This window comes from Candidatus Planktophila sp., from assembly GCA_030681675.1.
In the GTDB taxonomy this organism is placed as follows: domain Bacteria; phylum Actinomycetota; class Actinomycetes; order Nanopelagicales; family Nanopelagicaceae; genus Planktophila.
Genome location: JAUXRP010000034.1, coordinates 1 through 54,432, shown reverse-complemented (window position 1 = coordinate 54,432; position 54,432 = coordinate 1). Strand labels below are relative to the sequence as shown.

The 54,432-nt window shown below is 45.2% G+C and carries 57 protein-coding genes and 1 tRNA gene; 31 read left to right on the top strand and 27 right to left on the bottom strand.

The window, feature by feature from the left end; all coding sequences use genetic code 11:
- A partial coding sequence (locus Q8K48_06755) for a hypothetical protein (protein MDP1852096.1) occupies nucleotides 1–1,019 on the bottom strand: 1,019 nt, incomplete at its 3' end.
- A 294-nt stretch (nucleotides 1,020–1,313) separates the two neighbouring features.
- On the opposite strand from Q8K48_06755, the gene Q8K48_06750 reads away from it, so the two are divergent.
- The 12 genes from Q8K48_06750 to Q8K48_06695 all read left to right on the top strand — a co-directional run bounded on the left by Q8K48_06750 (nucleotide 1,314) and on the right by Q8K48_06695 (nucleotide 14,756).
- A complete protein-coding gene (locus tag Q8K48_06750; GenBank protein ID MDP1852095.1) occupies nucleotides 1,314–2,519 on the top strand; it encodes a M20 family metallopeptidase in 1,206 nt (401 codons plus the stop codon).
- A gap of 6 nt (nucleotides 2,520–2,525) precedes the next feature.
- Nucleotides 2,526–3,191, top strand: coding sequence for a D-alanyl-D-alanine carboxypeptidase family protein (locus Q8K48_06745; GenBank protein MDP1852094.1), 666 nt, complete (start codon nucleotides 2,526–2,528; stop codon nucleotides 3,189–3,191).
- Between the two features lie 80 nt (nucleotides 3,192–3,271).
- Nucleotides 3,272–6,607 carry a bifunctional proline dehydrogenase/L-glutamate gamma-semialdehyde dehydrogenase gene (locus Q8K48_06740; protein ID MDP1852093.1) on the top strand — a complete coding sequence of 1,112 codons (3,336 nt, stop codon included), beginning with the start codon at nucleotides 3,272–3,274 and terminating at the stop codon, nucleotides 6,605–6,607.
- A gap of 252 nt (nucleotides 6,608–6,859) precedes the next feature.
- Entirely contained in the window at nucleotides 6,860–7,192 is a 333-nt protein-coding gene (locus Q8K48_06735) for a single-stranded DNA-binding protein (protein ID MDP1852092.1), read from the top strand.
- Nucleotides 7,193–7,206: 14 nt separating this feature from the next.
- Nucleotides 7,207–7,563, top strand: coding sequence for a hypothetical protein (locus Q8K48_06730; protein ID MDP1852091.1), 357 nt, complete (start codon nucleotides 7,207–7,209; stop codon nucleotides 7,561–7,563).
- Nucleotides 7,564–7,722 carry a hypothetical protein gene (locus Q8K48_06725; GenBank protein ID MDP1852090.1) on the top strand — a complete coding sequence of 53 codons (159 nt, stop codon included), beginning with the start codon at nucleotides 7,564–7,566 and terminating at the stop codon, nucleotides 7,720–7,722. It begins immediately after the preceding gene.
- A 15-nt stretch (nucleotides 7,723–7,737) separates the two neighbouring features.
- Nucleotides 7,738–8,526 carry a TlyA family RNA methyltransferase gene (locus Q8K48_06720; protein ID MDP1852089.1) on the top strand — a complete coding sequence of 263 codons (789 nt, stop codon included), beginning with the start codon at nucleotides 7,738–7,740 and terminating at the stop codon, nucleotides 8,524–8,526.
- Complete coding sequence (locus tag Q8K48_06715; protein ID MDP1852088.1) at nucleotides 8,526–9,377, top strand: NAD kinase; 852 nt, start codon at nucleotides 8,526–8,528, stop codon at nucleotides 9,375–9,377. Before Q8K48_06720 ends, Q8K48_06715 begins: the two co-directional genes overlap by 1 nt.
- Nucleotides 9,370–11,091 (top strand): DNA repair protein RecN, encoded by a 1,722-nt coding sequence (gene recN, locus Q8K48_06710; GenBank protein MDP1852087.1) that lies wholly within the window; start codon nucleotides 9,370–9,372, stop codon nucleotides 11,089–11,091. Before Q8K48_06715 ends, recN begins: the two co-directional genes overlap by 8 nt.
- A gap of 32 nt (nucleotides 11,092–11,123) precedes the next feature.
- Nucleotides 11,124–12,755 carry a CTP synthase gene (locus Q8K48_06705; protein ID MDP1852086.1) on the top strand — a complete coding sequence of 544 codons (1,632 nt, stop codon included), beginning with the start codon at nucleotides 11,124–11,126 and terminating at the stop codon, nucleotides 12,753–12,755.
- A gap of 5 nt (nucleotides 12,756–12,760) precedes the next feature.
- Entirely contained in the window at nucleotides 12,761–13,858 is a 1,098-nt protein-coding gene (gene ald, locus Q8K48_06700; protein MDP1852085.1) for an alanine dehydrogenase, read from the top strand.
- Complete coding sequence (locus Q8K48_06695) at nucleotides 13,839–14,756, top strand: site-specific tyrosine recombinase XerD (GenBank protein ID MDP1852084.1); 918 nt, start codon at nucleotides 13,839–13,841, stop codon at nucleotides 14,754–14,756. Before ald ends, Q8K48_06695 begins: the two co-directional genes overlap by 20 nt.
- A 9-nt stretch (nucleotides 14,757–14,765) precedes the next feature.
- Here the strand turns inward: Q8K48_06695 and Q8K48_06690 are convergent, their stop codons facing one another.
- Complete coding sequence (locus Q8K48_06690) at nucleotides 14,766–15,176, bottom strand: cobyrinic acid a,c-diamide synthase (GenBank protein MDP1852083.1); 411 nt, start codon at nucleotides 15,174–15,176, stop codon at nucleotides 14,766–14,768.
- Nucleotides 15,173–16,057, bottom strand: a complete 885-nt coding sequence (locus Q8K48_06685) for a ParA family protein (protein ID MDP1852082.1) — start codon at nucleotides 16,055–16,057, stop codon at nucleotides 15,173–15,175. Before Q8K48_06685 ends, Q8K48_06690 begins: the two co-directional genes overlap by 4 nt.
- A gap of 79 nt (nucleotides 16,058–16,136) precedes the next feature.
- On the opposite strand from Q8K48_06685, the gene Q8K48_06680 reads away from it, so the two are divergent.
- The 13 genes from Q8K48_06680 (at nucleotide 16,137) to gcvP (ending at nucleotide 28,149) form a co-directional block, all read left to right on the top strand.
- Entirely contained in the window at nucleotides 16,137–17,012 is an 876-nt protein-coding gene (locus tag Q8K48_06680) for a segregation/condensation protein A (protein MDP1852081.1), read from the top strand.
- Nucleotides 17,005–17,556: an SMC-Scp complex subunit ScpB gene (scpB, locus tag Q8K48_06675; protein ID MDP1852080.1), complete on the top strand. Its 552-nt coding sequence runs from the start codon at nucleotides 17,005–17,007 to the stop codon at nucleotides 17,554–17,556. Before Q8K48_06680 ends, scpB begins: the two co-directional genes overlap by 8 nt.
- A 40-nt stretch (nucleotides 17,557–17,596) precedes the next feature.
- Nucleotides 17,597–18,310 (top strand): pseudouridine synthase, encoded by a 714-nt coding sequence (locus Q8K48_06670; protein ID MDP1852079.1) that lies wholly within the window; start codon nucleotides 17,597–17,599, stop codon nucleotides 18,308–18,310.
- 270 nt (nucleotides 18,311–18,580) lie between these two features.
- Nucleotides 18,581–18,943, top strand: coding sequence for a chorismate mutase (gene aroH, locus Q8K48_06665; GenBank protein ID MDP1852078.1), 363 nt, complete (start codon nucleotides 18,581–18,583; stop codon nucleotides 18,941–18,943).
- Nucleotides 18,943–19,995, top strand: coding sequence for a prephenate dehydrogenase (locus Q8K48_06660; GenBank protein MDP1852077.1), 1,053 nt, complete (start codon nucleotides 18,943–18,945; stop codon nucleotides 19,993–19,995). Before aroH ends, Q8K48_06660 begins: the two co-directional genes overlap by 1 nt.
- A gap of 15 nt (nucleotides 19,996–20,010) precedes the next feature.
- Nucleotides 20,011–21,966 (top strand): ribosome biogenesis GTPase Der, encoded by a 1,956-nt coding sequence (der, locus tag Q8K48_06655; protein MDP1852076.1) that lies wholly within the window; start codon nucleotides 20,011–20,013, stop codon nucleotides 21,964–21,966.
- Nucleotides 21,967–21,970: 4 nt separating this feature from the next.
- A complete protein-coding gene (locus Q8K48_06650; protein ID MDP1852075.1) occupies nucleotides 21,971–22,543 on the top strand; it encodes a CDP-alcohol phosphatidyltransferase family protein in 573 nt (190 codons plus the stop codon).
- The gene (gene gcvH, locus Q8K48_06645) at nucleotides 22,527–22,901 is read left to right on the top strand and encodes a glycine cleavage system protein GcvH (GenBank protein MDP1852074.1); all 375 of its coding nucleotides are present in this window, start codon (nucleotides 22,527–22,529) and stop codon (nucleotides 22,899–22,901) included. Before Q8K48_06650 ends, gcvH begins: the two co-directional genes overlap by 17 nt.
- Nucleotides 22,902–22,967: 66 nt before the next feature.
- A complete protein-coding gene (locus tag Q8K48_06640; GenBank protein ID MDP1852073.1) occupies nucleotides 22,968–23,426 on the top strand; it encodes an FHA domain-containing protein in 459 nt (152 codons plus the stop codon).
- Nucleotides 23,427–23,459: 33 nt separating this feature from the next.
- Nucleotides 23,460–24,179, top strand: coding sequence for a MerR family transcriptional regulator (locus tag Q8K48_06635; protein MDP1852072.1), 720 nt, complete (start codon nucleotides 23,460–23,462; stop codon nucleotides 24,177–24,179).
- 16 nt (nucleotides 24,180–24,195) lie between these two features.
- The gene (locus tag Q8K48_06630) at nucleotides 24,196–24,672 is read left to right on the top strand and encodes a bifunctional nuclease family protein (GenBank protein MDP1852071.1); all 477 of its coding nucleotides are present in this window, start codon (nucleotides 24,196–24,198) and stop codon (nucleotides 24,670–24,672) included.
- A 107-nt stretch (nucleotides 24,673–24,779) separates the two neighbouring features.
- Nucleotides 24,780–25,280, top strand: coding sequence for a MerR family transcriptional regulator (locus Q8K48_06625; GenBank protein MDP1852070.1), 501 nt, complete (start codon nucleotides 24,780–24,782; stop codon nucleotides 25,278–25,280).
- A 19-nt stretch (nucleotides 25,281–25,299) separates the two neighbouring features.
- On the top strand, nucleotides 25,300–28,149 hold the full coding sequence (gene gcvP, locus Q8K48_06620; GenBank protein ID MDP1852069.1) for an aminomethyl-transferring glycine dehydrogenase: 2,850 nt from the start codon (nucleotides 25,300–25,302) through the stop codon (nucleotides 28,147–28,149).
- Nucleotides 28,150–28,191: 42 nt separating this feature from the next.
- Here gcvP and Q8K48_06615 read toward each other — a convergent pair whose 3' ends face one another.
- On the bottom strand, nucleotides 28,192–28,845 hold the full coding sequence (locus Q8K48_06615) for a protein rep (GenBank protein ID MDP1852068.1): 654 nt from the start codon (nucleotides 28,843–28,845) through the stop codon (nucleotides 28,192–28,194).
- Here Q8K48_06615 and Q8K48_06610 point away from each other — a divergent pair.
- The gene (locus tag Q8K48_06610) at nucleotides 28,844–28,996 is read left to right on the top strand and encodes a hypothetical protein (protein ID MDP1852067.1); all 153 of its coding nucleotides are present in this window, start codon (nucleotides 28,844–28,846) and stop codon (nucleotides 28,994–28,996) included. The genes Q8K48_06615 and Q8K48_06610 overlap by 2 nt on opposite strands.
- On the opposite strand, the gene Q8K48_06605 is transcribed toward Q8K48_06610, so the two are convergent.
- From Q8K48_06605 to Q8K48_06580, 6 genes are all read right to left on the bottom strand, one after another.
- The gene (locus Q8K48_06605; GenBank protein ID MDP1852066.1) at nucleotides 28,982–29,494 is read right to left on the bottom strand and encodes a hypothetical protein; all 513 of its coding nucleotides are present in this window, start codon (nucleotides 29,492–29,494) and stop codon (nucleotides 28,982–28,984) included. The genes Q8K48_06610 and Q8K48_06605 overlap by 15 nt on opposite strands.
- Nucleotides 29,491–30,030, bottom strand: coding sequence for a zonular occludens toxin domain-containing protein (locus Q8K48_06600; protein ID MDP1852065.1), 540 nt, complete (start codon nucleotides 30,028–30,030; stop codon nucleotides 29,491–29,493). Before Q8K48_06600 ends, Q8K48_06605 begins: the two co-directional genes overlap by 4 nt.
- Nucleotides 30,031–30,653: 623 nt before the next feature.
- Nucleotides 30,654–31,352 carry a hypothetical protein gene (locus tag Q8K48_06595; protein ID MDP1852064.1) on the bottom strand — a complete coding sequence of 233 codons (699 nt, stop codon included), beginning with the start codon at nucleotides 31,350–31,352 and terminating at the stop codon, nucleotides 30,654–30,656.
- Between the two features lie 4 nt (nucleotides 31,353–31,356).
- Nucleotides 31,357–33,807 (bottom strand): hypothetical protein, encoded by a 2,451-nt coding sequence (locus tag Q8K48_06590; protein ID MDP1852063.1) that lies wholly within the window; start codon nucleotides 33,805–33,807, stop codon nucleotides 31,357–31,359.
- 85 nt (nucleotides 33,808–33,892) lie between these two features.
- Nucleotides 33,893–34,057, bottom strand: coding sequence for a hypothetical protein (locus Q8K48_06585; protein ID MDP1852062.1), 165 nt, complete (start codon nucleotides 34,055–34,057; stop codon nucleotides 33,893–33,895).
- Between the two features lie 574 nt (nucleotides 34,058–34,631).
- Nucleotides 34,632–34,901 (bottom strand): hypothetical protein, encoded by a 270-nt coding sequence (locus Q8K48_06580; GenBank protein ID MDP1852061.1) that lies wholly within the window; start codon nucleotides 34,899–34,901, stop codon nucleotides 34,632–34,634.
- 167 nt (nucleotides 34,902–35,068) lie between these two features.
- On the opposite strand from Q8K48_06580, the gene Q8K48_06575 reads away from it, so the two are divergent.
- Complete coding sequence (locus Q8K48_06575) at nucleotides 35,069–35,350, top strand: hypothetical protein (protein MDP1852060.1); 282 nt, start codon at nucleotides 35,069–35,071, stop codon at nucleotides 35,348–35,350.
- Nucleotides 35,351–35,668: 318 nt separating this feature from the next.
- Here Q8K48_06575 and lnt read toward each other — a convergent pair whose 3' ends face one another.
- The 9 genes from lnt to Q8K48_06530 form a co-directional block, all read right to left on the bottom strand.
- A complete protein-coding gene (gene lnt / locus Q8K48_06570; GenBank protein MDP1852059.1) occupies nucleotides 35,669–37,051 on the bottom strand; it encodes an apolipoprotein N-acyltransferase in 1,383 nt (460 codons plus the stop codon).
- The gene (locus Q8K48_06565; protein ID MDP1852058.1) at nucleotides 37,045–37,947 is read right to left on the bottom strand and encodes a 5'-3' exonuclease; all 903 of its coding nucleotides are present in this window, start codon (nucleotides 37,945–37,947) and stop codon (nucleotides 37,045–37,047) included. The genes lnt and Q8K48_06565 overlap by 7 nt, the downstream gene beginning before the upstream one ends.
- Nucleotides 37,944–40,328, bottom strand: a complete 2,385-nt coding sequence (locus Q8K48_06560) for a DEAD/DEAH box helicase (GenBank protein MDP1852057.1) — start codon at nucleotides 40,326–40,328, stop codon at nucleotides 37,944–37,946. The genes Q8K48_06565 and Q8K48_06560 overlap by 4 nt, the downstream gene beginning before the upstream one ends.
- Nucleotides 40,316–41,185 carry a YegS/Rv2252/BmrU family lipid kinase gene (locus Q8K48_06555; GenBank protein ID MDP1852056.1) on the bottom strand — a complete coding sequence of 290 codons (870 nt, stop codon included), beginning with the start codon at nucleotides 41,183–41,185 and terminating at the stop codon, nucleotides 40,316–40,318. Before Q8K48_06555 ends, Q8K48_06560 begins: the two co-directional genes overlap by 13 nt.
- 17 nt (nucleotides 41,186–41,202) lie before the next feature.
- Nucleotides 41,203–42,018, bottom strand: a complete 816-nt coding sequence (tatC, locus tag Q8K48_06550) for a twin-arginine translocase subunit TatC (GenBank protein ID MDP1852055.1) — start codon at nucleotides 42,016–42,018, stop codon at nucleotides 41,203–41,205.
- Nucleotides 42,019–42,022: 4 nt separating this feature from the next.
- Nucleotides 42,023–42,205, bottom strand: a complete 183-nt coding sequence (tatA, locus tag Q8K48_06545; protein MDP1852054.1) for a Sec-independent protein translocase subunit TatA — start codon at nucleotides 42,203–42,205, stop codon at nucleotides 42,023–42,025.
- 83 nt (nucleotides 42,206–42,288) lie between these two features.
- On the bottom strand, nucleotides 42,289–43,209 hold the full coding sequence (locus Q8K48_06540; GenBank protein ID MDP1852053.1) for a WYL domain-containing protein: 921 nt from the start codon (nucleotides 43,207–43,209) through the stop codon (nucleotides 42,289–42,291).
- Nucleotides 43,202–44,143 carry a WYL domain-containing protein gene (locus Q8K48_06535; protein ID MDP1852052.1) on the bottom strand — a complete coding sequence of 314 codons (942 nt, stop codon included), beginning with the start codon at nucleotides 44,141–44,143 and terminating at the stop codon, nucleotides 43,202–43,204. Before Q8K48_06535 ends, Q8K48_06540 begins: the two co-directional genes overlap by 8 nt.
- Nucleotides 44,127–44,978 (bottom strand): tRNA (adenine-N1)-methyltransferase, encoded by an 852-nt coding sequence (locus Q8K48_06530; protein ID MDP1852051.1) that lies wholly within the window; start codon nucleotides 44,976–44,978, stop codon nucleotides 44,127–44,129. Before Q8K48_06530 ends, Q8K48_06535 begins: the two co-directional genes overlap by 17 nt.
- Before the next feature lie 51 nt (nucleotides 44,979–45,029).
- On the opposite strand from Q8K48_06530, the gene Q8K48_06525 reads away from it, so the two are divergent.
- Nucleotides 45,030–45,794, top strand: a complete 765-nt coding sequence (locus Q8K48_06525; GenBank protein MDP1852050.1) for a PD-(D/E)XK nuclease family protein — start codon at nucleotides 45,030–45,032, stop codon at nucleotides 45,792–45,794.
- Here the strand turns inward: Q8K48_06525 and Q8K48_06520 are convergent.
- A complete protein-coding gene (locus tag Q8K48_06520; protein MDP1852049.1) occupies nucleotides 45,791–46,477 on the bottom strand; it encodes an HAD family phosphatase in 687 nt (228 codons plus the stop codon). The two genes, Q8K48_06525 and Q8K48_06520, sit on opposite strands and share 4 nt — an antisense overlap.
- Nucleotides 46,478–46,546: 69 nt before the next feature.
- Between Q8K48_06520 and Q8K48_06515 the strand changes: the two genes are divergently transcribed.
- Nucleotides 46,547–47,371, top strand: a complete 825-nt coding sequence (locus Q8K48_06515) for a PAC2 family protein (protein ID MDP1852048.1) — start codon at nucleotides 46,547–46,549, stop codon at nucleotides 47,369–47,371.
- Here Q8K48_06515 and mshC read toward each other — a convergent pair.
- From mshC to Q8K48_06495, 4 genes are read right to left on the bottom strand one after another with little or no spacing between them, the layout of a single operon-like run.
- Nucleotides 47,368–48,609: a cysteine--1-D-myo-inosityl 2-amino-2-deoxy-alpha-D-glucopyranoside ligase gene (gene mshC, locus Q8K48_06510; GenBank protein MDP1852047.1), complete on the bottom strand. Its 1,242-nt coding sequence runs from the start codon at nucleotides 48,607–48,609 to the stop codon at nucleotides 47,368–47,370. The two genes, Q8K48_06515 and mshC, sit on opposite strands and share 4 nt — an antisense overlap.
- A gap of 24 nt (nucleotides 48,610–48,633) precedes the next feature.
- A complete protein-coding gene (locus Q8K48_06505) occupies nucleotides 48,634–49,338 on the bottom strand; it encodes an SCO1664 family protein (GenBank protein ID MDP1852046.1) in 705 nt (234 codons plus the stop codon).
- The gene (locus Q8K48_06500) at nucleotides 49,322–49,828 is read right to left on the bottom strand and encodes a DUF3090 family protein (GenBank protein ID MDP1852045.1); all 507 of its coding nucleotides are present in this window, start codon (nucleotides 49,826–49,828) and stop codon (nucleotides 49,322–49,324) included. The genes Q8K48_06505 and Q8K48_06500 overlap by 17 nt, the downstream gene beginning before the upstream one ends.
- Nucleotides 49,825–50,502 (bottom strand): MSMEG_4193 family putative phosphomutase, encoded by a 678-nt coding sequence (locus Q8K48_06495; protein ID MDP1852044.1) that lies wholly within the window; start codon nucleotides 50,500–50,502, stop codon nucleotides 49,825–49,827. The genes Q8K48_06500 and Q8K48_06495 overlap by 4 nt, the downstream gene beginning before the upstream one ends.
- A 51-nt stretch (nucleotides 50,503–50,553) precedes the next feature.
- Here Q8K48_06495 and Q8K48_06490 point away from each other — a divergent pair, with 51 nt between their 5' ends.
- Entirely contained in the window at nucleotides 50,554–51,498 is a 945-nt protein-coding gene (locus Q8K48_06490; protein ID MDP1852043.1) for an aldo/keto reductase, read from the top strand.
- Here the strand turns inward: Q8K48_06490 and Q8K48_06485 are convergent.
- Nucleotides 51,495–52,808 (bottom strand): M20/M25/M40 family metallo-hydrolase, encoded by a 1,314-nt coding sequence (locus Q8K48_06485; protein ID MDP1852042.1) that lies wholly within the window; start codon nucleotides 52,806–52,808, stop codon nucleotides 51,495–51,497. The genes Q8K48_06490 and Q8K48_06485 overlap by 4 nt on opposite strands.
- A gap of 44 nt (nucleotides 52,809–52,852) precedes the next feature.
- On the opposite strand from Q8K48_06485, the gene Q8K48_06480 reads away from it, so the two are divergent.
- A tRNA-Leu gene (locus Q8K48_06480) sits at nucleotides 52,853–52,936 on the top strand.
- A gap of 35 nt (nucleotides 52,937–52,971) precedes the next feature.
- On the opposite strand, the gene Q8K48_06475 is transcribed toward Q8K48_06480, so the two are convergent.
- Nucleotides 52,972–53,478, bottom strand: coding sequence for a hypothetical protein (locus Q8K48_06475; GenBank protein ID MDP1852041.1), 507 nt, complete (start codon nucleotides 53,476–53,478; stop codon nucleotides 52,972–52,974).
- A gap of 135 nt (nucleotides 53,479–53,613) precedes the next feature.
- Entirely contained in the window at nucleotides 53,614–54,408 is a 795-nt protein-coding gene (locus Q8K48_06470) for a hypothetical protein (GenBank protein ID MDP1852040.1), read from the bottom strand.
- Nucleotides 54,409–54,432: the final 24 nt, after the last annotated feature.

Below are 54,432 nucleotides of genomic sequence, written 5' to 3'. Positions count from 1 at the left end.
TAGTTCCGACGGCGTTTCAAGACTGTCAACCCGCCCAGAATTGCGATCAATGCGCCAGCAAGCATCAGAGTTTGAATGAGCCTTTCCAGACCAACTGGTTTGAGCGTGTTGTAGTTGGCAAGGTTTTCATCAAATACTTTTACAAGTCCGTTGAAGCGCTCCATCGATGCAGGCATTGTTTGCAGGGCTTGAGCAGTTGCAGGAAAGTTGCTGCCGAGAAAACTCTGCAACTGATCCGGTGTCATTTTTAACTGTGTGGCTAACGCAGGCAACATTGCTGTTTGCATCTCGTTGCCCATTGCGCCGATAGTTGTGAGTGCGCCAGCTGCGTTAGTTACCAACTCTTGGGTGTAGACGGGCTTGAGATTTGCATTCAACTGGTCAGCATCGGCTGCCTTTGCGGGCAACGACAGTGCGATTGGTGCAACCAAAAGGAGAACTCCCACCACGATCGCTGCTTTAGCGCCCGCATTGGGTGAGCGCAGCATTAGAGCTCCAATGAGGAAAATTAGTAGACCTGTGCCAAACATTGCCCAAGGAACGGTGGTGGCTGGAAGATTTGTTGTGGGGATAGCGTCGGCCGATGTGAACAAGGGCCGCTGCGTATCCAAGGTATCTATCAATCCGTTGAAAGTTGGAACAACGGTTGGCAATGCGCTCATTCCCGCTGCAACAGCTGGAAAATTTTGAGAAACAAAGCCATTGAACTGCTCTGCTGTCATCTTTAACTGCTGGCTTAGAGCGGGTGCAAGTTTGGTAGTGAATTCGTTTTCTACTGCAGACAGGCCGGCTATATCTGCACGTGCGGTGTCGATTGAACTCTGTGTCAGCGCCGGACGGAAGTCGGTGATCAAATTCTCGAAGGCAGGCCCGACGGCAAATAGATTGCCGATTAGTGTGATCGTAACTAGGCCAACGCCTATTAGCATCACCAAGAATGCAGTCGCTTTATGTAAAGGACCTGAACTTACTAAAGGAGCGGGCGCTGAACTCTCTGATGTGGAAAATCTGTTTTTCATATTTAATTCTCGTTTCGCTAGTCGAACATGATTAATGAGAGACCGGTTCATGTCCTGTGCGATCGACTAATTCATGGACCGCAAGCGTGGGACTAGAGTCCCGATTTATCTAAGGCTACAACTCAGTTCTGGGGGATAGAAGAAGGTGTCAGTGTTGGATTCATCACTTACGCTCTTTTTTTATTTTGATGATATGGTGACGATTCTTGACGCAACCTAGTTGCAGATTGAATCTTTGCTTACGAAACACTTACATTATTGTGGGCATTCATATTTATCTACCTTGGGGGATACATGACATACCAAAGTTCAATTCATGAAGGTGCGCAAGGGCTGCAACCAGAGCTAGTGGAACTACGTCATAGATTGCACCAACGACCTGAAATCGGACTGCATCTACCAGAGACGCAGGCCATGGTGCTTTCGGCACTGGACGGACTCGGATTAGAGATCTCTTTAGGTAAAACATCCTCATCAGTGACTGCTGTACTGCGGGGTGCAAAGCGCGGTAAGGCTGTACTTCTTAGAGGTGATATGGACGCACTTCCAATTCATGAGGAGTCCGGTGTGGATTTCTCCAGCACTATCGATGGCGCGATGCATGCATGCGGACATGACTTGCATACGGCGATGCTTGTTGGGGCAGCTAAATTGCTTTCAGCACATCGCGATCATTTACAAGGCGATGTAGTTTTTATGTTTCAACCTGGCGAAGAGGGCCACGATGGCGCCGCCCACATGATTGCCGAGGGAGTTTTGGATGCCGCGGGGGTTCGAGTTTCATCGGCATATGGAATCCATGTCACTTCTGGATCAGTGCCGCGTAATGTCTTTACAACGAAATCGGGCACAATGATGGCTTCGGCCGATGAACTTCACGTTACAGTGCGCGGTGCAGGTGGTCATGGTTCAATGCCACACTTTGCTAAGGATCCAATTGTTGTGGCTGCGCAGATGGTCGGGGATTTACAGACACTTGTGACGAGAAATTTTGATATTTTTGATCCAATTGTTGTCACTGTTGGATACTTTCATGCAGGTACTAAAGCAAATATTATTCCGAGTGAGGCAAAATTCGAGGTAACAATTAGGGCGTTTTCACTCATTGCCCGTGAAAAGATACTTCGCGAAGCAAAGTTACTGTGCGAAAAAATTGGCGAGGCTTATGGCCTTGAAGTAGATGCAGTTGCCATGGGTCAGTATCCGGTGACGATAAATAATTCCGAGCACGCCCAGTTTGTAGCCGATACCGCCATTGACCTTTTTGGTAAAGATTCCTACGCACCAATGGAGTTTCCTATTGCTGGGGCCGAAGACTTTTCTAGAGTTTTACTTGAAGTTCCTGGAAGTTACATGTTCTTAGGAGCTTGTACTAGCGATGATTATGCAACGGCACCTAGTAACCACAGCGCCTTGGCTACTTTTGACGATAGCGTTTTGTGCAAAGGTGTGGAAATACATGCCGAACTTGCAATGAGGGCGCTTACCCGAGAAAAGTAGTTCATGATGAAAATTAAGATTCTATCTCTAGTAGTAGTAGCAATCCTGGTCGGCGGAATTGTCGGTTTCTTCGTTGGCAGAGAATTCAACCCCAGTTTTAATACTGAACAGGCTCCGCGTGCAACACCAACTCCAAGTTTGAGCACAGTGCCAACTCCAATTCAACTTCTCTGTTTTGATGCGGTTAATGGTTCGCTGCGAAGTACGAATGTTGCCTCTGGATGCTTGGAAAACGAAGAGAGCTTGGGCGAGAGTGAGTATTTAACAGCCACCGAGAATCCAACGGATCTCAATCAGTTTTTAAAAGTTCGTTTTTTGGCTGCTCAAGCTGGTGCCAAGAAGGAAGGCATTACACTCGCAATCACATCTGGATTTAGATCTTACGAACGCCAAGCTTTTCTCTTTAAATCGGCGGTGAAAAAATATGGAAGCGAAGCACTTGCATCGAGATGGGTACTCCCACCGGATATTTCCCACCATCCATTGGGCTTAGCGATAGATGTTAACTACCCCGATGATCACCTTTCAACTTTGTGGCTTGAGGAAAATGGATACGTGTATGGACTTTGTCGTCCATATGAGAACGAGTGGTGGCATTTTGAAGGTCTGACAGCGCCAGGCCAACCTTGCCCAGCAATGATTTCAGATGCATCGTCGACCTATTCTGAATAAATTCACTTAGAAAGTGCGCATTTGTCGAACCACTCCATCGATGGTAACTAATTTAACTAAAACTATCTAAGATAGTGAGCGTGCTAAGCGAACCGTTGGCGACAAAGAGGGATATCGATTATTTAACGACTGAGGCCGTTGTATTAGTGGAAAAACTGTTAGTTATCTCATCGGCTAGACGTAACCGGCGAGATGAGGCGAATCGAAAGCGCTTTGCACGGTTGCTCAAAGATCCTGCGGCAGTTCAATTAACGATGGCTCTGACCGATGAAGTGATCCGTATTAGTTCACTAAAGCAGGCGGCGCGAACACTTCGTCGAATTTCCAAGCTCGCAACTTCGAGGGGGTTAGGTTTTCTCGATTTTCTTGGAATTAAAATCGGTGGGCTTTTTTCTTTTCTCGCCCCAAACCAAGTTATGCAAATCGTGCACTGGCGAGTTCGGAGCGCGGCCGATGGAATAATTCTCCCTGCAGAATCGATCGCTCTGAGAAACCATATCAAGAAACGATCTGAGCAAGGTGTTCGGCTAAATATTAACCTCTTAGGTGAGGCCGTCTTAGGTGATAGTGAAGCCAGCGCAAGATTGAGTTCGATAATTGAATTAGTTCAGCGACCCGAGATTAACTATATTTCGGTGAAGATTTCATCGATTGTAAGTCAGCTAATTGCCATTGATCATGTGGGCTCAGTTGATCGCGCCTGTGTGCAACTACGTTTGCTTTACCGCCAAGCGCAGATGTCCGGCGTTTTCGTAAATTTAGATATGGAGGAGTTTCGGGATTTAAGAATTACGGTTGATGCATTCAAAAGGGTTTTGAGTGAGCCCGAGTTTGAATCCCTAGAGGCTGGAATTGTTTTACAGGCCTATTTGCCCGAGTCACATTCGGTTTTTGCAGAATTAGTTGCATGGGCAAAGGCGCGAAATATCAGGAGCGGCGCAAAGATAAAGATTAGGCTTGTAAAAGGTGCCAATCTCGCAATGGAAAAGGCAGAGGCCGAACTTCATGGTTGGGTATCTGCGCCATATGCAACTAAGGCCGATGTGGATGCCAGTTATGCGCGCTTAATTGATACCGCTCTGAACCCAGATGTTGCACAAGGTGTACGAATTGGAGTTGCAAGCCATAACTTATTTCATTTAGCGTGGGCGATAGAGGTTGCATCACTGCGCGGAGTCAAAACCCAATTAGATCTTGAGATGTTGGAGGGTATGGCCAACGCTGAGGCGCTAGCAATTGCCGAAAAAACCGGGGGAGTGCTTCTCTACACGCCGGTAACAAAACATGGGGATTTTCCAGCGGCCGTGGCCTATCTCGTTCGACGCTTAGATGAAAATACGTCGATTGAGAACTACCTTCGAGCCTCTTTTGATATTGAAAATGATCGGGCGCGATTTGTTGAACAAAGGAGTCGATTTCTAACATCAATTACCCAGCGGCACTCGATTTCAACCCACTCCAGGCGACATACATCAGAACCACCTAGGCCCACTGCGGCCTTTGTTCAAGGGGTTTTTCGTAATCAGAGCGATAGCGATGCCACGAAGAGCAGTTTTCGGCTGGGGTTAATTGATGCCATAAAAAAAGAGTATGAAAGTTTTGGGTTAGAGATACCTTTGGTAATAAATGGTGTTGAGATTAAATCTTCACAGATAGAAAGCGGAATTGATCCGGGTGCCGAAGGGGCACCTTGGTATCACTACAGCGTTGCAAACCCCGCCGATATCGACCTCGCAGTAAATAGTGCGCGTGCAGCTTTAACTGAATGGAGTTCATTGAGTGCAACTGCCCGAGGCGAAATTTTAGCTAAGGCGGCGACGTTGATGCAGGGCGAACGATCAACAAGCATTGCAGTTATGTCCAGAGATGCTGGAAAGGTATTTTCCGAAGCCGACCCTGAGATTAGTGAAGCGATTGATTTTGCTCGTTATTATGCATTATCTGCCCGTGAAAAAGAGTTGGGCTCGCAAGCCATTGGAGTGGTATTAGTTGTGCCTCCGTGGAATTTTCCCTATGCAATTCCTGCAGGTGGTATATGTGCAGCTCTTGCGGCGGGCAATACCGTTATTTTCAAACCGGCACCCGAGGCCGTTGCAACTGGATGGTTGCTTGTTCAGCAACTGTGGAGAGCAGGTGTGCCAAAAAGAGTTTTGCAATTTCTCCCAACTAGAGATGATGAGGTAGGCAGGGGATTAATTACCCATTCAGGGATCGATGCAACTATTCTGACTGGCGGTTTTGAAACGGCGGAGAAGTTCTATTCGTGGCGAAGCGATCTCAATCTCATGGCCGAAACTAGTGGAAAAAACTCTATTTTGATATCTGCTAGTGCAGATATCGACAGCGCAGTTAAAGATCTCGTGCACTCAGCCTTTGGACATGCGGGCCAAAAATGTAGCGCTGCCAGTGTGGCAATTGTTGAGTCAACCATTTTCAACAATCCGAATTTTATAAATCAGTTAAAGGATGCGGTAGAAAGTTTACGCGTTGGCATAGCACGAGAGTTCGCAACTTCCGTAGGTCCCATTATCCATCCACCTACGGGTGCACTCCTGCGGGCGCTAACAACTTTGGATGAGGGAGAAGAGTGGTTGATAACTCCACAGCAGTTAGATTCACAGGGTTATTTGTGGTCACCTGGAATAAAAGTTGGGGTTGTGCCAGATTCATGGAGCCATAAAAACGAGTGGTTTGGTCCAGTTTTGGCGATTATGAATGCACCAAACTTTGAGACTGCGCTGAAATGGCAAAATCAGGTTGAGTATGGTTTAACTGCTGGAATTCACTCACTCGATGTTGATGAGTGTGAGCGATGGATAGGAAAAATGGAGGCTGGAAATTTATATGTAAATCGTGGTATTACTGGGGCTGTAGTAAATCGCCAGCCCTTTGGCGGATGGAAACGTAGCAGTGTAGGCGCTACGTCAAAGGCCGGAGGCCCAAACTATTTAGATAGTCTGCGCAATTGGTCATCGATGCAATCACTAGAGAGAACTAAAGAGAGTTCAAAAAAATGGTGGGATGTGCGCGGCTCCAAAGATATCGATGAGGCAGCTTTGCAAGTGGAGAGAAATTATCAGCGATATTTACCATACTCTCAAGGGATTACAGTCTTTATCGATTCGGATACTCCAACTGATTTCATTGAGTATGTTAAATGGATCAGTGAACTTGTTGGCACACCTATCTTTTGGGCTGGCGAGGATAAGGCAATTGGTGAGTGCGGGAAAGTGCGCTGGCTCTCAAGTAAACCTGCGCCTACCGTTGAACTTTTAAAACGCGGAATATCACTTGATCGCCGGCCGATTGCCTCTCGGGGAGAGATTGAAGCGCCGCGCTGGTTGTTGGAGCAGAGCGTGTCGATCACTAATCATCGATATGGAAATGTCGGGGCTGGTCCGATACCTAGACTGTAGAAAAGAATTTTCCTTTTTAGCCTAACGAAGTGTGAAAAAAGGAGTACAGTTTTCATCAGTGAGGGGGATGGTAACCTTTTTGGCACGACGAATTATCAACTGCCAAATCCACATACTGACCTCCCTCTCACCTTAAAACTCATTCTTTCCAAATCGGGTTGATTTCTTTATCCACATCACTACCTCCTTTTTCGTACTAGTTGTCGGCGCGCTAAGTGATTCTTTCGCCTTAACTACTTAAGGAGGATAAAAATGGCTAAGTCGAAAGTAATGAGTGCAGAGCCCGATTACTCACTCAATGACGTGCTGCTTCGTGGACGAGTATCTGCCGCAGCGATTGAGAGGGAGTTGCCAAGTGGAGATAAGGTCGTGGAGTTTAGGTTGATTGTTACCCGAAACAAGGTCGAAGGTGTCGATACGCTAGATATTGGGGCGTGGAGCGCTAAGGCGCGGCGAAGTGCGTTGAGTCTGAAACCGGCTGAGTGGATAGAAGTCACGGGTAGCGTTCATCGCCGATTTTGGAAGGGTGCAACTGGTCTTGCAAGCCGTTGGCAGGTAGAGGCCATTGAGATTGAGCGAATATAGGTAGGCTTAGCGCTATGGTAAATGACATTTTTTCAACTCTTCGCACCTATCTCTCCAAGATAACTGATGGCGATAAAAAGGCAACTGAGGTTGCATCGGCGGTCAATCAATGGCTTCGCGAGGGCGGAGAAGCGCTCAAAGTAAAGATTGAGGATGAGGTCGAGCGTTCAGTCTCCAAGATGGGTTTCGTTAAACGCGGAGAGTTTGAGGCGCTTAAAGAAGAGATCGCACGTTTAAAGGTTGAGCTAAAAAATGAAGTTCCAAAAAAGGCGGCGCCTAAGAATGCGACGAAAAAGGCTTCGACTACTAAAACAGCTGCTTCCAAAAAAACTCCAGTAAAGAAAAGCGCCTCTAAGAGAGCGAGAGCGTAGATGCAACAGGAGTTACATGTAGATGGCAGCTCACTGGTAGAAGAGGTTCGCAATGAACTCGTGGAAATCGATGCAATGGCAATCAATGATCATGCAGAGCGTTATGAAGCCTTGCACTCAACTCTTGTAAAAGCGCTATCTTCGATCGATGGGCTCTAACAGGTTCATTAATCGATGAAGATACGTCTTGATGCAGAACTTGTTCGTCGTGAACTTGCACGTTCGCGGGAAAATGCATCGGATTTAATTGAATCACGTTCTGTTTTAGTCAATGGTATTCCCGCTACAAAACCGGCGACGATGGTAGATGCCGAGACATCAATAAAATTGGCGGGTAAGCGGGATGATTTCGTCTCACGTGGCGGACACAAGTTAGCGGGGGCCTTAGATGCCTTCACTGGAGTTGTTGTCGAAGGTAAGCGCGCTCTGGATGCTGGAGCATCAACTGGTGGTTTTACCGATGTTCTTCTTCGCCGAAATGTGGCGCATGTGGTGGCAGTCGATGTTGGTTATGGACAGTTGGCTTGGGAGTTACGGCAAGATCCACGTGTGACTATTTTGGATCGAACAAACATTCGTCATTTAACCGGAGATGTTGTTGGCGAGCCGATAGATTTAGTTGTTGCAGATTTGAGTTTTATCTCCTTGACATTAGTTCTTCCCGCCCTTGTCGCCGTATCTAAACCCGAAGCCGATTTCGTGGTCATGGTTAAGCCACAGTTTGAAGTTGGCCGTGAAAGATTAGGTGCTGGGGGAGTCGTGCGCGATCCAGCGTTACGCAAAGCTGCAGTCATTGATGTTGCCGATTCGGCCTATGACGTAGGTCTTGGCACGATGGCGATAGTTGCATCACCACTGCCTGGTCCTGCAGGAAATGTTGAGTACTTCCTCTGGCTGCGCCGCGGTGCACTGGCAATCGATCACGATGCGCTGGATTTAGCAATCGCCGAAGGTCCGGCTTAATGCGCAATCTCTTACTTGTATGTAACCCGACTAGGGCAAAGGCCGTTGAAGCTGCGATTAAACTTGCTGCAGATTTTAATAGTGCAGGTTTTTCTATCTTTTCAATCTCCGATATTCACATCGCCGGAACCACTCAGTGCAGTGTTGATGAATTGCCAGAGTTAGAAGTTGCAGTAGTTTTAGGTGGCGATGGAACAATGTTGCGCGCGGCGGAGGTAACTAGAAAACATCAAATTCCGCTCCTGGGCGTGAATCTTGGCCATGTTGGATTTTTAGCCGAAGTTGAAAAACTCTCACTTGATGCCGTGGTTAGCGCGATAACTGAGAAGAAATATGTAATTGATCCCCGTATGACTCTGAAATACTCAGTTGAAAGAGATGGCAAAGAAGTTACCTCAGGCTGGGCGCTCAATGAAGTCACTGTAGAGCGTCAACATGCAACGATGGTTGAACTATTTCTAGAGATCGATGACCGGCCTATCTCTCGTTGGGGTTGTGATGGTTTAATCTGTTCGACACCAACTGGCTCAACGGCATATGCATTCTCTGCCGGAGGCCCGGTAGTCTGGCCTGAAGTCGATGCTTTAGTGGTACTTCCAATTTCGGCACATGCTCTTTTTTCTCGTCCGTTAGTTATTTCTACACTTTCACAGATTGTTGTGCGTATTGATTCAGTGGGGGCACTTCTATCTGCCGATTCACTGCGAAACTTTGAATTGCTCCAAGGTGATCGGGTGCATATTTCAAAGGATTCAGAGGTTGTTCAGTTAGCTCATTTAACGAATACATCTTTTAGCGATCGTTTAGTTGCAAAGTTCAAATTACCAATACAGGGCTGGCGCGGTGAGTGATCGAACTCTTCTTGATGAGATAACGATTCGTTCTATCGGTGTCATTGATCAAGCAACGCTGGAAATATCTAAAGGATTAACGGTTTTAACCGGCGAAACTGGCGCAGGTAAAACAATGATTCTAACGGCGCTAAACCTGATTTTAGGCGGTAAGAGCGATAGCGCTTTAGTGCGAAAAGGTAGCGAGAGATTAGTGGCAAGCGGGAGGTTTTCTATCCCTGCCGATCAAATTGAAGTTTTTGAAAACTGTGGTGTTATTGTCGAAGATAGCGCGCTCATCATTACTCGTTCGGTAAACGCCGATGGGAAAAGTAAAGCAACATGCAATGGAATAACCGTGACTGCTAATACTCTCAGTTCAATGAGTGAGTTGATAATAGAAGTTCATGCTCAAGCTGCAAATATAAATATTAGTAAAACCTCAAAACAGCGCGAATTATTAGATAAATTTGCAGGCGTTGAGTTTGAAGTTACCTTCGCCGAGTACTCCAAGGTTTTGATGCAATATCACGTTTTAAAAACTAGAATTGAGGTGCTTCGAAAGAGTATTGAACACTCCGAGCAAGAACTTAAAACCTTGCGGGAATTTGTCTTAGCGCTCACCACACTCAAACTCAAACGGGGTGAGTATCCAGAGATTAATGCGGCCATTGATCGCTTATCTAACGTGGAAGAGCTTCGCATCGCCGGAGCATCTGCTTTGAGCGCCGTTGATGGGGATGAAGTTGGAGCGTTAACTTCGGTGGGAGTAGCCAGAAGGGCGCTGGAAAGCGCCCGAAGCAAGGATGCGGCACTTGAGGCAATCTATGGTCAGTTAAGCGAAGGCTTTTATCTCATTGAAGATGCAAAGGGTGCACTAGCTAGTTACTTGGACTCCTTAGAGGCCGATCCACATCAATTGGATTACTTACAGACTAGAAAAGCAGATATTCATGCGCTAATCAAGAAATTTGGTGGTGGCAATGAGATTGCAACTGAAGCCGATGCATTAATAACACGGTATGAATCCTCTGAAAATGAGATAGCTGATTTAGAGGGCGGTGATAATCGCTTAAAGGAGATGGAGACCGAGTTAGTTGGAATTAAAAAGCAACTTGTCATTGCGGCTAAATCGCTCTCTTCAGTTCGAAAATTAGCTGGTGAAAAATTGAGTTCGGCGGTCACCGTTGAAATGCAGGCTCTATCGATGCCACACGCAACTTTCTATGTAAAAATTGAGAGCGTTGATTACGCCGCCTTGAAGGAAAGTGGGTTCACTGCATTTGGCTGTGATGAGGTTTCGATGTTTATATCGGCTCACAAAGATGCACCTTTAGTCTCACTTGCAAAAGGTGCAAGTGGCGGTGAAATGTCACGCGTCATGTTGGCTTTGGAAGTTGTCATCGCGGCAACGCATCCAGTAGGTACATACATATTTGATGAAGTCGATGCGGGCGTTGGGGGTAAAGCGGCAATTGAAGTAGGACGTCGCCTTCATTCACTTTCTCGGCACGCCCAAGTTGTTGTTGTCACGCATCTGCCTCAAGTGGCTGCGTGGGCAGACACGCACTTCGTAGTTACTAAGGATTCACATGGCTCTGTGGGTCAAAGTGATGTTCGAAGAGTTGATGGTGCAGATCGCATTGAGGAGCTTGCGCGGATGCTAGCGGGCTTGGAAAACTCAGTGAGCGCGCGTGAACACGCCGCCGAACTATTATCGTTGAAGATGGAATAGAGGCAGTTAAAAAAGTGATAGGTTGAACTCCCATGGGCCAGCAACATGTGACGAAACACCTCTTTGTATCCGGCGGAGTCGCCTCATCTCTTGGAAAAGGTCTTACCGCCTCATCTCTTGGACGCTTGTTAGTAGCCCGAGGTCTTCGCGTAACGATGCAGAAGCTGGATCCATATTTAAATGTCGATCCTGGAACGATGAATCCCTTTCAACATGGTGAGGTTTTTGTCACCGATGATGGCGCAGAAACTGATTTAGATATCGGGCATTATGAACGCTTTTTAGATACTAATCTGCATGGTTCGGCAAATGTCACAACGGGCCAAGTGTATTCGCGCGTTATAGCCCGAGAGCGTCGCGGTGAGTATTTGGGTGAAACCGTTCAAGTTATTCCACACATTACAAATGAGATTAAAGAGCGGATCCGTGCAATGGCCGCACCTGATATTGATATCGTGATTACTGAAATAGGTGGAACTGTTGGAGATATTGAATCTCAACCTTTCTTAGAGGCGGCTCGGCAGATTCGCCAAGAGGTGGGTCGTGACAATGTTTTCTATCTGCACGTCTCATTGGTTCCATATATTGGTCCATCGGGTGAGTTGAAAACTAAGCCGACACAACACTCAGTTGTTGCTTTGCGAAGTATTGGTATTGCACCAGATGCCATAGTGCTTCGCTCTGATCGGGCTATTCCACTGTCGGTAAAAAAGAAGATCTCTCTGATGTGTGACGTTGATTCAGCTGCCGTTGTTGCCGCCGTTGATGCCCCATCAATTTATGACATCCCGAAAGTACTTCACGCTGAAGGTTTAGATGCCTATGTTGTTAAGCGTTTAGGTTTGGAGTGCCATGAAGTGGTGTGGGGTGATTGGGATGATTTACTTGAAAAAGTACATCACCCTAAACATCATGTCCGAATTGGTTTAGTCGGTAAGTATATAGATCTACCCGATGCCTATCTTTCGGTGTCAGAGGCTTTGCGTGCAGGTGGCTTTGCTAATGAAGCAAAGATTGAAATTGTATGGATTGCAAGTGATGAGTGCGAGAGCGCTGAAGGTGCGGCAAAGAATTTAAGTAGCGTTGATGCTATATGTGTTCCAGGTGGCTTTGGCATCCGGGGTATCGAAGGAAAAGTAGGCGCGCTCAAATATGCACGCGAGAATAGAATTCCGACTTTGGGTCTATGTCTTGGTTTGCAGTGTATGGTCATTGAAGCTGCACGTAACTTAGCTGGAATCACTGATGCTAATTCAGCGGAGTTTTCAGATTCCGGGACTCCAGTAATTGCAACGATGGCGAATCAAAGAGATATCGTTGCGGGAAATCAAGATATGGGTGGAACTATGCGCTTAGGTCTCTACAGGGCAGATCTAGTTGCGGGCTCCATGGTGGCCACTATTTACGGAGCCGATGAAATCTCTGAGCGCCATCGCCATCGCTATGAAGTCAACAATAAGTTCCGTGATCAGATATCGGCAGCGGGTCTCATCTTTTCTGGCTTTTATAAGGAGCTTGATTTAGTGGAGTTTGTAGAACTTCCTAAAGAGGTGCATCCTTACTACATAGGTACGCAAGCTCATCCAGAGCTTCGATCCCGTCCAACTCGACCTCATCCGCTCTTTGTTGGATTGATTGCAGCGGCGGTAGCGGCGAAAGGTTAATTCATATGATTGTTGGAGTACCGAAAGAGATCAAAGTTCACGAATCTCGTGTTGCAATTACTCCCGAGGGTGTGAGTGAGTTTGTGTCCGCAGGTCATTCGGTAATTATCGAAGATGGAGCAGGTGTGGGCTCTGCCATTCTCAATCAGGATTTCATAGCAGCCGGTGCAAAAATTGTGAGCGATAGTGATGGCGTGTGGAGTTCTGCTGATTTAATTCTCAAGGTGAAAGAGCCGATTGAGGCTGAGTATCTGAAAATGCATCAAGACCAAACTCTCTTTACCTATCTCCACTTGGCGGCATCTCGCCCGTGCACTGAAGCATTAATTGCTAGCAAGATAACGGCCATTGCATATGAGACCGTTGAAGTAAATGGCACACTTCCATTGCTTTCACCTATGAGTGAGGTCGCTGGACGATTAGCTACTCAAGTGGGAGCAAGCACTTTGCAACGGCCTAACGGCGGCCGCGGAGTTCTACTAGGTGGTGTGCCCGGAGTATCACCTGCACATGTTGTTGTGATTGGCGGCGGAACGGCCGGTTTGAATGCTGCCGTTATGGCAGTTGGGCTTGGCGCAGATGTCACGATTTTAGATCGCTCCATTTCTCGTTTGCAGTACATTGATTCTGCTTACAATGGAAGAATTAAAACGCTCATGTCTTCACTACATGCAATTGAACGTGAAGTACGGACCGCTGATTTAGTGATCGGCGCCGTTCTTATCCACGGCGCAAGAGCACCAAAATTAATTTCTAACGCATTAGTTAAAACCATGAAGCAGGGTTCAGTTTTAGTCGATATTGCAATTGATCAGGGTGGATGTTTTGAAGATAGTCGTCCGACAACACATGCAGATCCAACATTCTCAGTTCATGGATCGGTTTTCTACTGCGTTGCAAATATGCCAGGGGCAGTCCCAGTAACTTCCACCTACGCTCTCACCAATGCAACGTTGCCATATGCCTTATCCATCGCTAAATATGGCTGGAAAACCGCATGTGAAAAAGATTCCAATCTTGCAAGGGGATTAAATGTTCATAATGGTCAGATTTACTACGAGGCTGTAGCCCAGGCTCATGGGTATGAATACATTAAATTTTGATGCACTAGCGCAGTCATTTCTCAATCACGTTTCGATTGAGCGAGGATTAGCCGTTAACTCAGTAGCGGCATATCGCCGTGATTTAAGTAAACTCTCGGACTTCTTAAGTTCAAGCGATGTCGAAGATATAGATTCGATGAAGATCACCGAGTTTATAGTGGATTTGAAAAACGCCAAACTCGCCGCGGCAAGTATCAATCGCATTGAATCAACGCTTCGCAGCTTTTTTAAATATCTGCAGTTGGAGCATGGTTTTGCCGACCCGACGCTGGAGATTGAAAGTAGTAAAGCGACAAGAAGGCTTCCAAAGGCACTCAGCGTTGAGGATATTATTAAATTAATCGATGCAGCCTTGCATGAAGGTCAGCCAATCACTCTGCGCGATCAAACAATGGTCGAACTTCTCTATAGCAGCGGTGCACGAGTAAGTGAACTCATTGGAATCAATGTGGGTGATATCTCTTTGGTAGAAAGTGCAGAGGGCGAAATCACTACGCTCAAACTCCGTGGAAAAGGAGGAAAAGAGAGAGTTGTTCCTTTAGGTGCTTTTGCAACTAAAGCCATCGATGAATACAAAACACGTATTCGTCCAGAGCTTGCATCAAAGAGTTCAAAAGTTAACTCAGCGCTATTTCTCAACTCACGTGGAGGACGCATTACTAGGCAATCGGCATGGAATATTGTATTAAAAGCGGCAGAGTCGGCGGGAATTACCCAAAGAGTTACGCCCCATGTCTTTAGACACTCATACGCCACGCATCTCTTAGATGGAGGTGCAGATATCCGAGTAGTTCAAGAACTGCTAGGTCATGCATCGGTGACTACAACGCAGATTTATACGTTGATTACGATCGATAGAGTGCGCGAGAGTTATGCGATGGCGCACCCTCGCGCATAAGTAATGTATTTATAGACCTCGAAGTCTGCGAGCTAAAATACTCTGATCACCTTTTGCTTCAAGATCGGCGATAATGACCGCAATGGATTCGCGAACTATTCTTCCGCGATCTGCAGCTAAACCTAAATCTCCCCGCAACAGTAAACGTGCTTGATCTAAATCAAAGAGCTCATCGGGAGATAGATAGACGGTAATTTTTTCATCATGGCGTTCGCGACCTGAAGGGGAGCGATCAACGGTTGTTACTCGCCGTCTGGCTATTGAGCGGACGCCTTTATTTACCGAAGGCGCTTTTGGAGTAGCGATAGTGGGTGGCACAAGTGGTGCGCCGACCTCACTAGATGTAGGTACTGATGTTAAAGCAGGGGTTGTTGAGCGAAATAGCTCATCGGCACCTGGAAGATTTGCTCTGCGGGTCATCGTGCGCCTCCTCGGAAGATTAGTTCACGTGCTAGTCGTCGATACGATGCCGCGCCATCAGATGATGAGGCATATGTAGTAATCGGTTCGCCGACGACCGTTGTTTCTGGAAATCGAATCGTCTTTGCAATGATTGTTTCAAAGACATCGGCAGGGAACTGCTCAAGAATTCTTTCTAAAACCTGTCGATTATGCGAAGTTTTTTTGTCATACATTGTTGCGAGAATTCCGATGAGAGTTAGATTTGGATTGAGAAAAGTCTTAACTTTATCGAGATTTCCTTTGAGTTCAATAAATCCATGAAGGGCAAAGTACTCGCATTGAAGTGGCACGATGACTTCATCGGCTGCAACGAGTGCGTTGATAGTCAACTGGCCCATTGTTGGCTGGCAGTCGATTAAAATAACATCGTAGTAATCGCGCAGCGATGTTAAGGCGCGTTTTAAATACTGCTGTCCACCGATTTCAGCGCCGAGTGTTGTTTCGGCAGTTCCAAGATCGCGGTTAGCAGGTAAGAAATCCAAACCAGCGACTGAGGATTTCAAAATAATCGTATCTATTGCCGCTGTAGGGGTCATAAGGGCGTAGTACACGGTCTGCTCTAGTGGAAGAGAGTGTGCATTAACACCGAGACCAAGAGATAAGCCGCCCTGTGGGTCAAAATCAACGAGCAGCACTCGTCGACCAAACTCAGCCAAAGCCGCTCCTAGATTGATGGTTGTCGTTGTCTTTCCAACACCACCTTTTTGATTAAAGACAGCTATAACTTTCGCGCCTCCATGATCGCTAATCGCGGTTGGAATGGGAAAGTTCAGGGCTTTTTTACCTAGAAGCGTTGAGGTAGTGGAGATCTCTTCTCGAATTGTCGATTTAGCGCTCAAACGTCAAACCTCTTTCTTGATATTTGAGGGAGCCTACGCCTTACACAGAGTTGGGGCAACTGTGAAGTAGGGTGCCTCTATGGAAATTTCAATGGATGAGTCGACCGATGTGAATGCCGCTAGCAGCGGTGCTTTTTCGGTTCATCTTGAAAACTTCGATGGCCCTTTCGATCTCTTGCTCCAACTAATTTCACGCCACAGAATGGATATCACTGAAATCTCCTTGAGCATCGTCACCGATGAGTTCATCTCATTTATCCGCGGCCTCGAACTCAGTGGCGAGGGTTGGCGCTTGGACCAGGCCACTGAGTTTCTCGTTGTTGCCGCAACTCTGCTCGACCTTAAAGCTGCCAGACTTCTGCCAAGCGGTGAGATCGATGATGAAGAGGATCTAGCCCTCTTAGAGGCGAGAGATATCCTCTTTGCTCGCCTTCTTCAATATCGCGCATTTAAAGAGATCGCTGCAACTTTTGCGCAGCGTATAGCCATGGCCGATAAGTCATTTGCTCGCGTTGTCGCCCTAGAACCTGCTTTGAGCGCCTTACTGCCCGAGGTATTAATCGGTGTCGGCGCCTCCCGATTTGCAGCTATTGCAGAGCGTGTACTTACTCCAAAGAGCGCACCGGTTGTTAGCGTGGCGCATCTGCACCATACGGTAGTCAACGTCGCCGAAGAGTCTAAAGGTGTAGTAGAGGCTTTGAGGCGCTCAACTACACTCTCTTTCAGAACTCTTATCGCCGATACCGATACTATGACCGTTGTGGTTGCCCGCTTTTTAGCACTCCTGGATCTCTATCGTCAGGGGGTTGTGCGCTTTAATCAGGTGGTAGCAATGGGTGAATTGCAGATTTCGTGGACGGGCTCGCTGTCTGGTGAGGTTGAAGTGAGTGATGAGTTTGATATTCCAGTTGTTCTTGATCTAGATGGAGAGTCGGAAAGTAGTGAAAATGTCTAATGGTGAAGTTGAACGTTCAATCGAAGCGATTTTGATGGTCGTTGATGAACCCGTTACCGAGCTCACGCTAGCGCAAGTTCTTGAGCGCACCGTCGATGAGATTGAAGTAGCTTTAGCTAACTTATGCCAGAGCTATGAAGATCGCGGCTTTGCCTTAAAGAAGATTGGTGGGGGATGGCGCTTCTATAGTCACCCAGATTTAGCCGGTGTAGTTGAGCGATTTGTACTCGATGGGCAGCAGTCACGTCTGACTCAAGCCGCCCTTGAGACGCTTTCAGTGGTCGCCTATCGCCAGCCAGTCTCCCGTGCAAGGGTCTCTGCTATACGCGGAGTGAACGTGGAGGCGGTAATGAAGACACTTATAACCAGAGGTTTGGTCGAAGAGTCAGGGCTAGAGCATGAGACTGGAGCGATTTTATACCGGACGACGAGCTTCTTTCTTGAGAGATTAGGCTTGAACTCGCTCGATGATCTACCCGCCTTAGCGCCATACCTGCCAAATCTTGAGGCGTTAGACGATATCCTCGATTCGCTAACAGAGTAGACATCACGCTACTCTTGCCATCGACAGTCGGGAGACAGCCATGGGCGAAATGCGCCTCAATAAGATTATCGCTGATGCAGGTATCACAAGTCGTCGCGGTGCGGATGAGCTCATTGAATCTGGGCGAGTGACAGTCGATGGAATCGCAGTAAGAGCAATGGGCTCTAAATTCGACCCAGAAAAGGTTGAAGTAGCAGTGGATGGTGAGACAATTAAGCGTTCATTGACTAAGAGTTACCTAGCACTTCATAAACCTAAGGGTGTTTTGTCTACCATGTACGACCCTGATGGACGACCCTCACTGAGTGATTTTATAGATCTTCGACGAGAGCGCTTATTCCACGTTGGACGCCTTGATAAGGATTCTGAGGGTCTCATTCTTTTAACTAATGATGGAGATTTAACATTTAGAGCCACACATCCATCCTTTGGCTTGGAAAAGACCTACATTATTGAATACGACGGAAAGCTGCCTAGTGGAGTCGACAAAACTCTTCTTAAAGGTGTTGAATTAGAAGATGGAATGGGTCGAGTTTTAGAGTTTAAAGAGCTTTCGGCCAGATGGATTGAGGTGGTTATCCACGAGGGTCGATATCACATTATTCGCCGTCTCATGGAGGCCGTCGATATTGATGTGCTGCGGTTGATCCGGACACGCTTTGGCCCAATCTCACTTGGGGATACCCCTGAGGGGAGATGGAGGGATTTGAACTCAGGTGAATTGACAAATCTACGAAACGTCTTAGGGCTATAGAGACATAACGATAAATCGATATAGGTGAATATAGCGTTATATAGATATATCGACATAAGACTTTTGGTTAACCGATATATCGACTTTAAAAGCGGAGGTCAAGCGCATGAATTATCAATATATCGATACTCCTCAAAACTGTTGAGGTTCTCGTTGATCGACCAAGGCCGATCGCAAAAGTAGTAAAACGGTTATATCGACAAAGTTACTAAACACTTAATTGAGTATAGAACTTTTACGAAAAGTAGAGATGAAAGGTACCCTTATCCCATGTCAGTGAGAGCAATGCGTGGTGCGACCCAAATCAGTGCAAACACCGTTGAAGCTATAAGCGCTGGAGTTAAGGAGCTCATCTCCGCGATGATGCGCGCTAACTCACTTACACCTAGTTCAGTGATTTCAGTAATTTTCACATCGACACCAGATTTGACGGCCGCCTTTCCAGCAGCGGCATGCAGAGAGATCGGTTTTGAATCCGTGCCTTTAATTGGTGCAGTAGAGGTCGATGTCCCGGGTGCTCTTGAACGAACGATCCGTGTCATGCTCCACGCTGAAAGTAGCATTACTCCAGATCAGATTAGCCACGTTTATCTTCATGCAGCGCAGTCTCTGCGCCGAGATATCGCACAGTAATGCTCTCTCAAGTACGCATAGTTGGTGCAGGTTTAATTGGCACATCTATAGCTTTAGCGCTCAATGCCCGGGGAGTAGGCGTTGAATTAGTAGATATCGATGCATCGACTGCCGCCCTTGCCAATGATTTAGCGCAAGGTAGAAAACTTGATTCACCAGAGCTCGTAGTCTTAGCAGTTCCGACTGAGGTGATTCCCTTAGTCATAGAGAAGGAATTCCTTTTAAACCCGAACTCAACCTTTATGGATGTGGGTAGTATTAAAACTGAACCTATAGTTCATATTAAGAACTCCAGTCTGCCTTTGTCACGCTTTGTTCCAACCCACCCCATGGCCGGCCGTGAGGTTGGTGGCGCACATTCAGCTCGCGCAGATCTCTTCACCACCAGAAGCTGGATTATCACTCCGACCTCTGAATGTTCTGCCGAATCAGAGGAAATCGTTCGTGAACTGATCGCTCTGGTTGGAGGCAGCGCGGTTGTTCTGCCCGCGGAGGAGCATGATCGAGCGGTCGCTGCAATCTCGCATCTGCCACAAATTACGTCAACGCTTCTGGCACTCTCTCTTGAAAGCGCACCGACCGAGTGGCTGGATTTAGCTGGCGCGGGGCTTCGAGATACCACACGAATAGCAGCCTCTGATCCGAAATTGTGGAGCGAGATTATCTATTCAAATAGAGAGCAGATTGTCGAACTAGTACAACGTATGCATCGCGAACTTGGAGAGCTGCTCGAAAATTTAGAGAGTAAAACTTCTATCGCCTCCTTTATTGAAAAGGGGCGATTTGAACGTTCGCGTATTCCAGGCAAGCATGGTGGCAAGGCTCGCGAATATACATACGTTCCGATTGTTATCGATGATAAACCTGGGCAGTTAGCGGCAATATTTAATGAGTGTGCATCAATTGCAGTAAACGTTGAAGATTTAAATATAGAACACTCACCTGGTCAACAAAGTGCGCTCATAACTCTTGCACTCTCATCACGCGATGCAGAATCACTCTCTAACCATCTGAGTGCGATCGGATGGAACGTTCATCCGATTCTAAAATAGAAGTAGGCTCGTCACATGGGCGTAGTCGTTGCAATGGATGGCCCGAGTGGGGCAGGTAAGTCAAGTACATCAAGAGCAATTGCAGTTCGTGCCGGCTGGAATTATTTAGATACAGGCGCACTCTACCGAGCCGTAACCTGGTTAGCTCTGGAAAATAAGTTGGAGAGCGCCCAGGAGATTGTTCTGGCGCTCAAGCGTGATCCAATTCGTTTTGTATCAGATCCTCTAGATCCACAAGTATTTGCAGGTGATACTCAAATTACGCATGCAATTCGTGGAAGTTCAGTTACAGAAAACGTCAGCAGAATCAGCGCAATGCCACAGATTCGGCATGAGCTTTTTACAATTCAACGCACCATCATAGATCGCGCGGAAAAAGGAATCGTCGTAGAAGGTCGTGACATTGCAACGGTTATTGCACCTGATGCTGCGTTAAAAATTTTTTTGACCGCCGATTTAGATGCGAGGGCGCAGCGACGAGAGATTGAAACGCAGGATAAAGATGTTGATGTTCGTAGCTCCTTAGATTCACGAGATGTAGCCGACTCAACTCGCGAAGCCTCACCCTTTGTTATGGCGACAGATAGTGTTCAGATTGACTCTACCCTTCTGACTATTGAAGAAACAATTGAGAGAATCTGGGAGTTACTTCGCCAGCGCTCTTTGCTCGGATTACCTATCGTTGCAATTTTAGGTCGTCCAAATGTAGGAAAATCAACGTTAATTAACCGTTTTATCGGTCGTCGCGAAGCTATCGTTGAGGATACGCCAGGTGTAACACGTGATCGTGTTCAGTATGAGTGTGAATGGGGCGGACGCAGATTCATTGTTATGGATACTGGCGGTTGGGAGGCAAAGCCCGATGGTATTTCAATTCAAGTAAGTGCCGGTGCTGAGATTGCAATGGAAGAAGCCGATGTTTTAGCTTTCGTTGTTGATGCTCAAGTTGGAGCGTTAGATGAGGATGACATCTTGGTTCAACGTCTACGCAAAGCTAAGAAACCTTTAATATTAATTGGCAATAAAGTCGATGGTGAACGAGAAGAGAGCGAAGCTCACGGTCTGTGGAGTTTAGGTCTTGGAGAGCCGTACTTTGTATCTGCGCTGCATGGTCGAGGCAGTGGAGATTTGCTCGATCGTATAGTCGCTGAGCTTCCAGAGGTCGGTGGAGCACAAACTCAAGATGGCTATCGAAAAGTTGCATTGATTGGACGTCCTAACGTTGGCAAGTCTTCACTTCTGAATGCTTTGGCGGGGGAGAACCGGTCAATTGTCGATGAGGTTGCAGGTACAACGCGCGATCCAGTCGATGAGTTAATTGAGTTTGGCGGGTCGACCTGGCGATTTATCGACACTGCAGGTTTGAAGAAGCGAGCTAACCAAGCATCGGGTACTGATTACTACGCCTCACTTCGAACACAGAGCGCACTAGAGCGCTGTGAAGTTGCAGTTGTCGTTCTAGATGCATCAGAACCAATCACTGAGCAAGATTTACGAGTCATCACGATGGTTGAAGAGGCCGGTAAGGCGATGGTGATTGTTATGAACAAATGGGATTTAGTAGATGAGGATCGCCGCGATCAGTTAGATCGAGAAGTTGATAGACATTTAGATCAAGTTGAGTGGGCCCAACGTGTCAATGTGGCAGCTAAGACCGGTTGGCATCGAGATCGTTTAGCTCCAGCTATTCGAACTGCTTTAGATAGTTGGGAGCGCCGTGTTCCAACGGCAAAACTCAATTCATTCTTAGGTGCACTCATTGGAACAACTCCGCCACCGGTGCGTGGTGGTAAACAGCCGAAAATTTACTACGCCACTCAGGCCGGAATCGCCCCTCCTAAGTTTGTGGTCTTTTCAAGTGGCTGGATTGAGGCCTCATATCGGCGCTTTATTGAGCGCCGACTTCGCGAGGAGTTTGGATTCCCAGGCACCCCAGTCCAAGTTGCGATCCGAGTTAAAGAGCGCGACTAAGCCGATGAATACCTCATTAATAACGATTCCAAATGCTCTAACTCTCCTGCGTTTTCTCGGTATTCCTCTATTCATCTATCTGACTTTAGAACTTCACGCCGATGCATGGGCAATTGCAGTTTTGGCTATCGGAGGTGCAACGGATTATTTTGATGGAAAGTTAGCAAGAGCATGGGGGCAGACATCGCGCTTTGGTGAGTTGGCCGATCCAGCAATTGACCGACTATATATTCTTGCCATATTAATTACCTTTCTAATTCGCCAGATCGTGCCATGGTGGATGTTTGTAGCCCTCATCACACGGGATGTAGTTCTGGGAGTTTTAACCATCATTCTAAAAAAACACGCCCATGGTCCATTACGCGTGACCTATTTAGGAAAGGCGGCGACCTTCAATCTTATGTATGCATTTCCATTCATTCTCTTAGCGCAAAGTGAAGATTATTTAGGAAATGTGGCCTACGTCTTAGGCTGGAGTTTTGCTATCTGGGGCATTGCCCTCTACATTTCTACAGGTATAAGTTATGCGCGCGAAGCTATTTCGCAGATAAGAGGCGGACATGTCATTAACTCCTGAAAATTTACAGTACACCAAAGAGCATGAATGGGTTTCTATGAAAGGAAACACATACACGATGGGAATTACTGACTACGCTCAAGGCGCCCTCGGTGATATCGTCTATGTTCAACTTCCAAAGGTAGGAGAAATTGTAAACTCTGGAAAAGTATGTGGCGAAGTTGAATCAACTAAATCTGTCTCTGAAATTTATGCGCCGGTAACTGGAACAGTTACAGAGATAAATGAGTCCCTAGCAAATACTCCTGAATCAATCAACTCCGATCCTTACGGAGATGGTTGGTTGGTAAAAATTGAAGTGAGTACTGCCCCTTCAGATTTACTGAGCGCAAAGGATTACTCTGAACTAACGGCTTGACCAAAGCGCAATACCCCTTTAATCTCAGCCTTAGGTTGAGAGTGAAAAAAATAAGGGAGGTTGAATGTGGAGCAATCGCCAAATGAATTAACTACCGCACTTCATCTTTCACCACGAGAGTTCATTCTCTCACCGGCAGGCATTCTTGAAGAGTACATAGCCTCGTTAGAGGATGTTGATCGCGCCGTCATTGAAGAGATTCAATCATCTTCCGGTGATAAAGCTATGGTTTTAATTCATCGGGGAGAGAACAAGGGCTCACGCTACTTAATAACTAAAGATGGCATCAGTATTGGGAGATCGCCGAAGAGTGGGATATTCCTAGATGATGTAACGGTATCTAGATCACATGCAGTCATTGAAAAAAGCGCTTCGGGATATTTTTTACGCGACTGCGGATCTTTGAATGGAACTTATTTAAATAGCACGTCGGTAAATGAGATAGAAATTCGCTCAGGAGATGAGATTCAAATTGGAAAGTTTCACCTTCTCTTTGTTACCGGCAGTACAAGTGCGAAGAATTAAAATGAAGTTACATAGAGAGTTAGGGGAGTACTAATGGCAGTTCCAGCGCGGGCCTACCTATCAATTGGCGAGGTTCTTAACCGCTTGAGGGGCGACTTTTCAGATATTACGATCTCTAAGATTCGTTTTCTAGAATCAGAGGGATTAATTGAGCCACAGCGAACTCCTTCTGGCTATCGAAAATTCACAACATCAGATTTAGAGCGACTTCGATATGTCCTTCTTGCACAACGCGATCAATATCTTCCGCTGAAAATAATTAAAGAGAATCTCGATGCGATGGATCGAGGTTTACAGCCGGCCGCTATTGGAGGCGTAGCACACCCTGCTATCTCTTTGGCTACCGTTGATGGGACCATGGCGCCTAGCGCATTTGCACAACCGAGTGAGATGCGCTTATCTCGTGATGAACTTTTAAAAAATTCGGGAATTAACGATGAGCAGCTTGTTGAACTTGAAAGCTATGGATTGATCGCCCCACGTGGGCGCCATTACGATGGGGATGCTTTGGCCATCGCCAAGGCTGTTACTGAAATGGCTAGTTTTGGTATTGAGGCTAGACATTTGCGATCTTTTAAATCTGCCGCCGATCGCGAAATAGGCTTAATTGAGCAGGTCATAACGCCATTGACGAGACAGAAATCCAGTGAGGCAAAGGCTCGTGCAGAAGAGGTACAAAAAGAGATTGCATCTCTATCAATTCGTCTACATGCCGCGTTAGTTCGCGGTGGTTTGCACCGACTTCGCTCGTAACTATATGTTTATTGGAATGGAAGTTGTCGGAGTTCGCGTTGAGATGCCATCTAATCAACCGATAGTGTTATTGAAAGAGATCGATGGCTCACGATTTTTACCTATTTGGGTCGGTGCTAATGAGGCAACTGCGATCGCCTTTGCTCAGCAAGGTCTCATACCACCACGTCCATTAACCCATGATTTGATGCGCGAAATAGTTGAAGCCATGGATGCGACATTAACCGCCGTTCATATAACTGAAGTGAAATCCGGAGTTTTCTACTCCACTCTTCTGATTCGGGAGAGTTCAGGTACGGCACTGAACATTTCTGCTAGGCCCTCTGATGCCATTGCACTTGCCCTTCGCACTCATAGCAATATCTTGGTAAGCGCCGAGCTACTCGATGAGGCCGGGATTGAAATTCCAGTTGAAAGCGGGGGTGAGAATCAAGAGGTGGAGCGTTTTAGAGCCTTTCTAGATGAGATTAGCCCTGAGGACTTTGCAGGATAGGTTGAAAACTCTCAACCTCAAGTAGAGGTTTCAAACGTGTCGGTCATTGTAAGCAGCGCGAAACTGCTTTAGATTTACGAATACTCCCCAAGAGAATCGAGCAGCAGGTGGTTTCCCAAGAGTCAGAGATCGGTTATCGAGGTGCAACTGCATGCTCGGCGGCAGGTATCACATACCGTCAATTGGATTACTGGGCTCGTACATATTTAGTCGAACCGAGCGTCAGAACTGCAAGCGGTTCAGGAACTCAACGGTTGTATGGCTTCCGAGACATTTTAGTGTTGAAGATTGTAAAACGATTATTAGATGCTGGGGTCTCACTTCAAAACATCCGCACCGCAGTCGATCATCTACGCACTAGGGGAGTGACCGATTTAGAGAGAATTACTTTAATGAGCGATGGTGCCTCCATTTATGAGTGCACAAGTTCAGATGAGATTATCGATCTACTGGCCGGGGGCCAGGGCGTATTTGGAATCGCCGTTGGAAAAGTCTGGCACGAGGTCGAAGGCTCACTTCTCATGCTGCAAGGTGAGATCAACGGGCAGATTATTAGTGGCCAAGATAACGATGAGCTCTCGCTTAGACGTAAGAGCAAAGGGGCTTAATTCACCATAGTCTGTGCTCATGACTGACTATGACTCTTTTTCGCGCCGCCATATAGGACCATCTTCAAGTGATGAAACGGCAATGTTGCAGGCGCTTGGATATGCAGATCTTGCCTCCTTTATCCGTGATGTTGTTCCATCAAATATCGCGATACATGGAGTTATCGAACAGGCTCTAGAGAGTGCGAAAAGTGAAGTTGACGTTATTGCAGAACTGCGTTCAATTGCATCGGAGAATAAAGTTTTCCGCTCCTTAATTGGAACTGGATATTACGGAACTATTATTCCACCAGTTATCAAGAGAAATGTTTTAGAAAATCCAGCCTGGTACACCGCATATACGCCGTATCAACCTGAAATATCTCAGGGTCGCCTAGAGGCTCTCTTTGCTTTTCAAACAATGATCTGCGAGTTAACATCACTTGATATTTCAAATGCATCGATGCTTGATGAAGGTACGGCCGCAGCGGAGGCGATGGGTCTTGCCAGGCGCGCTTCTAAGCTAAGCGATAACGCTGTCTTTTTAATTGAAGAGCATGTTCACCCTCAAACAAAGGCAGTTGTGCGCACGCGCGCAAAGCCGCAAGGCATTACGGTAGTTGAAATCGATTCTGGTCATGTGGTTCGAGATGGGTATGAGGGCGAATTCTTTGGTGCCCTGCTGCAATACCCAGACACAACTGGAACTGTTATTGATTATACGAACTTTGCTGAATACGCCCATTCACGGGATGCATTAGTTATTGCGGCAACTGATCTTCTTGCATTGACACTGTTGAAAGCTCCAGGGGAGTGGGGAGCTGATATCGCTGTCGGAACTTCTCAACGCTTTGGAGTGCCAATGGGATTCGGCGGCCCACACGCCGGCTTCTTGGCGGTGCGTAGCGGACTTGAACGTTCAATGCCCGGACGACTTGTGGGTCAAAGCATTGATGCAACTGGAAAACCAGCCTTTCGCTTAGCACTACAAACTCGAGAACAGCATATTCGACGTGATAAGGCGACTTCAAATATCTGCACAGCACAAGTTCTTTTGGCAAACATGAGTGCTTTCTATGCAATGTGGCATGGACCTGTTGGTCTGAGACACATTGCAGAGAGAGTGCATGGTTTTGCATCTCGCCTTTATGCTGCAACAAATAATGGAGATGATGTTGTTTTCGATACCGTTCACATCGTTGTCAAAGATGCTAAAACCATTCACCAAAAAGCGATTGCTAAAGGCATTAACTTTGCAAGAATTAGCGACACCGAGATACGAGTCTCCTTTGATGAAGAGACAACTGAAGAGGTTTTCGCTGATGTTCTTTCGATTTTAGGTATAAAGGATGTTGAGGGGCAGGAAATCCCTGCAAAGTTCCTACGTACAAGCAAATACTTAACCCATCCAGTATTTAATACGAATCACAGTGAGACGGGCATGATGCGTTATCTACGCAACTTAGCCGATAAGGATTTGGCACTCGATCGAACAATGATTCCTTTAGGTTCGTGCACAATGAAACTCAATGCTGTTACCGAGATGGAAGCGGTTTCGTGGCCAGAGTTTTCTTCATTGCATCCATTTGCACCGGCTGATCAGAACGCTGGATCTCGTAAATTGATTCAACAGTTGTCCGACTGGCTCATAGCAATTACTGGATATGACGCAGTTTCTTTGCAACCTAATGCGGGAAGTCAAGGGGAGTTTGCAGGCTTACTTGCGATTAGAAATTTCCATGATTCACATGGAGATCAAAACCGAAAAATCTGCCTTATCCCATCAAGTGCGCATGGAACAAATGCAGCCTCGGCTGTCATGGCTGGAATGAAAGTTGTTGTCGTTGAGTGTGACGCAAATGGAAATGTTTCTGTGGAAGATCTTAAACAGAAAATAGCCGAGTATGGGAGAGATCTAGCTGCATTAATGATCACTTATCCATCTACTCATGGAGTCTTCGAAACAGCTGTCTCTGAAATTTGTGCATTGGTACATGATGCTGGCGGTCAGGTCTACGTTGACGGTGCTAACTTGAATGCACTGGTTGGTGTTGCACAGCCCGGAAAATTTGGTGCCGATGTCTCTCACCTCAATCTCCATAAAACCTTTGCGATTCCGCACGGTGGAGGGGGCCCTGGTGTAGGTCCAGTTATCTCTCGTGCCCACCTTGCTCCATTCTTGCCGAATCATCCAATGGATCCATTGGCTGGACCATCGACTGGACCAGGACCAATTTCAGCTGCGCCATTTGGTTCAGCAAGCGTCTTGCCAATCTCCTGGGCATATATTCGCTTGTTAGGGGGAGCGGGCCTAACGCATTCGACGCAGGTGGCAATTCTCTCTGCCAACTACATCGCTGCGCGCCTTCAGGACTCCTATCCAGTGCTCTATGCCGGTGCCAATGGACGTGTTGCTCACGAATGCATCCTGGATATTCGTGGACTAACTAAAGAGTCAGGTGTCACCGTCGATGATATTGCCAAGAGGTTGATGGATTACGGTTTCCACGCCCCAACCATGTCTTTCCCTGTAGCCGGTACTTTGATGATTGAACCAACCGAATCAGAGGATAGCGCCGAGATTCACCGCTTTATCGATGCGATGATCTCGATTCGCGCTGAGATTCAAGAGATAATCGATGGAAAGGTGAGCGTTGAAGGCTCAGCATTGCGCCATGCGCCTCACACAGCCCTCTCTATGGTTTCCACCGAGTGGGAGAGGGAGTACAGCCGTGAACGGGGCGGATATCCCGTTCTATCCGATGGTCTTGTTCCTGGTGAGTCGATTGGCTCTCGGATGAAGTATTGGCCGCCGGTTTCTCGTATCGATGGGGCTCATGGAGACCGCAATTTGATCTGTGCCTGCACTCCATTGGATGATTATCGGTAGAAGGGGTTGAATTGCAGATCTTCTTAACCTCTTTGGATTACTTTACATAATGTAACTTATCGGCATCTGAGAATCCTCTGAGAGCAGTTGGTCTATGGCTATAGCCTTGTCTGCTTTCCACTCTACACCGAAGAAGTCTGCCATTCCGCGACTTGGCGAAATAATTCTCTTGCCAATTATTGCTTTCTCATATTCGAGCCAGTTAAGTTTTGCCACTGGGTCACCCTCTACAGCTAAAGCATGAACCTGCCAAATGCCTAAATTGCCATTCGAGGCACGTTTTGAGCCCTTAGATGTGAACTCTAGGCTTGACATACCGCTTGCTTTAGTCAAATACCAACTTCTTTGCTCATTTGAAGCGTTTTCAACAATGTTTACCGCTACATCAGGTAAAGGCGCTTCTAAACCTGCTCTTGTTAGGTTCTTAATCCATATTCGCTGTAATTCCATACGAAAATCCTGATAATCCACCCCACGATCATGAATTATCGCTATATGGAAATGTGGATGCCAACCGTTTTTCCCATGAGTTACTTCTAATACTCTTACAAATTTCGCTCGATATTTAACCCTTAATTTTTTATAGGCTTGCGTGGCTTGAACGTTCGTATATGCACTCTCCATAGCCTTTAACAGGTCACTTAAAGGCTGATGACGATTATGGCGAACTGTGAGAGTCAACATAGAGATATGCATGCCCATAGAGTCGGCAGAGACAAAAACATCGGTAAGCCACTCCCCCCGGGCTTTAGCAATAGCAGAGGAGCAGACCACACAAGATGAAGGAGATTGGCAGCGCATTAATCCTGAGATTATTGCCGTTCCTTCTCCCCTAGCCGATAAATAAATCAGGCCGTCTTTGTGGATCGGTGTTATTCCGCAGAGTTGGAGATTTTTCCGCCTTGAATTCTGCCACTGCCATTTCAATGAGTTGTGCATCGAATGTTGCATTCTGTGCCTCTTTCATTTCTAGAGCCTTAGTTATCATTTCTACACTTAATTCAGGCATATTGACGGTTAGAGCGTTATTTGCCTGAGCATTTGCCGAAGCAATCGCCATTGAGAGTGCGTTAGAGAGAGCATTTGCTTTAGCAGTTGCCGTATTCGTGATCTCTAATGCAATATCAACTTGGGCTTGTGCCCATGATTGAGCCGTCGCATACGATGAGGAAGCGCCTTGCCTATAGATTAACCATTGAATGAGGCAAATAGTGCCTAAGGTCATAATTTGAGCAATTAGGCTCATGTTAAATGATTTTACCACGCCATATGCAATTCCGAGCCCTAGACCCGCTACTAGTGCATAAATTATAGGTGATGAGGCTTTGTTGCTTTTAATGTTCACGGTCTAATCCCATCTACTAATCGAGTACCCACAATTTCATGGGTATCGTAACTCTCAGCTACAGACATTTTAAACCATATCCATGAAGTCGTTGCAAGAAATTTTTCTTTATCCACGTTCTTTGCTCCATTATAAGTCTTAACAGTGAAAAATAGAGGGTGACCGAATAAAGCCCCCCACCATGAATCCATTCTGTGAATTATATTAGTTCGATCGCGAATAGTTTTATCAACAGAAGAAACATCTTGTGAAAGCCATATAAGGGTGTACTCCTTCTTGCGAGTTTGAGAAAAAAACTCCATGTAAGCATTTCCAAATTCTCTCCAGTTACGCGAGCCGAACCAGTTTTGAGCCTCATCTAAAATGATTACTGCCCCTGGCTCAACATCAAACATGGATTGAGGAGTAATACTTTTCGCACCTTCAATAGCAAAATTGGCATAGACCGGACGACCTTTAGCCATTTCTTTCATCGCGCGATCGAGTGCATAGTATGTTTTCCCTGTGCCGGGATATCCGACCACTCCCTCAATCATGGATTTGTTCCCTTTCCAGCCACCACTCCCTTATGTCTGCTAAATCTTGTTTTGTTTGCTTTCTATCTTCCCACCATTGCATCAAATCATATATGAAAATCGTTAATGGAATTAGAAACAGTATTGCGTAGAACACATTCATTTTATTCCCCTGCTTTCTTTGGATGCGACCTTACTTGATGCCTCACGATCTCCTTTAGAGAATATGAACCTCTCTCGCAATACGGACACTTCCAAACATTTTTAAAAATGCCAAGATTGCCTTTAATTGGTTTCATTTAAAACACTTCCTTTCAGTCAGTAGAACACGGCCTTTTTCTTGTCTGAACAAGAAACAAGTCAAGGGGAAGGTCAACAACCAGGTAGTCACGGTTTTATTTTCATCATCGTGTTAAATAGACCGAAGGTAATCTTGATTCCAATCATTGAAACTGATACCGCAAACACAATTCCCGAAACTACAATAAATTCAGTCATTGGAAAATATCCATCGATCATGGTGATAAATCCCAGAAAATTGAATGATACGCCTTGAATAGTATTAAATATCGAACCGTTATCAGGTAACAAATCAATGGCAAAAGTTAAAATAGACATAAACCAAGTTAGTAAACCTTCTATTATCATGATGATTCTCTTAAACTCCACCATTTCATAGCCACCGCATAGAGCCAAAGCCCCAACGATAAATATAAAATCGAAACCATCATGCCTCTAAATACTCTTAGTGAAACAGGAGGTTTACAAGCAATAGCAAAGGTTACTTTCTTAGGTATTTTAGGTAATCCAATGTCATATGAAAGAGAGTTATCACCTGACTCAGTACAAGCCTTACCCCCAAAATTGTTCCTAGCTGCATTTATTGTTTTAAAAGCAACAGGAATATAGGACATTGGCTGATTGTTTGTAAAACTCTTTGAAATATTAGTCCATGACTGACGAATTGGTTCGGAAGTAGGGAAAAAACTCACTCGGAATAAGCACTTAATATCTCCCAACAAAAATGTCGTTTCTCCTACTTTGCATGCCTGAACTCTTTTATCAAAGTTGTTTAATACCTCTGCCTTTTGAGTTCCCCGGACAATTAATAAATAAGCCCGGTAAGACTCATATCGTGTTTTCTTATATGTATTGCAGTGATCGTAACCCTTATCATCGATGCGAATCACCCACGCTTTATATGATTCGAAACGGTCACCTGTAATTATCGGATAACATTGTTTAGCCAACAACGGTTGAATAGGAGTGATAACAGCATTAGCAGAAGGTAACGCTAAGAACATAAACGCTAATAGCAGTCCGACCGCACCGATTTTTTTCATTGAATTAAGCATTCCTCAGAATCTGACAAGCAATCCAAACTGCAAAATCCACAGAAACACTATCAATTGTTGCACACGTGTCTATCAACTGTTGAGTATATTCAAATGTGTAGACCTCAATAGCAGGTTCTTCTACATCATCTCTAAGTATGCAAGTCGTTGATTTATTTGTTCTAAAGCCTGTTATGTCTGTTGGTGATAGTACCGTTGTCATTTCTTGAGTTACTTTATTAATTATTTCGCAGTAGTAAAATCCTGATTCAGATGAAACATTTGCCTCTAGACCTGATTCAAGGACACATTTTCTTTCAAAGAGAGAGCCTAATACAGTCGAATTTGTAGCGTCATATGTATAGTATTTTGTTTCAATTAAATTTCCATATGAATAAGTTAAACAGAGATAGACACCTGCTAAAGATATTGCAGTTCCGTTCACATAAGGATAAGGCACCGGATCGCAAAGTAAAGTTGATGAATTGAATTTGTAGTTGGTCGGACAAGAGCCTGAATATTTTATGATAATTGTGATTGTGCTTGTTTGATATACACAGTTCGTACTTGTTAAAGTTCCACCGTTTGGACATGAATAATTAGTTGTAACAATAGCCGTGTAAGTTTGCCCCGCTTGCGTATATCCGTTAATACAGATAGTTCCGTTAAGAGTTCCACCATTAGGGCAGGTTGAAGTTCCTTGCTGGAGAGTAGATTCGTAGGATGTCGGTTGTGAATAGATCGTACAAGTTGTCCCTGAAATATCACCACCTTCAGGACAATAATAAGACGTCGTCCAGGTAACAGACGCTGAATAAGAAGTAGATACAGAATAAACATTGCAGGTTGTACCTGAAAGCGTTCCACCATTTGGACAGGATACGTTTGTTATGTAGTAATGTGATGCAGTTTGGTAACCATTCCAACACTCTGAAAAGTAAGGAAAGTATCCATCAGGGCAAGCCCAAGTAAGGGTTGTAGTTGCCGTATAGCTAGAAATCAAAGTGCCACCAGTCGTGTAGCAAGTATCGCCAGCAAGAAAATCTTGCCCCGAACAGTAATAACCCGAAGGCGTACCGTACGACGTGCCTTGATAAGCCCTAACAACAGAGCCACCACTTACATAACAAGTTGTACCTCCAAGAGTTCCACCATTAGGGCAAGTTCGAAATACCGTTGTTGTCGCCGTGTAATTTTGAGATACATAAGTTGACGACGTCACACAATCATTATTAACCAGAGTTCCACCGCTTGGACAGGTTTTTATTGTTGAAACCGTTGCAGCGTAAGTAGTTCCCGCCGTAACACACTCAGGAATTGATTGACCTATCGTAGTTGTGAGTCCATAACCATTTGGACATGAATAATTTGGAGTAACCGTAGAACCCGCAGAAATTGAGCCACCTTCTAAAATACACTTTCCCACATCGTTAGGGTCTTCATATGAACCAGCCGGACATCTTGAAGCAGAGTTTGTACCAGCGATCGATACAACATTTGTGCAGGTAGAACCTGACAATGTATCGCCTTCTGCACAACCTAGCCCGATTGTGCTTATTGTGCTTGTGCCAATTGTTGTAAAGGTATTGATGAAATATGCACCTGATTGAGTTGCAGTGCCGCCATTAATTTTATTTGATGTTGCCAAGTATTTCAAAACAACAATACCTGAACCGCCGTTGCCTCCCGCTTTAGTTATTCCACCCTCAGTTAATAAATTAGCCCCTCCTTTTCCTGTATTCGCTGTTCCATTACCACCTGATGAACCTTGCCCACCTCTTGCATATTCAACCGCTGTTCCTGTTATGGAATTAGTTATACCTGCGCCACCATCACCATAAGGACCAACAGGGGCAGCACCTGCGCCACCACCTGCGCCACCAATCCAATAATAATTCACAACGTTTCCTGCGTTACCTTGCCCCGCTACACCACTTCCAGCAGGACTCGAATTTGCCGAACTATTTGAACCACCACCGCCACCGGAACCGCCATTACCCCCATTTCGAAATTGACCACCACCAAATCCGCCACCGATTGCAGTAAAAGTTGTGAATACTGAATTTCCACCTTGTTGGCCGTCAGATGTTGCGCCACTCCCAGTTAAGCCACCTGCGCCACCTGCGCCAACTGTTACCGTGAAACTTGTTGTATTAAGAGTTGTTGTACCCGCTAAATAACCACCACCACCACCGCCACCGCCGTTTTGATAAGAATCCAAAATACCTGAACCCGAACCGCCACCACCTGCAACAACTAAATATTCAACATTTAAAGAAGTGGAACCCGCCGAATATGTTGTTGTTATTGTGCAATTATTACCTGAAACCGTGTATCCAGCAGGGCAATATACAACTGCATTTGCAACTTCAGTAAATGTATTACCAAAAAGTAACGTGCTTGCAATCAGCGAAAGCGTTGCCAGCCCAGCCTTAAATCTTAAAGCCTTACTCAGCATGTTCATTTTCATATTTTCCTTTTGTTAGTTTTCGATTTTTGAAGGAGTGATAGGTAACTGCCGACTAGCTACCTATCACGCCACATACTCATTAGACGAGTTTCTTTGCAAAACGGCGAACCGTCTTGATAGCAAGTGCGATTGAAATACTTAGCACAATCATTGCTACGACACTTGGAAGTAATCCAGTCGTTACAAAACTCGTAACATCTGAAAAAATCCCAGAGACCGAAAGTGCTGATCCAGTAGATACCATCGTTTCCTCCTTTCTTGTTTTCGTTATTTTCCAACCGGTGTTAGAAGAAATCCAATACACGATCGATGATCACAATAATTACTCCAGTGATAGTGCCATACAACATAAAATCTAAAACCGTCATCATTTCCAAATCCCCTTAATTATTCTCCATGCAGAATTTAGAAATATAATCGGTAAAACGAGTAATACATAGGCGATCGATATTTGTTGTATTTGATTCATTTTTTAAACCACAACATGACGAGACTTACCGACTGAATAAATACAAGAAGCAATAGTGCATCTTCTGTAATCGTTGAACCATCAAACATTAAAAACCTCGCAACCAAGATGTAAACCTAATGACCATAAACACTTATCTAATGGCACATCACAATGCAAACAAAGAACCTCGCATTGGCTTACATCTTTTAACATTAAATTTGCTCATTTGTTGAACAAATTTCCATACTTAAAAAACACACAGGGCAAATATCTGCTTTCCTCAATAGCCCAGAGGCAAACAAAGTCAGAACCGCCCGATGTAAAGTAACGGGACTATTTCGCATTTCATACGTAAGCATTTTTTTTATTACGCTTTCACAACTTCTAGATCTTCAAACACTTTCGCTGTAACAATCACAGCCCTGTTCCAAGTTCTAGTTGAAAAAGACGGAACAAATGAAAGAACATTTCCAACTTTGATTAGCTGAAACTGCTCTTCAGTCAATGACAATTCAAGTGCTCCAGATAATGGATCCCCTGATTCCAAATAAGCATGATATTGAGGCACTTCAGCGCCAGTTGTTTTGTTTGTGTAACTTCCCTTAATCGCTTTAATTACTTTTCCTCTTAGTTTCATTTTTCCTCCTGATTGTGAGAGCCCTTTAAGCCCTTTCTTGGTATTATAAGTGTATTACCAAGAACGCTTAAAACTCAACACACCCGCCCTCGCGGGCTGGGGCGTGTTCGAGTTCAAAGCGTCAAAGCCTATACATCTGATTGAGGGTCTAATAAAGTGGAACTGAAATGTTTATCGGGCGTATGTCACTAAAGGCTGAACTAAAATCTCGAAATCGCGTAAAAGTGCTTAAATATGGCGATTCCAACGAAGTTCAAAATCCCGGGGATCTCATCTTTATTTTCTCTGCTGACAACCATTCGAATGGATCAGGTGCTGTAAGCGAAATCACTCTCTATTTGCTGGGTAAAGATATGGGGTTGATTACTGATTATGTGACTACAGCTAGAGACCTCTATAAAGTAAATGAATATTGGCTTAATTCACCTGTTACTCGAACGATTTCATAAGATCATCGACCCTGCGCTTTTCCTCGCCCATTTCCACATCTCCAAGAATTGGACCAATAAATCTTATATCCCCTGATTCAATTAAATTTCCCGCATGTTCTAAGTTGAAAGCCCTATCTAACTCATATTGTTCAAGTTCTGAATACCTGTAAACGCGCCCATGAATCTTATTTCTATCCAACCACGCTTCTAGGGGAACAATGCCTTCAGTTATCATAATCCTAAACTCACTTGTTAAGTGCCTCTGCACAATCTGTTTCCAAACCAGCGTATTTATTGCGCCTACGAATTCAATTTCTTCACTTGACCCTTTGTAACTTATCGGCGATATCTTAATCTCGATGAACCGCCACGGGCAAGGAAAAGTAGCCATATTAAGCTGCCCACGAGGGTCCAATCTCCAGCCTTATCCCGAGGTGTCTGCCCATCGATTAAAACCGGTTGTACGAATAAATGTGCATGTGTATAAGGCTCGGTTTGCATCTGAACTTTGCCGTGATAATCGATATAGGCAGATACCCCGGTTGTTGATACGGAGAGAATTTCTCTTCCATACTCAATGGCCCTAATGCGAGTGATCGCTAATTGCTGAGCGTTCTGTGGGGATTTTCCAAATGTCGCGCTATTGGTTTGAACCACCAGTAGTTGAGAATTGCGTGCTGCGCGCTGGATCACGGCATCATCTAGTAGTTCAAAACAGATAATGGGAGCGATTTTCGCACCGTTGAGGGTAAAAGCCTTGGATGAATTGCCGGCCGTGAAATCCTCCAATGAATCTACGTAAGGCGAGATTTTTGAGGCAATAGCTCGTAATGGTATGTACTCACCAAAAGGTGTCAGATGCTGCTTTATATAGATATCTTGGCCAGTTGACTGCCACAGAATCGATGTATTGAGTAGTTCGCCATTGTTTTTAATTACCGCGCCGATTATCAATGGTTGATCAAAAGAGTTTAACTCCGCACGTACCCTCGTATTGGTAAAGGGATCTACATCGACGGCATTTTCTGGCCAGAGAATAAAATCAACGCTTTTATTCAGAGCTAGTGCCTTTTTAGTTTCCCGCACATGATTGAAAAAGACCTGAGTTGCTCTTGCATTAAAATCCAAACCAAGTTTCGGAACATTTCCTTGAATCATAACCGCCTGAACTTCACCAACGATTTTCACATCGATAGGTATGAGTAAAAGGGCTAGCGGCAAGAGAGGTATAAGAGTAATTCGAGAGTTAAAAAGTGAATATAGTACTAAGGCAATTGAAAGGGTTAGAGCGCTCAGTGCGCTGGCTCCCCCGATAGCTGCAATCTGACTAAATGGTGCATCGGCCTGTGAATATGCAAGACGAAGCCAACCGAATCCCCCAAATGGAAAGAGAGAACGTACCTGCTCCAAAATGAGAAAAATTAACGGGTAAAATCCAACTCCATATTTTTTGCAGAAACCAAGAGGCATGAAAAGTACTGCCTGTCCACAAAAGAGAATAATCCACGGAATTGAACCAACGAAAATATTTGTCCACTGCAACACAATCGCATTGAAAGTCGCTGCAAAAAGAAAAGAGTTAAAAAATGGTCGAACTGAATTTTTAAGACTATACATATGAAGTGCCAGAGAAATCGGTGCTAACCACCACAACGCAATTGGAGCAAATGCGCCACTGAGTAAAATCCCACTAACAATTGGGAGTAAAAGATTTACCAACCTAGAGCACTGATCAAGCGATCCACGCTGGCACCGAGACCATAACGCGCCTTAAATTGATAAATCTCTGATAAATCTCTAGGTGTTTTCGGCATCGATATATCCACACGAGGTAGGCTCACATTTCGAGCAACTTGAACCACGGTTGGTGCAATTTTTAAGTAATCAGTTCCGGCGATTATCTTTTTTGCAAGTGCAGCAGGCAGGCTTGCGTGAGCACCATGAGCGCCAGCTATCACGTCATCGACATTAGCAAAATTATTTGCTATGAGTGCAGCACCTTTTTCTCCTATTCCACGCACACCAGGCAGGCCATCTGATGGATCACCTCTAAACATTGCAAAGAGGGCGTAGCGCTCCCCCGGAATTTGATACCTATCGGAAACATACTTCACGTCGACTAAATCATGTTGAGAAATTCCTTTAGCTAAGTAGACGACCTTAATGTCACGTTTATCATCAACCATTTGAAACAAATCACGATCGCCAGTAACAATTCTAATTGGACCATTTTCAACTTCAGCATAGGTTGCCATGACGTCATCGGCCTCAAAATCATCTACACCAACCACAGGAATTCCAAATAAATCCAGAAGGTCCAAGAGAATTGGAATCTGTGGTGTAAGAGTTTCTGGCTCTTCCTCTTCTTCGCCCTCTGCTTCTAGGCGGTTAGCTTTGTACTCAGGGAAAAGTTCAACGCGCCACGTTGGACGCCAATCGCCATCCAAACAGGCAACCAAACGATTGGGTTTATAGATGGAAATTAACCTGGCAGTCATATCTATGTATCCGCGAATCGCATTTACTGGCGTTCCATCAGGGGCCAATAAAGTATCGGGCATTCCATAGTAAGCGCGATACCACAAAGATGCACTGTCTAAAAGCATTAACGTCATACATCACCCATTAAATAGGCGACGACACCTCTGTCAATTCGTTTGACTGCATCTTTGCATACTGGACGAAGAGTTTCACTTGCACCTGCGATTTGATTGAGAAGATCGATGAGTTGTTTAATTGATCGTACGAAATCTCCAACGGACATGTCACTACCTTTTAACACGCTATGCAATGAACCACCACTGGCCCATTTGTAGGAGATCCAACAAAAACCAGCATCTGGTTCGCGTTGCGTCTTAACTCCGTATGTACTTTCAATTTCCTCAAGTTGAGCCCAAATAGAAACAACTTCAGTTAATGCATTTTGGACTCTGATACTTGGCATCTTTGGAGCTGAGTTTTCCGTCGTTCTCGATTCAAAAATCATGCATGAAACGATTGAGAGGAGTTCGGCGGCATTAAGTTCATCAAATAACCCACAACGAATCGATTCAGTCAATAAGAGATCCGACTCTGCATAAATTTTAGTTAGTATCTTGCCTTGAGAAGTTGGTTTTTCACCTTCGATATAATTCAAGTGCGTTAACACTTGGCAAATTTGATCAAATGTTTTAGCAATAACATTGGTTCGACTTTCAACTCGGGTACGTAGCCCTTCATTTTCGCGATTTAAGCGTCCAGCACGCTCGGTGAATCGCGCATGATCCTCGCGCTCATTGCAACTGTGGCAGCTATGATTTCGAAGTGATTTTCTCAGCTCACTTAAATCACTCTCTAATCGAGAACGTTGTCGTGTATCAAAACTCTTTTTCTGATCTCGCTTGCTGAGTAAGAGTTCAACCTCCTTTATTTCCCGACGGATACTTGCATAGTCAATAAAATCTCCCAGGTGACACACTGCATGTGAAAGAATTTCTTCGATAGCGCTTTCATTTTTGCGAATCTGCCTAGACAATCCCACTACCGCACGATCGGCTTGGAATTGAGCAAATGATGATTCAAGCGATCTTCGTGCACGTTCTCGGCCAAATCGCGAAATTAGGTTTATGGACATGTTGTAGGAAGGTGCAAACGATGAACGCAATGGATATGTTCGAGTAGATGCCAGGCCCGCCGCAGAAGCTGAATCGACAGTTGGGGACCATTGAATTACGGCATTTCCTTCAATATCGATCCCACGTCGGCCAGCACGACCAGTTAACTGGGTGTACTCCCCCGGAGTAATTGGAACATGAGCTTCACCATTAAATTTGACGAGTTTTTCCAAGACAACAGTTCGAGCGGGCATGTTAATACCAAGGGCGAGCGTTTCAGTTGCAAAAACCGCCTTTATCAGACCACGTTGAAATAAATCCTCCACCGCGCCTTTAAAGCTTGGCAATAGACCGGCATGGTGGGCGGCAATTCCTCGCTCTAAGGCGCTTAACCACTCATTAAAACTTAAAACCTCAAGATCCTCTGCAGCGATATTCGCTGTGTATTTGAGGGCCGTTGCTTTTATCTCGATTCGCTCCTCTGAAGAGGTAAGTCGGATACCCGAGACGAGGCATTGCTTGACTGCCGCATCACATCCAACTCGTGAAAAGATAAAGGTAATAGCTGGCAACATGTTCTCCCGTTGAAGTCTTTCTATAACATCTGATCGGGACAAACGAGCTTTGGGCTCGTTGGAGCTGCCTCTACGATGTCTATCCATTGATGTCTTTCGAATAGCTTCACGCTCTCGCTTCAAAATCTCAGGATTTATCACTCCAGGGCTTTGAAAGAGATCCAACATACGATTTCCAATAAGCACGTGTTGATAAAGCGGAATCGGTCTAATCTCACTAACTATTACAGTTGTATTTCCCCGAACCTCACCTAGCCATTCGCCAAACTCTTCGGCATTTGAAACTGTGGCAGATAAGGAAATAACCTGCACGCTCTCCATGAGGTGGATGAGTACTTCCTCCCATACCGCACCTCGAAACTTGTTTGCTAAGTAGTGAACTTCATCCATGACTACATAACCCAGGCCAGTTAACGTAGATGAGCCGGCATACAACATATTTCGTAAGACCTCGGTTGTCATGACCAAGATATCGGCCTCACCATTAATACTTGTATCGCCGGTTAATAATCCAACCTTGTCTTCGCCAAATTTCTCTACAAATTCAAAGAATTTTTGATTCGACAACGCCTTAATTGGCGTGGTGTAAAAGCACTTCTTTCCAAGGTTGAGTGCACAGAATGCAGCAAATTCGCCCACAACAGTCTTGCCCGCGCCGGTTGGAGCAGCAACCAGTACGCCACTCCCCTCTTCGACGGCGTGGCATGCCGCAATTTGAAATGGATCGAACTCAAAACTAAAGGTAGCTAAAAAACTCTGCGTGACAGGATGTGCTCCTCGTATCTTCGCAGCCTCAAAACTCTGCGCTGGCGAGATTACGGCATCCATGTTTGCAACACTCCAGGGATGCACTCTGCAGATATAGGAAGTCGACCAATCCTCTCGCCATCTGAATAGGCGATGGCATCGGCAACGATCGTTACTCTCTTGCTACGTACGATTTCAACTGCCGGATGGTTTACATGAGTACCTTTAAATACCTTTGGGAAAACCTTAAGGAACTCAATTTTCGAGACTGGATGTAGCACCATGACATCGAATAGCCCATCATGAATGTTGGCATCAGGGCACACCAACATGCCCCCTCCATATGATCGTCCATTAGAGATAGCGATAAGCATCGCCTGGGTGGAAATCGAGCGATCATCAAGAGTAATCTCATAACTGCGAGGCGCAAATCGTGGAAGTTCAATTGCGATAGCAACGTTATATTTCATTGGTCCCTTTGGCCAAATCATGGTATTTGCTTTTTCATTTACTATCGAATCGAATCCCGTCGATAAAATTGCTCCGAACCACTCGCCATCTACTAACCCTAGATCCATGGACCGTGGTTTACGCGAAATGATGCTCTCTAGATATGAATTGAAATCATCGAGTGGCCACCCAAGAGTTCGAACAAAATCATTTCCCGTCCCGGCTGGAATAGCAGCGAGTGGAATTTGAGCTGGAACCACTACTTGCAAAATATTATGCAACAAACCATCGCCACCAACGGCAATCACGCCTTGGCAATCAGGGTAGTTTTGAATAAATTTCTTAAGATGAGCAACTAAGGAGATAGCAGAATCTCCCGAAACAATTTCGTGGGTTTCTCTGCGCTGCGTTAGGAAGCCGGCGACATATCTCCCGATGGATGCACCTTTGCCTGAGCCTGCGGTCGGGTTGATAGCTAAGGCCCACATGAGGCGACCTTATCGCCCTAATCGGTAATTGGCGTGGCGCTCTCGATTGGTGAAACGCCAGTTTGAACTGAGGCGCTTCTCTTATCCCGCTTTTTATCGACCAAAACCGCAATGCCCCCTGCCATGAAATAAAAGACAATCAGTGGGGCAGCCAAGAGCACCATACTCAGAGGATCTGCGGTAGGTGAAAAGGCAGCTACTACAAGGAAAATCGCAAATACCCAAACGCGCCAAGGTTTGAGTATCGTCCTGCCTCGGAGAAAACCGATGAGATTGAAGGTCAATAAGAAAATCGGTAATTCAAAGGCCAGACCTACTAACAAAATCAATCTCAATACAAAATCTAAATAATCATCAAATCGCACCAAGTTGCTTATCGCATTTGGCGTAAATCCAAAGAGAGCCTTAATCGCTATAGGTAAAATCAAATAGCCGAGAGTTGCCCCAAGGGCAAAAAATGGTGTTGCCGCACAGATAAAAAGTACAGTTGTGCGTTTTTCTTTTCGGTGGAGCGCTGGTGCTATGAATGCCCATAGTTGATATAGCCAAAATGGCGCCGAAACAATTACACCGGTTAGAAGTGCGACTTTAATTTGAAGATCAAGTGGACCAAGAACCCCGCTTATATATAAGGCACCACAACTTGCCGCACCAGATTGCTGAGCCGCTTTCAGATCACAGACGGGTTTAGCCAACGTCGCAATAATGGGATTGTATAAATACCATCCACCAACGAAAACTACGAGAACCGCGACTGCTGACTTTAGAACACGTTTGCGCAACTCCCGTAAATGATCAATGAGCGGCATCCGTTCCTGACTTGCAGATGCCATGAATCTATTTCTCGGTTTTGCCGTCTTCTTCAATAACTGTGTCGTCGCTCTTCATTTCCTTCATTTCGCTCTTAAAGATTCTCATTGAGCGGCCAAGAGAACGAGCCGAGTCGGGTAGGCGTTTGGCACCAAATAGGACGAGGACAACAATCAAAAGAATAACGACTTCTCTTGGGCCTAGATTCATAGTACTAACTCCTTGGCTTATGTTTTTTTCGAAAGGTGATGGCGAAAGGTTACCCTAGAGCAAGGCTCCCTGGAAAGGTGAGACTAGTGGCTATTGTAACGATCTAGTATCCCTTGAGCGCTCTCAGCAATCTCTTTTCGAAGCCCAGAGGGTTCCAACACCTCAACGCTTCCAGATGAAGCCATGACAGAACGAATAACCCACTCGCTTGAAAAGGATAAAATCTCATTTTCCCGCGATCGAGAATCACGATCCAAAGAGAATCGTTCCATTGCAGCTCTCGGTCGAGTATGAACGCGTATGACATAAGCTGTTTTTTCAGCTTGATTGTCAACTGCATATAACGGTGTTTCTGGTGGCGCACAAGGTACTAATTTTTGTATGCGATCCATTCTGAAAACTCGCAGGCCACGCGCACTGTGACAAATAGCCCACAAATACTCATAACCCCCATCAAGTCGTAGTTCAAGGGGGTGTATTACGCGAGTGGAAACGGTATCGGAGTATGAAGAGTGATAAGTAATTTCCACCCAGCTGTCTTTAGTCAGCGCATTCTCAATCAATGCACGTACCGAACCTGCGGCCGATGGAATTGCAGTTAGTTTTGCTTTTATTGAAATTCTTGCGGAAAGTTTTTCTACTAATGCTGTAGCACGATCTCTCAAATCACTACGTTCTGCAGGTAAAGATTCTATTACTAAATCCAACCCAAGAAGTAGCGCAATCGTCTCCTCACTATTGAGTGATCGAGGGTTAGAAAGGGTTTGAGCGTTATGAATGGTTACGAAACCTGAATCGAAAGATAAGTCCATCAGCTCAAGATGGGTATATCCCGGTAATCCGCACATCCACAAGGTTGTTAAATCGGAGATCATCTGAGCTTGAGTGACGTTGAAATTTTGAGCCAAAGCTGCGATCTCAATCCCTTGGTGCGAGGCTACATAGGGCACTAAATCTAGAAGTCTAGCCGTTCGACTTAATGGGGTTTGAGCTAAATTATGCATGTAAGTGAACTATCTCTTCGAGTGCGGCGATAACTTGATTTCTCAGTGTAGTTGGTTCAATCACTAAAACATCGGCTCCATGCCAAAGAATCTGGTCGACAAAGTGTTGATGGTCAAAGTATTTAACAGTAATTTGCTCCCACTCGCCTTTATCAACGCAAGAATCGGCGACTAATCTAAGAAGATGCGCTTTCCCCTTTCGTATATCGAGAGTGGCTATATTTACCAGTTCATCACTTTCTAAAGATCCAAAGACATCAAAGCCTGCAGGAATATCAAAACCTTGACTACTTTGGGAAATTGAAATCTCGCCATCGATGCGGTCCAACCTAAATGTTCGTAGTTCATTCTTTTCCATATCTCTTCCAGCCAGGTACCAGTGAGAATTTCTGGTAGCAATGGCATAGGGCTCAATGGTGCGAATCTGCGCAACCATTGCAGTGGAGAGATAGGAGAATGAAATAACCTCTCGTTTAGAAATCGCAAGAGCAATCACCTGAAAATCACTATGTGTCGGATTCAACCGTGGTGAAATAGCTGGAAGTGCATCTAGATCTGATTCAACACCCATTGAATGAAGTTTAGTTAACGCACTATGTGCTGCATCATCTAGTGCAGCACCACGCCATGCCTCTGCTGCAAGTGACAAAAGTGCTATTTCTACGCCTGAGATTTCACCTAGATTTAGAGAGTAACCTTCAGGCTTGATTCGGTAGCCAGCTTCATCTTGAAAGACTGGATCGAAACTACCTACTTCAATGATGACACCGAGATTTCGTAAATCATCTTTATCTCGTTCAAACATACGTTCCATTGTCTCTGCACTGCCTTCATATCCATCGACAGATCTAAAGATTTCACTTTTTGTTAAATATCTCTTCGTCGCAAGCAGAGCTATTGTAAGATTAATAAGACGTTCAATCTTCCGAGACACCGTACGCTCCTTTCGCAGGTCGACGTCTACGAGCTAGAACTTCTACGCCGGGTGCCATTTTCCGGGATTGAATGAGAAATCCTGTATGTCCGATCATCCGCTGCTGTGGTCGAACTGCTAAACCTTCATGATGCCATCCTCGGACAATAGTCTCCGAACTCTCGGGCTCAGTAAAGCGACCATCGGACTTCATAGCTTCAGCAGTAACAGATAACTGCGTTGTTGTAGCTACATAGGCCATGAAAACACCGCCGGGACGAAGCGCCTGAGCAGCTATATCGACACACTCCCATGGTGCGAGCATGTCCACGATCACTCGATCATAGCTATCGGCAACGGTCTGATCTTGAAGATCACCTACTGTAAGTTTCCAATTCTCTGGAGTACCTAAAAAATAATTTTCAATATTAGATCGAGCAATTTCAGCGAAATCTTTGCGGCGCTCGACTGAATGAACCGAACCGTTGCTACCAACTGCACGCAAAAGCGAAATTGTTAACGCTCCACTACCTACCCCAGCCTCAAGGACACGTGCACCTGGATAAACATCGGCCACTCCAATAATCATTGCGGCATCTTTTGGATACACGATTGTGGCACCTCGTGGCATTGTTAAAACGTAATCAGCTAAGAGGGGTTTAAATGCCGTGAACTTTAACCCTGCCGTTGTGCTGACAACTGAACCTTCTGGTATGCCAATTAAATCATCGTGAGTTATCCAGCCCTTATGGGTATGCCACTCTTTGCCTGCAACGATTGTAAAACTGTACAACTTGCCTTTCGGGTCGGTCAGTTGAATTCGATCGCCCTCCCCGAAATAACCTAAATTAGACACGGGAGCATCTTAGGCGAAAATTTTAAGGTAGGTACGAGTATCTTGCATCTCGTGAACACTGATCCCCGACTACGACTCTCGCCTAGCGCGGTGAATGAATATAACAACTGCCCTCAACTCTATAAATATCGCTCAATTGATCGCCTTCCACAACCACCGAGCCTAGATGCCGAACGCGGAACTTTGGTGCATACAGTTTTGCATGATCTCTTTGAAAACCTAGCAAAAGATAGAACACCAACTACGGCCGTGGATTTACTTCCATCTAGGTGGGCAGCTCAAGTCAGTGCAAAACCAGAGCTTGCAGAGTTGATTGGTAATGAAAAAGAATGGCTCGATCGCGCCGCATCGCTTATTCGAACTTACTTTACGTTAGAACACCCGGATACGTTTGAAGCTACACATCGAGAATTGCATTTGGAAAATGATTTTGAGGAGAATGTTTATCTCCACGGTTATGTTGATCGCCTCGATATTGCACCTACAGGAGAAGTGCGAATTATCGATTATAAAACCGGCAAAGCACCTAAACCTGGATGGGAAGAAAAAGCTCTATTCCAACTCCGTATCTACGCTCTACTTTATTGGAAAAATAGCGGGGTACTTCCCCGCCTATTGCAACTGATTTATCTTGGCGATGGAAAAATAATCAGAAGTAACCCTACTATTGCAGAACTTGAATCCACAGAAAAATCCTTGCACCTCATGGCCTTGGACATATTTACATCCATTGAAAAAAATTACTGGCCACCTAAACCTAGTAGATTGTGTGATTGGTGTTTCTTTAAATCAATCTGTCCCGCTCACGTAAGTTAAATAGTCGAAGTGAAATCTTTAAACAACTCTTGAAGTTTGTCGAAAGAGATTTGAGTCAGAGATTTAATACTTCGAACGCGAGGCTCTTGAGGAATAAATACTAAGTGTGGTACAGCTATTACCCATGCCCCACTAGATTTGGCTGCGCTAACTCCAGTTAAGGAGTCTTCAAAGACAAGGCATTTGGAAATCTCTGCACCCGCTTTTTTCGCCGCTAAAAAATATGCATCAGGGTGAGGTTTGGTATTAATCACATCATCTGAGCTAATTGAGAAAGGAAAGGGATTTCCTCCGAGATTATCCAGCACTGCGTTAACTATGTTTCGAGGGCTCGCAGAGACTAATCCAGTGGCTATATTCTGTGATTGAAGTTGATTGAGTAATTCTGTTGCACCGGGCATAAGTGGGGTTTGACCCCGCAACTTAGCAGATTGAATTTCAATCAAGGTATTAGTAAAAAAGGCAGGCGATTCAACGTGGTTACACTTTTCAAACATATACTCACCAACGCGAGAAAGTGGGCCACCCAAGCAGGCAACTTGATCTTCATCCCTCCATGCATAACCAAAAGGAGCTGTTACTTCCGCCTCAGATTCGAGCCATAAGGGCTCTGAGTCAACAAATAGGCCATCCATATCGAAAAAGACAGCCTCAAAAAACTCTGGGAGTTGGTAACTACTCACGTGCAGGAGGGTACCGTAAGGTTTGTTGATGTGGAGATACATAGAATTCCGAATCTAAGAAGTCCTGTGATGCTAATCGCTTTTTCCGGTTGGAGTGATGCAGGTGAAGGCGCAACTGGAGCGCTCAATCATTTAATGAATGTGTGGTCAGATTTATCACCGGAAATTATTCCAGATCTAATTGCCGATGTAGACCCTGAGGATTTTTATGATTTCCAAGTTAATAGACCTCGGGTATACACCGATGAGACTAGCACCAGAAACATTTCGTGGCCGACAACGAAAGTTTATGGAATTGCTCTTGCACATTTCGATAGAGATTTAGTTGTCGTTGTCGGCGAAGAGCCGTCAATGCATTGGAAATCTTTCACACAAGAAATTCTAAACTTAGCAGACGATTTGGAAGTTTCGATGGTTGTTACAGTTGGTTCGCTATTGGCCGATATTCCACACAGTCGTCCGATTTCAGTTGGCATTACCGCGGCAAATTCAACAGCCGCGGATCGATTTAATGTTGAAGTATCCAGTTACGAAGGTCCTACGGGAATCCTTAGTGTTATTCACTGTGAATGTCTGCGACGCGGAATTGATGGGGTAGCTCTGTGGGCTCCGGTTCCGCACTATGCTTCCGGCGCTCCTTCGCCAAAAGTTGCACTATCTCTCATTCGAGCTCTTGAAGATCTTCTAGCAATAAGCATTCCTCAGGATGAATTGGAAATAGCATCGGATGCGTGGGAAAGTGAGATAGATAATTTAGCGCGAGAAGATAATGATGTTGCCGATTACGTTAAAGCGCTTGAGGAGTCAAAAGATGCATTGGATATTCCAGAAATTTCAGGCGAAATGATTGCAAAAGAGTTCGAACGTTATCTTCGCCGCAAAAATAAAGATTAAAACTTCAAACCTAATAAGGCATCAAGGGAGGTTTTAAGATCATCCACATCCCCGCCTGTCCCACCACGTAAACTCTCCCCCGCCCAATTATCTAAAAGTTTAATAACAGTAGGTGTATCCAAATCATTGGCTAATGCTGATGTTATAGCCCTTATGCAATCTGAAGTCTCATGAACTTCTGTCAAAGAACATGCTTGTTTCAATTTTTCAAAAGAAGAACTTGCTTTGGAGAGTAGTTCTTCACTCCACATTTGATCATCTCTGTAGTGATGTCCCATCAAGGCATATCGAATTGCCATAGGATTTACACCTTGGGAAACAAGTTTGGATACAAGAATTAAATTCCCTTTGCTTTTACTCATTTTTTCGCCGTCGAGACCAATCATTCCTGCATGTACATAGTTAGCAGCCAGCTCTTTACCTGTCAGAACCTTTGCTTGGGATCTGCACATTTCGTGATGAGGAAAAATAAGGTCATTTCCTCCGCCTTGAATATCAATTAAGAAACTATCTGAGGGGTCTGGATGTAAATATTCAAGCGCAATAGCCGTGCACTCAATATGCCATCCAGGTCGACCAGTACCAAGATAAGAGGGCCATCCAGGTTCACCTTCACGCTGTGACATCCATACTAAACAATCAAGTGTGTGCAGTTTACCGGGCAAATCTGGATCTCCTCCGCGCTGTGAAAAGATCTCCTCCATTTCCTTTTGGCTCAGATGCGATAACTCTCCGAAAGTGGATTCAGGTGAGTTAGAAAAATAGTAATTATGATTTATTGGATATATCGAGCCGTGTTTTTGTAAACTTTGAATTGCATCGATAATTAGAGGTATTGCTTCAACTGCACCGATGTATGAATCTGGCGGCATAACTCTTAAACTCTCCATGTCGCTGGTAAATAAATCGATTTGAGAGTGCGCTAACTCCTTCCAATCAACCCCATCCCGAATGGCTCGCTCGAGTAATGGATCATCTATATCTGTAATATTTTGAACATAAGTGACTACCGAACCAGTTGCCAAGAGGTAGCGCCCAATTAAATCAAAAGTCAAATAGGTAGCTGCATGCCCAAGATGCGTTGCATCATATGGAGTTATGCCACATACATACATGCGATACGCGGACTTGGCGGGAATTACTTGAATGAGACCGGTTTTTGAATTGGTTAAAGATATTTGACTCAATTGATATCTAGAATGTAGTGGAGGTACTTCCACTTGAGACCAACTCTTCATCTGCCAATACTACTTATCGGCGAACTAAAATGCAGGCCATGGAACCGACGGCCAATTTGGATTTGGTTCAGGCATTACTGCATGGGCTATTAATCGAGAAATGCGATTCTTTATAGCTACTATCTCCGATGCAGTTAAGTGAGTCGATAAATCTAGATCTAAATCTAGGCCAGTAGATAGTTTTTTGAGCAGAAGCAACTCAGCATCTGTCAAAGACTCTCCGGCCCACTGCCACAAAACGGTACGTAATTTATCTTCCGCGTGAAAAGTTACTCCATGATCGCAGCCATATAATTTACCTGTAGTGGTAGGTAAAAGGTGTCCAATCTTACGATCCGTATTGTTGATAATTGCATCGAAAAGAGCCATGGCTCTCAACTCTGAGTTATCTGTTGAGAAGAAACTTCCCAAGTCGATACTCTCGTCAATATCTATCCATTCCTGAACCATTCCATCACCATAAGGTCCATCCCGAAGAACTGTTAGAGGGACAAGTTCCAAACCTAAATACTCACTCACTAAAAATGCAGCATATTCACGATTGGCTAGAGCTCCATCTGGGAAATCCCACAAAGGGCGCTCTCCCGCAATTGGCTTATAAATTGCGTTCATAGAACGATCTTCATATGTCAGAGATGCAAATAACGTTGCATTTGATGCATCCACCAATCGTCCGGTTACAACCAACTCCCCTTTTGATAGCAGAAGAAATTTATCGACGGTAACCATTGGCCCTCGGGCAAAGGTGACCCTGTGGATCTATCGGCATTCCACAGAATGGACATGGTAATCGACCTGCACCAATTAACGCCTTAGAACGCTTAATAAAGGCACTACACATCGAGATATTCAATTGAACCCTTAAAGAGTTGGGAGTTTCAATCTCTTCGGTAGCAATCTCCAAGAGTTCGATACTCATCATTTTCTTAGAATCATCCCAGGAGATCGATATTGACCCAACTTCAAACTCAGATTCGATAGGTAGTTCCAAAGGGGCATCATCAATTTCATTGGTTACTGACCGAATACTTACGTCGTTTTTACGAAACCCATTGATTATAATTTCAAGACGCTCAGCTAGGGCTGCTACCTGAAGTTTCTCTATAGCTACAGTTACCAGTCGATTCCCATCTCGAGCTTGTAAAAAGAATGCACGCTCACCAGGTTGGCCTACAGTGCCGGCTACAAAACGTTCCACTGAATCAAAAAGGAAACTCACACTCCTGCTCCCCCACCAAGTAAATTTCTCTTTCTATACGGGGCATTTAAATACTCCTCCAAATTCGCTCGCGAATCATTGAGTAGCAAGAGTCGCGGTTTCGTGCTCGAAAATTCTATGACACTTATTGAGGCTGGATCGATCACTAAACGCTGAAAACTATCGAGATGCATGCCGAGCGCTGAAGCCACAATGGATTTAATCACATCGCCATGAGTGACAAAAACAACTGCGCCTTTCTTTCGAGTGGATGCTGCTTCATGCACAGCCCGCATAGCTCTCTCTTGCATCTGCGCCAAGCCCTCGCCCGATGGAAAGTACATAGCGCTGGGCGAATTTTGTACCGTATGCCACAGTTTCTTCTTTGAAAGCACAGCTAGTTTTTTCCCACTCCAATCACCGTAGTCAACTTCATTGAGATTCTCATCTCGAATTAATTCAACGGTGGGATTGTGAACCTTTCCAATTGTCTCCCACCAAGGATTTATAGTTTCGTAGCATCGTTCGAGAGGACTTATTCGAAGTGTGGCCACTCTCAATCGACCAAGTCTTGAAATTAGATCCTGCGATTGACTATCGCCTTTTTCAGACAGATGAACCCCTACGGTTCGCCCTGAGAGCAACGCCTTCGCGTTGGCTTCAGAGTGGGCATGTCTAATCAAAACTACCTGCATAAACATAAGGTTATCGCAGGTTTCTTAACTCCGCCTTGCTAAGGTCGCTCCATGGAAATGCGACGAGCTGGTACCAGCGGACTTCAACTCTCTCGTCTAGGGCTTGGCACTATGACGTGGGGACGAGACACCGATGAACATGAAGCCGCCGATCAATGCAGAGCGTTCATCGACGCCGGCGGTAATTTTATTGATACGGCCAGTACATACGGTGATGGCGATAGCGAGAGAGTTATTGGTGGCTTAATAGGCACGCTCTTTAATCGTGACGAGGTTGTTATTGCTACAAAATCTGGATTGAGTTTTCCAGATGGTATAAAAAACGTTGATGCTTCCAGAGCGAATTTAATTGCCGAACTGGATAAATCACTTGTTCGGCTTGGAACTGATTTCGTTGATTTGTGGCAGATACATGCTTGGGATTCAATAACACCTCTAGATGAAACTTTGTCAGCTCTCGATTTTGCCTATACATCTGGTCGAGCGCGATACGTTGGTGTAAGCAATTTCTCCGCTTGGCAGTTGGCTCGCGCAGCTACGAAACAAGCGTCAAATTCGATGAAGGCTCCAATCACAACTATTCAGTGTGAATACTCTTTGCTCAACCGCGATGTTGAGATAGAACTTCTTGAGTGCGCTACCGATTGCGGAACTGGATTTTTAGCGTGGGCGCCACTTGCTCGGGGAGTTCTAACTGGAAAATACCGTAACGGTATTCCTAGTGATTCAAGAGGTGCTGCACCGCACTTTGCTAAACACATTGAGCCGTACTTAGATTCCAGAAGCGCAAGAATCGTTGAAGCCGTAACAGTTGCCGCCCAAGGTTTAGGATTCTCGCCGTTAGAGGTGAGCCTGGTTTGGGCACGCGATGCTTATGGAGTGACTAGCTCAATAATCGGAGCGAGAACAGGGGCACAACTTCGTGGTCTTCTCAAGAGTGAAGAGATATCACTTCCAGATATCGTGAGAAGTGCGCTCAACGACGTAAGCTCTTAAGCGTTTTCTAGAAAATCTTTTAGAACTCGAACTCCAAAAGTTAATCCCTCGACAGGAACGCGTTCATCTACTCCATGAAACATTGCCATGAAATCAAAATCCTCATCCAATTTCAATGGTGAAAATCCATAACCAATTATGCCTAATTCAGCTAAAGCTTTATTGTCAGTACCACCACTCATTAAATATGGGACTGGAATTGCATCCGCATCTTCTTTCAGAATGGAATTGCACATCGCATCAACTAAATCTCCCTCGAAAGGAACTTCAAGGGCTTTATCTCTAGTAATCGTGTCAATAGTAACGTGCGAACCAATGAGAGATTTGATGGTTTCATTAAGTTCATCTTCAAATCCAGGAATAAAACGTCCATCAATTACCGCACTCGCTGATCCAGGAATCACATTTGCCTTGTAACCCGCATCGAGCATTGTTGGGTTGGCAGTATTTTGTAACGTTGCACCGATCATGCGGGCAGCGAAACCTAGTTCATTCAACAGTGGCCGCAAGTCTCTCTCGTCATATGTTTTACCCGTGGCATCTGCAACTCGCTTAAATAAAGCCTTAACCGTGGTGCTGTAACGTTGGGGCCATTGATGGGTTCCAATTCTCGCAACCGCCTCGGTCAATCTAGTTAGCGCATTTTCATCATTCATTACTGATCCATGACCAGCACGACCGCTAGCAGTCAACTTCATCCAGTGGATTCCCTTTTCCGCCGTTTCGATCATGTATAAGCGTTTCCCCCCGCCTACTGTTACTGAAAAGCCACCAACTTCGGAGATTGCCTCAGAGCAGCCAGCAAAGAGTTCGGGATGTTTATCAACCATCCAATGAGAGCCGAAAATACTTCCGGCCTCTTCATCGGCAAAAAATGCTAAAACGATATCGCGAGGTGGAACATAGTTCGTTCTAGCCCACTCTCTAACAGTTGCCAAAATCATCGCATCCATGTTTTTCATGTCTACAGCGCCACGACCCCAGATCATTCCATCGATAATCTCTCCACAAAATGGATCGACGCTCCAATCTTCGGCATTCACTGGAACAACGTCTAAGTGTCCATGAACTACCAATCCAGCGCGGTGAGAATCACGACCTTTGATTCTGGCAACCACGTTGCATCGACCGGGAGCCGATTCATATATTGTTGATTCGATTCCTACTTCGGCTAGTGATGCAACAACATACTCAGCGACAGCTTGTTCGTCACCTTTTCCCTCACCGAAATTAACGCTTGGAATTCTTATGAGATCTTGGCAGATTTGTATTGTTTCAGTTTCAAGAAGTGAACGCTTAGATGTATCCATTTCGCCATTCTCGCACCACATTGCTATCCTTGGTACTTCACTCAGTCCGGGTGGCGGAATTGGCAGACGCGCTAGCTTGAGGTGCTAGTGCCCGCAAGGGCTTAGGGGTTCAAGTCCCCTTTCGGACACTTAATTGTTGATTAGTACCCTAGATGTACCTGTTTTATTCGGTGAGAACAGGGCGAGCTTGGCCCAAGATTTCAGTGCGAGTATTCTCGGGTGAGATTCGGCGGAATGGTTTCGGTCGACGGATAACAGTGGTTCCTGGCCGTCCGATCGTTGCGGTGTCAACTTTCTCTTGAGTTATCTGCATCGTGAAGGCGTGCGATGAGTTTGGTTCAAGAAGTAATGGTAGTTCTGTAGCTTCTAAGAGGTAACGGACATCAGCGTTAGAAATAACATCCTTCGTCCCTTCCTCTTGACCGCCTGTCATGTTGGAAATACTCCAAAAGACCTCAGTCACCGTTGTTGCTACTCGGCCAACGTTGGTAATTTCAACGGTTAAATCGATGAATGACTTTGCGCCCTTATTTTTACTTGAATGGGCTTGTCCATCCACTGTTAAGAGAATTCGACCGGAGCGTGTCTCTCGAAGCCACCATGCTGAAATTAATAAGGTGCACACGGAGATAGCCAACGCGGCGTAGGAGGTCCAAGATTGTTGATCCATAGACATGATTGTGATGATACATGAGTATGACTATGCAGATTACCTCTCTTAGACGTGATCCGACCTTCTCCCAGCATGACAAAGAGCCCCTAGCGCCATATGCGCCAGGGGCTCTTTGTTTAAATGCTAAGAAACTTAGCCCTTATTGTGTTTATTTGATTTTGCAGGCTTAGCAGGCTTAGCAGGCTTATCAAACTTGATGTCATCATCGTCATCATCGTCGTCATCATGATCGCGATCGGCATCAATCTTTACTTTTTTGACTGGTTTAACTGGCTTGTCTCCCACCGCATCAAGGGCAGCTTTGCGTGCTGCAATTGATAGAGTGACGGTGTTCTGACGTGCAGTTGTGGCAGCTAGTTTTTGTTCTGCAGTTGTGGCAGCCGCCATAGCGGTTGCAAGCGTTGCATTGGCGTTATGAATTGCAACTTCGAAAGCCTTGTTAATTGACTTGCGAAGATCTTCACGCATATTCATGGTTACTTTATAAATTCGCACTACGTTTTCGTATGCAATCTTATAATTTTGCTTAGCAATGTTGAATACACCAAGCTGAGCCTTGAATGTAACTGTTGCATTGTTGTAGGCAGTTAATGCCGTGTTATAGGCGGCCAAGATAACTGCATACTGTGCAGGAGTTGTGGCAGGTCCATTTGCCTTAAGCACTGCTTTGTAATTTACTAAGGCAGTTTCATAGGCGGTTTTGTAGGTCTGAACTGCTACACCAAAAGCGACAACCTGAGCTTTAATTGTGACAGTAGCGGTGTCATAGGCCACTAAAGCAGTGTTATAGGTAGCCAATTGAACTTTGTATGTTGCTAATGTGACGGGAGCAGTCGGTGCAGTTGTTGTCTCTGCAGCAAAAGCTACGCTCGTGGAGCCCATAATCAGACCAGCACTTAATAGTGTGGCCGTAATGATCTTTTTCATTTCAACCTCCTTGGATGTGCAAAG

What these genes read in the sequence shown, in the direction of transcription:
- Q8K48_06505 (MDP1852046.1), bottom strand. Translation starts at nt 49,338, where the DNA reads ATGGTTACCGTCGATAAATTTCTTCTGCTATCAAAAGGGGAGTTGGTT.
- Q8K48_06730 (MDP1852091.1), top strand. Translation starts at nt 7,207, where the DNA reads ATGGTAAATGACATTTTTTCAACTCTTCGCACCTATCTCTCCAAGATA.
- Q8K48_06745 (MDP1852094.1), top strand. Translation starts at nt 2,526, where the DNA reads ATGAAAATTAAGATTCTATCTCTAGTAGTAGTAGCAATCCTGGTCGGC.
- Q8K48_06575 (MDP1852060.1), top strand. Translation starts at nt 35,069, where the DNA reads ATGTTTATCGGGCGTATGTCACTAAAGGCTGAACTAAAATCTCGAAAT.
- mshC (MDP1852047.1), bottom strand. Translation starts at nt 48,609, where the DNA reads ATGAAGAGTTGGTCTCAAGTGGAAGTACCTCCACTACATTCTAGATAT.
- Q8K48_06630 (MDP1852071.1), top strand. Translation starts at nt 24,196, where the DNA reads ATGGAAGTTGTCGGAGTTCGCGTTGAGATGCCATCTAATCAACCGATA.
- Q8K48_06635 (MDP1852072.1), top strand. Translation starts at nt 23,460, where the DNA reads ATGGCAGTTCCAGCGCGGGCCTACCTATCAATTGGCGAGGTTCTTAAC.
- Q8K48_06555 (MDP1852056.1), bottom strand. Translation starts at nt 41,185, where the DNA reads ATGTGGGCCTTAGCTATCAACCCGACCGCAGGCTCAGGCAAAGGTGCA.
- Q8K48_06720 (MDP1852089.1), top strand. Translation starts at nt 7,738, where the DNA reads ATGAAGATACGTCTTGATGCAGAACTTGTTCGTCGTGAACTTGCACGT.
- Q8K48_06735 (MDP1852092.1), top strand. Translation starts at nt 6,860, where the DNA reads ATGGCTAAGTCGAAAGTAATGAGTGCAGAGCCCGATTACTCACTCAAT.
- Q8K48_06670 (MDP1852079.1), top strand. Translation starts at nt 17,597, where the DNA reads ATGGGCGAAATGCGCCTCAATAAGATTATCGCTGATGCAGGTATCACA.
- Q8K48_06715 (MDP1852088.1), top strand. Translation starts at nt 8,526, where the DNA reads ATGCGCAATCTCTTACTTGTATGTAACCCGACTAGGGCAAAGGCCGTT.
- Q8K48_06560 (MDP1852057.1), bottom strand. Translation starts at nt 40,328, where the DNA reads ATGGATGCCGTAATCTCGCCAGCGCAGAGTTTTGAGGCTGCGAAGATA.
- Q8K48_06695 (MDP1852084.1), top strand. Translation starts at nt 13,839, where the DNA reads ATGAATACATTAAATTTTGATGCACTAGCGCAGTCATTTCTCAATCAC.
- tatC (MDP1852055.1), bottom strand. Translation starts at nt 42,018, where the DNA reads ATGGCATCTGCAAGTCAGGAACGGATGCCGCTCATTGATCATTTACGG.
- Q8K48_06490 (MDP1852043.1), top strand. Translation starts at nt 50,554, where the DNA reads ATGGAAATGCGACGAGCTGGTACCAGCGGACTTCAACTCTCTCGTCTA.
- Q8K48_06580 (MDP1852061.1), bottom strand. Translation starts at nt 34,901, where the DNA reads ATGAAACTAAGAGGAAAAGTAATTAAAGCGATTAAGGGAAGTTACACA.
- gcvH (MDP1852074.1), top strand. Translation starts at nt 22,527, where the DNA reads ATGTCATTAACTCCTGAAAATTTACAGTACACCAAAGAGCATGAATGG.
- Q8K48_06590 (MDP1852063.1), bottom strand. Translation starts at nt 33,807, where the DNA reads ATGAACATGCTGAGTAAGGCTTTAAGATTTAAGGCTGGGCTGGCAACG.
- Q8K48_06725 (MDP1852090.1), top strand. Translation starts at nt 7,564, where the DNA reads ATGCAACAGGAGTTACATGTAGATGGCAGCTCACTGGTAGAAGAGGTT.
- Q8K48_06540 (MDP1852053.1), bottom strand. Translation starts at nt 43,209, where the DNA reads ATGCATAATTTAGCTCAAACCCCATTAAGTCGAACGGCTAGACTTCTA.
- Q8K48_06690 (MDP1852083.1), bottom strand. Translation starts at nt 15,176, where the DNA reads ATGACCCGCAGAGCAAATCTTCCAGGTGCCGATGAGCTATTTCGCTCA.
- Q8K48_06565 (MDP1852058.1), bottom strand. Translation starts at nt 37,947, where the DNA reads ATGACGTTAATGCTTTTAGACAGTGCATCTTTGTGGTATCGCGCTTAC.
- scpB (MDP1852080.1), top strand. Translation starts at nt 17,005, where the DNA reads ATGTCTAATGGTGAAGTTGAACGTTCAATCGAAGCGATTTTGATGGTC.
- Q8K48_06750 (MDP1852095.1), top strand. Translation starts at nt 1,314, where the DNA reads ATGACATACCAAAGTTCAATTCATGAAGGTGCGCAAGGGCTGCAACCA.
- Q8K48_06585 (MDP1852062.1), bottom strand. Translation starts at nt 34,057, where the DNA reads ATGGTATCTACTGGATCAGCACTTTCGGTCTCTGGGATTTTTTCAGAT.
- Q8K48_06615 (MDP1852068.1), bottom strand. Translation starts at nt 28,845, where the DNA reads ATGCATATCTCTATGTTGACTCTCACAGTTCGCCATAATCGTCATCAG.
- ald (MDP1852085.1), top strand. Translation starts at nt 12,761, where the DNA reads ATGATTGTTGGAGTACCGAAAGAGATCAAAGTTCACGAATCTCGTGTT.
- Q8K48_06680 (MDP1852081.1), top strand. Translation starts at nt 16,137, where the DNA reads ATGGAAATTTCAATGGATGAGTCGACCGATGTGAATGCCGCTAGCAGC.
- Q8K48_06475 (MDP1852041.1), bottom strand. Translation starts at nt 53,478, where the DNA reads ATGGATCAACAATCTTGGACCTCCTACGCCGCGTTGGCTATCTCCGTG.
- Q8K48_06610 (MDP1852067.1), top strand. Translation starts at nt 28,844, where the DNA reads ATGCCCATAGAGTCGGCAGAGACAAAAACATCGGTAAGCCACTCCCCC.
- Q8K48_06515 (MDP1852048.1), top strand. Translation starts at nt 46,547, where the DNA reads ATGCTAATCGCTTTTTCCGGTTGGAGTGATGCAGGTGAAGGCGCAACT.
- Q8K48_06495 (MDP1852044.1), bottom strand. Translation starts at nt 50,502, where the DNA reads ATGCAGGTAGTTTTGATTAGACATGCCCACTCTGAAGCCAACGCGAAG.
- Q8K48_06650 (MDP1852075.1), top strand. Translation starts at nt 21,971, where the DNA reads ATGAATACCTCATTAATAACGATTCCAAATGCTCTAACTCTCCTGCGT.
- Q8K48_06660 (MDP1852077.1), top strand. Translation starts at nt 18,943, where the DNA reads ATGCTCTCTCAAGTACGCATAGTTGGTGCAGGTTTAATTGGCACATCT.
- Q8K48_06485 (MDP1852042.1), bottom strand. Translation starts at nt 52,808, where the DNA reads ATGGATACATCTAAGCGTTCACTTCTTGAAACTGAAACAATACAAATC.
- aroH (MDP1852078.1), top strand. Translation starts at nt 18,581, where the DNA reads ATGTCAGTGAGAGCAATGCGTGGTGCGACCCAAATCAGTGCAAACACC.
- Q8K48_06600 (MDP1852065.1), bottom strand. Translation starts at nt 30,030, where the DNA reads ATGATTGAGGGAGTGGTCGGATATCCCGGCACAGGGAAAACATACTAT.
- Q8K48_06470 (MDP1852040.1), bottom strand. Translation starts at nt 54,408, where the DNA reads ATGAAAAAGATCATTACGGCCACACTATTAAGTGCTGGTCTGATTATG.
- Q8K48_06705 (MDP1852086.1), top strand. Translation starts at nt 11,124, where the DNA reads ATGGGCCAGCAACATGTGACGAAACACCTCTTTGTATCCGGCGGAGTC.
- der (MDP1852076.1), top strand. Translation starts at nt 20,011, where the DNA reads ATGGGCGTAGTCGTTGCAATGGATGGCCCGAGTGGGGCAGGTAAGTCA.
- Q8K48_06595 (MDP1852064.1), bottom strand. Translation starts at nt 31,352, where the DNA reads ATGAAAAAAATCGGTGCGGTCGGACTGCTATTAGCGTTTATGTTCTTA.
- tatA (MDP1852054.1), bottom strand. Translation starts at nt 42,205, where the DNA reads ATGAATCTAGGCCCAAGAGAAGTCGTTATTCTTTTGATTGTTGTCCTC.
- gcvP (MDP1852069.1), top strand. Translation starts at nt 25,300, where the DNA reads ATGACTGACTATGACTCTTTTTCGCGCCGCCATATAGGACCATCTTCA.